This window comes from Syntrophorhabdus sp. (assembly GCA_012719415.1).
Lineage (GTDB): Bacteria > Desulfobacterota > Syntrophorhabdia > Syntrophorhabdales > Syntrophorhabdaceae > Delta-02.
Map to the genome: position 1 here is coordinate 1 of JAAYAK010000315.1, position 43,830 is coordinate 43,830.

Annotated in this window: 37 protein-coding genes and 2 pseudogenes; 14 read left to right on the plus strand and 25 right to left on the minus strand. The window is 56.9% G+C overall.

The features are described from left to right. The coding region (locus tag GXX82_17670) for a molybdopterin oxidoreductase (GenBank protein ID NLT24874.1) at nucleotides 1-415 on the plus strand (415 nt) is incomplete at its 5' end. A 107-nt stretch (nucleotides 416-522) separates the two neighbouring features. Here the strand turns inward: GXX82_17670 and GXX82_17675 are convergent. From GXX82_17675 to GXX82_17705, 7 genes are all read right to left on the minus strand, one after another. Continuing rightward, nucleotides 523-789, minus strand: a complete 267-nt coding sequence (locus GXX82_17675; GenBank protein NLT24875.1) for a hypothetical protein — start codon at nucleotides 787-789, stop codon at nucleotides 523-525. 32 nt (nucleotides 790-821) lie between these two features. After that, nucleotides 822-1,121, minus strand: coding sequence for a hypothetical protein (locus GXX82_17680; protein ID NLT24876.1), 300 nt, complete (start codon nucleotides 1,119-1,121; stop codon nucleotides 822-824). A 405-nt stretch (nucleotides 1,122-1,526) separates the two neighbouring features. Beyond that, nucleotides 1,527-2,885: a histone deacetylase gene (locus tag GXX82_17685; GenBank protein NLT24877.1), complete on the minus strand. Its 1,359-nt coding sequence runs from the start codon at nucleotides 2,883-2,885 to the stop codon at nucleotides 1,527-1,529. Next, entirely contained in the window at nucleotides 2,886-4,562 is a 1,677-nt protein-coding gene (locus GXX82_17690) for a hydantoinase/oxoprolinase family protein (GenBank protein ID NLT24878.1), read from the minus strand. It abuts the gene before it with no gap. Nucleotides 4,563-4,598: 36 nt separating this feature from the next. Next, nucleotides 4,599-5,513 (minus strand): hypothetical protein, encoded by a 915-nt coding sequence (locus GXX82_17695; protein ID NLT24879.1) that lies wholly within the window; start codon nucleotides 5,511-5,513, stop codon nucleotides 4,599-4,601. Nucleotides 5,514-5,563: 50 nt separating this feature from the next. Next, nucleotides 5,564-6,913: a phosphoglucosamine mutase gene (locus tag GXX82_17700; protein NLT24880.1), complete on the minus strand. Its 1,350-nt coding sequence runs from the start codon at nucleotides 6,911-6,913 to the stop codon at nucleotides 5,564-5,566. A 34-nt stretch (nucleotides 6,914-6,947) separates the two neighbouring features. Continuing rightward, on the minus strand, nucleotides 6,948-8,198 hold the full coding sequence (locus GXX82_17705) for a UDP-N-acetylglucosamine pyrophosphorylase (GenBank protein ID NLT24881.1): 1,251 nt from the start codon (nucleotides 8,196-8,198) through the stop codon (nucleotides 6,948-6,950). Between the two features lie 524 nt (nucleotides 8,199-8,722). On the opposite strand from GXX82_17705, the gene GXX82_17710 reads away from it, so the two are divergent. Beyond that, on the plus strand, nucleotides 8,723-9,463 hold the full coding sequence (locus GXX82_17710; protein ID NLT24882.1) for a lasso peptide biosynthesis B2 protein: 741 nt from the start codon (nucleotides 8,723-8,725) through the stop codon (nucleotides 9,461-9,463). Nucleotides 9,464-9,571: 108 nt separating this feature from the next. Here GXX82_17710 and modB read toward each other — a convergent pair whose 3' ends face one another. Genes modB through GXX82_17730 form a run of 4 tightly spaced genes read right to left on the minus strand, consistent with a single transcriptional unit; the run spans nucleotide 9,572 to nucleotide 12,332 of the window. Then, the gene (modB, locus tag GXX82_17715; GenBank protein ID NLT24883.1) at nucleotides 9,572-10,270 is read right to left on the minus strand and encodes a molybdate ABC transporter permease subunit; all 699 of its coding nucleotides are present in this window, start codon (nucleotides 10,268-10,270) and stop codon (nucleotides 9,572-9,574) included. Nucleotide 10,271: 1 nt separating this feature from the next. After that, the gene (gene modA, locus GXX82_17720) at nucleotides 10,272-11,018 is read right to left on the minus strand and encodes a molybdate ABC transporter substrate-binding protein (GenBank protein NLT24884.1); all 747 of its coding nucleotides are present in this window, start codon (nucleotides 11,016-11,018) and stop codon (nucleotides 10,272-10,274) included. A gap of 5 nt (nucleotides 11,019-11,023) precedes the next feature. After that, on the minus strand, nucleotides 11,024-11,920 hold the full coding sequence (locus GXX82_17725) for an ATP-binding cassette domain-containing protein (protein NLT24885.1): 897 nt from the start codon (nucleotides 11,918-11,920) through the stop codon (nucleotides 11,024-11,026). Beyond that, on the minus strand, nucleotides 11,910-12,332 hold the full coding sequence (locus GXX82_17730; protein NLT24886.1) for a TOBE domain-containing protein: 423 nt from the start codon (nucleotides 12,330-12,332) through the stop codon (nucleotides 11,910-11,912). The genes GXX82_17725 and GXX82_17730 overlap by 11 nt, the downstream gene beginning before the upstream one ends. Nucleotides 12,333-12,591: 259 nt before the next feature. Here GXX82_17730 and GXX82_17735 point away from each other — a divergent pair, with 259 nt between their 5' ends. The 9 genes from GXX82_17735 to GXX82_17775 all read left to right on the plus strand — a co-directional run bounded on the left by GXX82_17735 (nucleotide 12,592) and on the right by GXX82_17775 (nucleotide 24,319). Beyond that, nucleotides 12,592-14,796, plus strand: a complete 2,205-nt coding sequence (locus GXX82_17735) for a WD40 repeat domain-containing protein (GenBank protein NLT24887.1) — start codon at nucleotides 12,592-12,594, stop codon at nucleotides 14,794-14,796. Continuing rightward, on the plus strand, nucleotides 14,786-17,203 hold the full coding sequence (locus tag GXX82_17740; GenBank protein NLT24888.1) for a WD40 repeat domain-containing protein: 2,418 nt from the start codon (nucleotides 14,786-14,788) through the stop codon (nucleotides 17,201-17,203). The genes GXX82_17735 and GXX82_17740 overlap by 11 nt, the downstream gene beginning before the upstream one ends. 317 nt (nucleotides 17,204-17,520) lie before the next feature. After that, nucleotides 17,521-17,808, plus strand: coding sequence for a hypothetical protein (locus tag GXX82_17745; GenBank protein NLT24889.1), 288 nt, complete (start codon nucleotides 17,521-17,523; stop codon nucleotides 17,806-17,808). A 21-nt stretch (nucleotides 17,809-17,829) separates the two neighbouring features. Beyond that, a complete protein-coding gene (locus GXX82_17750) occupies nucleotides 17,830-18,432 on the plus strand; it encodes a hypothetical protein (GenBank protein NLT24890.1) in 603 nt (200 codons plus the stop codon). 54 nt (nucleotides 18,433-18,486) lie between these two features. Next, nucleotides 18,487-20,091: a hypothetical protein gene (locus GXX82_17755; GenBank protein ID NLT24891.1), complete on the plus strand. Its 1,605-nt coding sequence runs from the start codon at nucleotides 18,487-18,489 to the stop codon at nucleotides 20,089-20,091. Continuing rightward, nucleotides 20,088-22,322 carry an ATP-dependent Clp protease ATP-binding subunit gene (locus GXX82_17760; GenBank protein NLT24892.1) on the plus strand — a complete coding sequence of 745 codons (2,235 nt, stop codon included), beginning with the start codon at nucleotides 20,088-20,090 and terminating at the stop codon, nucleotides 22,320-22,322. Before GXX82_17755 ends, GXX82_17760 begins: the two co-directional genes overlap by 4 nt. 16 nt (nucleotides 22,323-22,338) lie before the next feature. Next, nucleotides 22,339-22,509 (plus strand): hypothetical protein, encoded by a 171-nt coding sequence (locus tag GXX82_17765; protein NLT24893.1) that lies wholly within the window; start codon nucleotides 22,339-22,341, stop codon nucleotides 22,507-22,509. Nucleotides 22,510-22,703: 194 nt separating this feature from the next. Next, nucleotides 22,704-23,795 (plus strand): ImmA/IrrE family metallo-endopeptidase, encoded by a 1,092-nt coding sequence (locus tag GXX82_17770; protein NLT24894.1) that lies wholly within the window; start codon nucleotides 22,704-22,706, stop codon nucleotides 23,793-23,795. Continuing rightward, complete coding sequence (locus GXX82_17775) at nucleotides 23,792-24,319, plus strand: hypothetical protein (protein NLT24895.1); 528 nt, start codon at nucleotides 23,792-23,794, stop codon at nucleotides 24,317-24,319. Before GXX82_17770 ends, GXX82_17775 begins: the two co-directional genes overlap by 4 nt. Before the next feature lie 53 nt (nucleotides 24,320-24,372). Here the strand turns inward: GXX82_17775 and GXX82_17780 are convergent. After that, nucleotides 24,373-24,456, minus strand: a pseudogene (locus GXX82_17780) (hypothetical protein). A 370-nt stretch (nucleotides 24,457-24,826) separates the two neighbouring features. Here GXX82_17780 and GXX82_17785 point away from each other — a divergent pair. Further along, nucleotides 24,827-24,925, plus strand: a pseudogene (locus tag GXX82_17785) (hypothetical protein). Nucleotides 24,926-25,245: 320 nt separating this feature from the next. Here the strand turns inward: GXX82_17785 and GXX82_17790 are convergent. The 5 genes from GXX82_17790 to GXX82_17810 all read right to left on the minus strand — a co-directional run bounded on the left by GXX82_17790 (nucleotide 25,246) and on the right by GXX82_17810 (nucleotide 34,093). Next, nucleotides 25,246-31,122 (minus strand): DUF4297 domain-containing protein, encoded by a 5,877-nt coding sequence (locus tag GXX82_17790; protein NLT24896.1) that lies wholly within the window; start codon nucleotides 31,120-31,122, stop codon nucleotides 25,246-25,248. Between the two features lie 347 nt (nucleotides 31,123-31,469). After that, complete coding sequence (locus GXX82_17795) at nucleotides 31,470-31,640, minus strand: hypothetical protein (protein ID NLT24897.1); 171 nt, start codon at nucleotides 31,638-31,640, stop codon at nucleotides 31,470-31,472. 16 nt (nucleotides 31,641-31,656) lie between these two features. Then, entirely contained in the window at nucleotides 31,657-31,830 is a 174-nt protein-coding gene (locus GXX82_17800; protein NLT24898.1) for a hypothetical protein, read from the minus strand. Between the two features lie 264 nt (nucleotides 31,831-32,094). Beyond that, nucleotides 32,095-33,339, minus strand: a complete 1,245-nt coding sequence (locus GXX82_17805; protein NLT24899.1) for an IS110 family transposase — start codon at nucleotides 33,337-33,339, stop codon at nucleotides 32,095-32,097. A 253-nt stretch (nucleotides 33,340-33,592) separates the two neighbouring features. Further along, nucleotides 33,593-34,093: a hypothetical protein gene (locus tag GXX82_17810; GenBank protein ID NLT24900.1), complete on the minus strand. Its 501-nt coding sequence runs from the start codon at nucleotides 34,091-34,093 to the stop codon at nucleotides 33,593-33,595. 282 nt (nucleotides 34,094-34,375) lie between these two features. Between GXX82_17810 and GXX82_17815 the strand changes: the two genes are divergently transcribed. Next, nucleotides 34,376-35,539 (plus strand): ATP-binding protein, encoded by a 1,164-nt coding sequence (locus GXX82_17815; GenBank protein ID NLT24901.1) that lies wholly within the window; start codon nucleotides 34,376-34,378, stop codon nucleotides 35,537-35,539. A 169-nt stretch (nucleotides 35,540-35,708) separates the two neighbouring features. Here GXX82_17815 and GXX82_17820 read toward each other — a convergent pair whose 3' ends face one another. The 8 genes from GXX82_17820 to GXX82_17855 form a co-directional block, all read right to left on the minus strand. After that, nucleotides 35,709-37,154 (minus strand): efflux transporter outer membrane subunit, encoded by a 1,446-nt coding sequence (locus tag GXX82_17820; protein NLT24902.1) that lies wholly within the window; start codon nucleotides 37,152-37,154, stop codon nucleotides 35,709-35,711. A 10-nt stretch (nucleotides 37,155-37,164) separates the two neighbouring features. After that, the gene (locus GXX82_17825; protein NLT24903.1) at nucleotides 37,165-38,055 is read right to left on the minus strand and encodes a biotin/lipoyl-binding protein; all 891 of its coding nucleotides are present in this window, start codon (nucleotides 38,053-38,055) and stop codon (nucleotides 37,165-37,167) included. A gap of 3 nt (nucleotides 38,056-38,058) precedes the next feature. Further along, the gene (locus tag GXX82_17830; protein NLT24904.1) at nucleotides 38,059-38,799 is read right to left on the minus strand and encodes an ABC transporter ATP-binding protein; all 741 of its coding nucleotides are present in this window, start codon (nucleotides 38,797-38,799) and stop codon (nucleotides 38,059-38,061) included. Nucleotides 38,800-38,805: 6 nt separating this feature from the next. After that, complete coding sequence (locus tag GXX82_17835) at nucleotides 38,806-39,945, minus strand: ABC transporter permease (GenBank protein ID NLT24905.1); 1,140 nt, start codon at nucleotides 39,943-39,945, stop codon at nucleotides 38,806-38,808. A 13-nt stretch (nucleotides 39,946-39,958) separates the two neighbouring features. Continuing rightward, nucleotides 39,959-40,633, minus strand: a complete 675-nt coding sequence (locus tag GXX82_17840; protein NLT24906.1) for a porin family protein — start codon at nucleotides 40,631-40,633, stop codon at nucleotides 39,959-39,961. A 92-nt stretch (nucleotides 40,634-40,725) separates the two neighbouring features. Continuing rightward, entirely contained in the window at nucleotides 40,726-41,397 is a 672-nt protein-coding gene (locus GXX82_17845) for a TetR/AcrR family transcriptional regulator (protein NLT24907.1), read from the minus strand. Nucleotides 41,398-41,620: 223 nt separating this feature from the next. Then, a complete protein-coding gene (locus GXX82_17850) occupies nucleotides 41,621-41,998 on the minus strand; it encodes a type II toxin-antitoxin system PemK/MazF family toxin (GenBank protein ID NLT24908.1) in 378 nt (125 codons plus the stop codon). Further along, a complete protein-coding gene (locus tag GXX82_17855) occupies nucleotides 41,967-43,136 on the minus strand; it encodes an ImmA/IrrE family metallo-endopeptidase (protein ID NLT24909.1) in 1,170 nt (389 codons plus the stop codon). Before GXX82_17855 ends, GXX82_17850 begins: the two co-directional genes overlap by 32 nt. Nucleotides 43,137-43,296: 160 nt before the next feature. On the opposite strand from GXX82_17855, the gene GXX82_17860 reads away from it, so the two are divergent. Continuing rightward, a complete protein-coding gene (locus GXX82_17860) occupies nucleotides 43,297-43,485 on the plus strand; it encodes a hypothetical protein (protein ID NLT24910.1) in 189 nt (62 codons plus the stop codon). Nucleotides 43,486-43,830 lie beyond the last annotated feature (345 nt).

Below are 43,830 nucleotides of genomic sequence, written 5' to 3' on the forward strand. Positions count from 1 at the left end.
GCCCACCTACCTCGAGCCCTCGAAGAGCCCCCAGGGCCGCCGCTGGGCAGAGCTGGGAGAGAAGTACCCCCTTGTCCTCGCGACGGGCGTCAGGGACTTCTACTACACCAACGCCATGCTCCACAACGTCAAGTCCGTCCAGAACTGGTCCCCCTACCCCAAGGCGGAGCTGGGACCCGAGACGGCGAAGAAGTACAGCGTCGCCACCGGTGACGACGTCATCGTCGAGACGGACAGGGGCTTCGTGAAGATGAAGGCCTCCGTCGACGAGAGGGTCATGGAGGGCGTTGTCCTCGTGCCCCACGGCTGGCCGGAAGAGGGGAACTGCAACAGGCTCACCGACTGCAACGCCCGGGAGCCCATCATGGGATACCCCGAGTGGAAAGGACTTTTGTGTTCCATACGGAAAGCGTGATATACCGGGGACACATGGGATAACCGCCTGAGAGGGGATGTTCGAAAATGACCGGAAGTGACGGACCTATCATGGTTCGTCACTTCCTTTTTTTGTGTCAAAGGTCTTTACTTCTTCTTCGTCGATGTCGATGTGTTCACGTCGAAGGAGGATGTCGTGGATGTGGATCTCTGGACCTCCTTCGTTTTCACGGGGGTGGGCTCAGGCACGGCAGGCACCTTCACGTCCTCGATCTTCTTCCCCGCCGCCTGCTCAAGCTGCTGCAGGGCCGGGCCTTTCTTCTTCTGCTGCGCCGATGAAACACCGAAACTGCAGATAACGAGCGCGATGATCGCCACAACTGTCAGGACCGTTCTCAAAACCGTGTTCTTCATGGTCTTTCTCCTTTGTCCTTCATTATGATGTCCTATTTCGCCTGTCCGTAGGTCCCCTTGTGGTTGATCTGCGGCACGGTGTACCGCGGGGAGTTCCTCACGCGCTCCTTGATCCTCTCGCGCTCAGCCGTGTAGCTGCCGGAATTACTGCTATTTTTGCCTTTCTCGCTCCGGGAGCTCGTTGCGACATAGTCCTGGTAGGAAGGGTCGGCTGCCGTCCCGGCATACTTGAAATACTCCTGCGGGGTCGTCTTCACATTGTCCGCCCCGAAACACAGACCGGTGGTCGCCAGAAGGGTCAGAATAACTGCTGCGCTCAGGATTCTTTTCATTTTCGGTCTCCTCATCATTTTTCAAGGTAAGACAAGGGAACGGAAAAAAAGTTCCACAAAAGAAATGTTGCGGGCTGCGGGTCAAAAACCTTAAAGGCCGTTCCAGGTCCTGTCAGACTGTTGGCAAAATGCCTTTCTACGTCATTCCGGCGACGCCGCCCTTGCTTCGTCATTCCGGCGAAGGCCGGAATCCAGGAAGAGTCCTGTTACGGCAAAGAACACACAAAAGATAATACCGCGAGAGCACGATAGGGGAAATGCCGTGAGACCGTTCTGTGTCAGGCGGTCGTATGCTGCCAGTCCTTTCTGGATTCCGGCCTTCGCCGGAATGACGAGAGACGGACCGGATGGGGGCGACTTTATCAACAGCCTGCCAGGTCTTTAACTCGCGACCCGGAACAGTCTTCATAACGTGTTTTCCCGCCCGGTTTTCGTTTCGAAGGTCTTGTATTCATCGTTTATCCTGTCCTGCAGGTAGAGGTAGCCGTAGCCGGGCCTTTTCTTCATTTCTTCGTAATCCTGCCGTGCCCGCGCCGCGCAGTCGGGGCAGCAGGCGGCGGGCAGTGAGACGCAGAAAACGGAATAACTGCGGCCGCTGTGGTGGACGCAGGATGACGAGATGCGGCGGTAGCCGCAGCAGTCCGGGCACATCCTTAGGTCGAGACGCTGCTCTTCCTGGAGGTACTCCGTGTCATAAAAGATGCTCCGGGAACTGCCGTAGAACTCGCGGCCTTCTTTGCGGTTCGCCTCCACCACCTTTTCCCTCTCCCGGAAGGCGGCAAGCTGGTGCGCGACGAGGGACCGGATATAGTCCATGTTCTTCGTCGATTCCTTGAAACGGGATGGATTGTAGTCCGGTTCGCGCAGGTTGGAGAAGTCGATCCCCGCCATGGCCATGATAATGCCCATGTTGATGTAGGGCAGTGCCGTCTCCACGGAGTACCCGCCTTCCAGGACCGCTATGTCGGGCCTGAGCTTCTGGTTCAGGATGGCATAACCCCGGGCGGTGAAGCTCATGTTCGCCAGGGGGTCGCTGTAGTGGTTGTCCTGCCCCGCCGAGTTGATCACCAGCTCGGGCTTGAACTCATCGAGTATGGGCAGGACGAGGTTATCCATTATATAATGGATGCCTTCGTCCGTCGTCCTTGGAGCCATGGGTATGTTTATGGTGGTGCCGTGGGCCAGCGGCCCTCCGAGCTCGTTCGTGAATCCCGAGCCGGGGTAGAGGGTGCGCCCGTCCTGGTGGAAGGATATGAAGAGGACGTCGGGATCGTGCCAGAATATCTCCTGGCTGCCGTCGCCGTGATGGACATCGGTGTCGACGATGGCCAGGCGCTTGATCCCGTATGTCCGGCGCAAATACTCCACCATGACGGCCTCGTTGTTGATGTCGCAGAAACCACGGTTGCCGTGAACGACGGTCATGGCATGGTGGCCGGGCGGGCGGATGATGGCGAAGGCGTTCTTCACCTCCTTCTGCATAAAGGCGTCGGCCATCACCATGGCGCATCCCGCCGATACCATGTGCGCCTCGGTCACGCGGCTCTCCACATCAGGGACGCAGAAGTGAACGCGGGAGACGTCCTTTGCCGAGGCAAGGCGGGGATGGTACTCCCGCACCTCGGGCATGTCCATGATCCCTTCCTCGAAGAGTTGGTCCCGGGTATAGAGAAGTCTTTCCTCCCTCTCGGGATGGGTGGGGCTGATCGCCCAGTCAAAGGCGGGAAAAAATATGACCCCCGTGGGTCTGTCCGTCGTTTTCATCTATGCCACCCCCTTGTATTCATGAATGAATCCGGGGGCGATCTGTATCCCCACGTCAAAGAGCTTGCCTTCCTGCTCCCAGCCGCGGATCATGTTGAACTGCTCCTCCAGATACACATGTGCCTCGTCCGCATAATCGGCAAGCCCCCGTTCGCGGCTTGCCTCCTTGAGACAATTCAGCGCCAGTTCTTTTGCGTCTTCGAGCTGGAAACTGCGTTTCTCGACGGCACCCCTCAACCCTCCCGGCGAACCCGTGTAGGTCCGCCGGGCCGTGTCGACGTGGACCTCCACCGCGAGTGTGGGCCGCGCCACGGCCGCCCCCAGGGCATTGGCGACAGGGGAGTAGCGGTGCAGGAAATGCTCGACGCCCATCCGCTTGGCCAGCATGGGCACGATGGCGGGAGCCGCCGCTCCTATCCCGATCACCCGGTGGAGTTCGAACTTCCTCCTGTGCACCACCTCCCAGACCTTGTAGGCAGGCTCATCCTCCCAGAGACCGAACATTTCCTCGATGTTGCGCTCCAGCCTGTCGACCACCTCATCGGCCACCTTTTGGCACAATTCCGCGAGGGACGTGCCGAGACGCCTGGCGACGGACTCGAGCTTCTCTCGGGACGCATCGGTGTCTCCAAGACGGAGACCGTTCAAGAGGTTGAAGGCATCCGTCACCGTCGGCTCAGAGCCTCCCAGGCAGGCGGCGGGACCGAGGCGCATGGGGCCCACCCGCAATTCCCCCGATTCATCGTACACGCGGCTGTCGCCGCCGAGTGGTATGGACCGCACCGCGAAGGCATTGATGTGCGTGAGGTGGCCGTTGATGAGGGCCCCCTTCGAGGCATACAGAGGCGCTCCCTCGATGACGAGGCTGATGTCGGAGGTCGTTCCGCCGATGTCCACGGAAACGGCGTTGAGGGATTCGAGGCTCAAGGCCATCGTCCCCATCGTGCTCGCGGCCGGCCCGGAGAACACCGTCTCACAGGGCCGCTTCCGGCTGGCCTCGAGGGTCGTGGTACCGCCATCGGCCTTCAGGATGTGAACGTCGCTTCGCGGCACCCGTGCCCGTATGGCGGCCTCGATGCTGTCGGCAAAGCGGTTCCACTCCCTCATGGTCATCGCCGTGTAATAGCAGGTCACGGCGCGCCGCGGGAAATTGAGCCTTCCAGCGATTTCGTTGCTCGTGCACACATCCATGTGTGGGTACAGGGACGCCAGGCGGTCCTTGACCATCCTTTCGTGGGCGTCGTTGCGATTCGAGAATTTCCCCGCCACGGCCACCCTCTCGATACCGGAATCATGGACCTTCCTCAGCACCTCTTCCACCTCTTTCACGTCGAGGGGCTCTATCTCCCTGCCGCGAAAATCCATGCCCCCTTTCAGGAAATAGGTGTCGGAACTTATCCTGTAGGCTGAAAAGGGCAGACCGCTGCCGGGAAGAAGGATAAGCGCCGTGCGCTCCCCCCGCCCCGTTGCGAGGAGGTTGGTGACGAGCGTGGTGGAGAGGACTATCCTGCGCACGTCCTTCGCGCCCCCGCGCGCGAGGAGCTCGTCCAGCACGGACAGGAGGGTGCCTTCAAGATCGTTCTCGTCCGTCGGATGCTTGACGCTCAAAAGGACCGACCCTTCCGAAAAGAGGACCCCGTCCGTGTATGTGCCGCCCACATCTATGCCGATCAGCATGTTGTTCACCTCTTGTCTTTCCCCGGGCATCCGGGGTCATTCAAATTCTTCGAACTCCTCCGCGGAGTAGAAAAGGTGGGTCTCCCGTATCCTTTCCCCGTCGAGGCTGCCGTCGAGAATGGATACCTCGGCCCGGGACCTGAATACCTGTGCCCGGTCCTCAAGCTCCGCGAGGCGGTTGTCGAGGCCCCTTTCCCGGATGATGTCCTTGACGGCGCGGAAGATCTCCTCGCTCCCGTGGAGGAACACTCCTTCATCGAGGATCTTGATGGCGACCATGCGCTTGAAGTCGTCGAAAGCCGCCTGCTCCCTCACGCGCATGAGCCTCTTTATCTTGTAGTCCACTTCCTCGTTAACGGCGGGGTCGATGAGCATCCTGTACTTCCTGCGGTATATCAGGTCATCGAGCCTGCCTATGGGCCCGTCCTCCACCCCGTCATCGGTGACCACCACGAGGTCGATATCGGAGCCGCGCACGAGCTTTCCCGTGCTGCGCTCCGGACGGGGCACATCGTGGGCCATATCGTACACGATGTCCCCGGCGATGATGAAACACATCCGGCCGGCCATTTCCGCCGCGTCCTCGTACTCGTCCATGACATCAAGGACCATCCGGCGGGCGCGGTCGAACTTGAGTCTGCTTATCTCCCGGATCCGCTCACCCAACGCGAGGCACCTGTCCTCGAGGGTGGCCCTGTCGCCGGACAGGCCGACGACGCAGTAGGTGAGGAATTCCCGGAGGATGGACGGGGAGAGGCGGGCGAAACCCTCGACGTGGCGGTCGAGCCTCATGTACCTTCTGCCCAGGGACCGGACCTCGAGTCTATCTGAGGTCCTGCACGCCCTCCACAGGAGCAGGCTGTCCGTCCGCATCTCCTTCTGGATCTCAAAACCCGTCAGGGGGCCTCTCGCGCCGATGAGACCCACAATTGCTTCTTCAATACCGCTCATTTCCTTGATCTTCCGTGCCACGCGCGGACGCGCGGGAAGCTCCCGCCTCTCTAACCGAGGTGGGCCCTGATCGCGTCCGCGATCTCGGCACAGTGCCTTTCCGTAACCGCGTCGGTCGGTCCTTCGACCATCACCCTGCACATGTTCTGGGTGCCGGAATAACGCACGAGGACGCGTCCCTCGTCGCCAAGTTCCTTCTCGACCCCCTCTATCACCGCCATAACCTGGGGTATGGTGGCGATATCGGGTTTGCTCCTGACATCGACGTTGATGAGCTTCTGGGGATAGACGTCCATCCACTTCGCCAGCTCCGACAGGGGCTTGCCTGTTCTGACCATGGCCGCGACAAGCTGGAGGGCGGTGATGATGCCGTCACCCGCGGTGTGATGGTCGAGAAAGATCATGTGCCCCGAATCTTCTCCCCCCACCACGCCGCCGAGGCGTATCATGTCCTCGAGAACGTAGCGGTCGCCGACCTTCGACGCGTGGTACCTGAAACCATATTTCCTGCAGGCGACCCTGAGCCCGAGGTTACTCATCACGGTGCTCACCAGGAGGTCGTTCTTCAGTCTGCCCTGATCCTTCAGCATCCTCGCGCAGATGAGAAGGGTCTGGTCGCCCGTTATCTCCCGCCCCTTCTCGTCGACGGCGATGAGGCGGTCGCCGTCCCCGTCGAAGGCGAGCCCGACCGCCGCGCCGGTCTCCACGACCCTTTGCCTGAGGTCCTCCGTGTGCTGCGAGCCGCACCTGTCGTTGATGTTGATACCGTTCGGGGCATTGTGGATGACCTCGATGTCGGCACCCAGCTCCCAGAAGGTGTCGGGAGCGACCCTGTACGTCGCCCCGTTGGCGGTGTCGAGGACGATCTTCATCCCCTCGATGGAGAGGTCGCGGGGAAAGCTGTTCTTCACGAAGACGATGTACCTGCCGTGGGCGTCCTCGAGGCGGAAGGCCTGTCCCATTTCCCGGACAGGCGGGACGAGGCCGTGCAGGGTGTTGCTCATCATCAGCTCCTCGATGGCCTCCTCCTGTTCGTCGGAGAGCTTGAAGCCGCTGCCGTTAAAGATCTTTATCCCGTTGTCCTGATAGGGGTTGTGGGAGGCGGAGATCACGATCCCCGCGTCGGCGCGCATGCTCTGGGCTATGAAGGCTATCCCCGGCGTCGGCAGGACGCCGACGAGATAGGGGTTGCCCCCCATGGAGGTTATCCCCGATTCCAGTGAGCCCTCGAGCATGTACCCGGAGATGCGCGTGTCCTTCCCGATCACGATCCGGGGACGATCATGCGTCTTCTTCAGGAGATAGACCACGGCCTGTCCGATGGCAAAGGCTATCTCCGCGTTCATCGGATACCGGTTCGCTTCCCCCCGGACACCGTCGGTACCAAAAAGTTTACCCATGATCACCCCTCACTCGCCTCGCACCTTTTCCGCCTCATCTGCCGAACATGTTGAGGGACGGCAGCAGCTCCTGCACCTTCCCGCAAAAGGTATCCACGATCTCCTGCAGCCATGCCGTGCCCTTGCCCGAGGTCTCGGTATCAAACCCCCGTACGGTCTCTACGTAGTCCGCGCCGCCGGCGCTCTTCAGTTTCCCGGCGAGGGCGAGAAAACCGTCCCGCGACCGTCCCGCGAGGTCGTCCTCCGGCGGGGACATGAAGATCCCTTCCATCTCTCCGAACCTCTCGTATAATTCGCTCCTCCCGTCGCCGTCCTTCCCTGCTCTCGCCCCGTGCTCCGGCCTTTGCGCCTTTTCCGCCAGCATCCGAAGCCTCTTGAGACGCTCCGTCTTCGCCAGGGTCAGCGTATCCATGAGCCCCGAGAAGATGAGGTCCCCGAACTCACGCGCCTCGAGGAAGGGGCGGCGCACGTGCAGGTACCACTGCTCCAGCGCCACCAGGTTGGCGATGTAGATGACATTGTTCCCCATGATGCGGTGGAGGTTCGGATAGGTCCCCGGCCTGACATCCATCGTCTTCGCCGAATGCGTCTTTCCCACGATGAGCTTGTTGTCTGCCGGAAAATCGTTCCTCAGCACCGAGTTGGCGGCGACCACGTTCCCATACCCCATCCTGATGGGACCCACGAGACCCCCCTGGCCGCCGAGGAAGATGGGGGGCTGGTTGAGCATGACCCCGCGCGGGACATCCCCGATGAGGGATGGCGTCGTCTTGTCGCCGTCGGGTGTGAAATTGAAGTGGATATAGGAGCTTCCCACCTCGCTGTGGTTCCTGCGGCTCGTCCCTCCCGCCATCAGGCAGTCGCAGAAGTTGATGAGGCTCCCCAGGGTCACGAAAGGAAAGAGTATCGTCTGCTTCAGGCCCACGCAATGCGCCCCGCCGGCCTCCTCCTCGATGATGCAGCCTTCGCGCACCTCAGCGCCGAGGCCCATGTTCGACTTGTCCAGGAAGACAGACCCAGCGAAGTAGCCCCCCTTCAGTTCCACCTTCTGTCCCAGCCGGCAATCATCAATGGTGACGGGCCCCTCGAAGCCGATCCTGGCACCGGCGGATATGACCGTCCTCGCACCGTAGATCCTGCACCCGGGGTAGATCCTGACGTCAGTCCCCGATATGTGATCGATGTTCACCTCGTCACCCACATCCAGGGTCAGCGGGTTCGGGATGTCGACACCTTTCCTGATCATCTGCACAACCTTATCGTGGCATCGAGGCTGAACATCCATATCCGGTCTCCTCCGTAAAGACTGACGGGCCTGTCAAGATCGTCGAATCATCTGGACCATTTATCGTATGGGAATGATACCAGTTTTTCCCCTGTCTTTGCAACATCCCGCCCGGTCATGGACGTCGGGTCACATCTGTCCAAGATACGTCTACTGCAACGGACACGCGGACTCTCCAGAGCAATCCAGGGAAACAGGAATAACCAATGACCAAATTCCAATGACCAATGAGAAAGATAATGACCAATTGACCAATGACCAATCCACCCTGACCGCACGAAAGAAGAGACCAACCTCGTCCGGAATGGAGGATCTACCTGTCCTCATCCCTTGTTCCATAAGGAGGGTATTCCGGGAAATGGATTATTTTGGACAGCAGTGGATGTCGGGTCACGGCCGGATGTGGTACAATGACAGTGCTTTCGGATGATGGAAGTTCGGACAGCGTGTCGTTCCCGACATGCACGATAACCTCTGCGCGCCGCTCCGCGCCATGTGAAACGCGGATCTCATCGAGGAGGGGGATGGACCGGACAAGGCCGTCAGGCAACCTCAACACGGGGCATCACGTGCCCTCCCATATCCGTCACGTCAGGGTAGGGGACCGGGTTATCATCCTCGACATCCGCTCGGAATCCTATTTCGCCCTCGATCCCGTCGCTTCGCTCATGTGGGAGGAGCTCATCGCCGGGCGTGGAAGGGACGAGTGTCTGCGACGACTCGGAGAGGAGATCTCCGGAACGCCACAAGAGATAGAGGACGATCTTTACGCGTTCTCCGAAAAATGCCTTGCCAGGGGGTTGATGAGGGAATCGCCCGAGGCGCCCGCAGGAGAAGAGGCGCCGCGGGCGACACGCGCCTGGAAGCGCTTCCTCACCTTCAGGGCATGGTGGAGCCTTGTGAGAACAAGGCTCTCCCTGTCGCGCAAGGGCTTTTGCACCACCTACAACAGCGCCCTCGCCATGGCATACCCCGGAGAGACCTCGGGGGACAACGCTGGGGGTGAGGCACTCGAACGCGCCCTCACTGCTTTCGCGGCGGCGGAGAGCTTCTTTCCCCTGGGGAAGGCTCGGCTCGACCATCTTCCTCGATCGCTGGCGCTCTTCACGTTCCTCAGGCGCACGGGCCTGCCGGTGTGCCACTGCATCGGAGTGAGGCCCTTCCCTTTTTCCGCGCACGCCTGGACCGAGTGCCATGGGCGCGTCGTGCATGACGATGCGTTGAACCGGAACAGGTTCACCATTATCGCGAGAATACCTAAGTGAGGAAGTTTTCCGGCACGATCCGCGAGAGTGCCGCATGTCGGCCCCGATGCCAGGGCCGACATGTCGCCGGGCCGTCAAAGGACAGCGAGGATAGAACACCCCGGGGCGTTAAATGCCGAGGCCCGGGATCCTCTTTCTGTTCATCGTGTTGAGGACAAGGAGCACGGCGATGGCTATTACCGTAAGTATGATGGAGAATATCGCCGCCCTCAAGAACTCGCCCTCGAAAACGGCGTTGTAGATGGCGAGAGACAGCGTCTCCGTGCGCCCCACGATGTTGCCGCCGAGCATGAGGCTTATGCCGACCTCCCCCACGGAGCGTCCGAAGGCAAGCAGGAGCCCTGTCACGATGCCGCCCTTGATGTTGGGAAGGACAACCTTGAACAGCGTCTGGGCCCGCGTCTTTCCCAGGGTGGCGGCCGCCTCGATCAGCGTGCCGTCCATTTGCTGCCGCGCGGCCTGCACGCTTTTCACCATGAAGGGCAGACCCACTACAAACACGGCGACGAGCACCCCCGAGGGTGTGAATATTATCTTGAAGGCGAACACCTCCATCAAGAAACGTCCGAGAGGCCCGTTCTTGCCAAGGATGAGGAGCAGGAAGAACCCGAGAGCCATCGGCGGGAAGATCATGGGCAGGGTGGTGATGATCTCGACTACGGTCTTCACCGGGCTCTTCTTTCCGGCAAGGTACAACCCAAGGGGCAGACCGGCCGCGAGCTGCACGATGAGCGCCAGCAGGGTCACCTTGAGCGTGAGCGCGATGGCCGGGTGTGTCAGGTAGTCCGTCAGCGGTACGTGGGGCATATCATTTTACGCCGTATTTCCCGAAAATATCCTTCGCTTCCTTCGTCTTCAGATAATCGGTGAATTTCTTCGTTTCCGGCTTGTTCTGAAAGCCTTTCACCACCCCGGCGACAATGAGTATCTCGGTGTACTTGTCTTCCGGCACGACGATATAGCCGCCCAACCGGTCCTTGTTCGCCATGGCCTCGGTGAGGTTGATGAACCCCGCGTCCGCCTCTCCTGCCAGCAGGTAGGAGACGACCTGGGGCACGGTGGCCACCTGGGTTATCTTGCCGGCGAGCTTTGATGCGTAGCCATAGGACTTCAGGGCTTCCGTCCCCGCAATGCCGTAGATGGCCTTCTTGTCCTCCGGCATGAATACCGTCTTCACTTTGTCCGACGCCATGTCTTCCACCCTGTCAAGGCTCACGCCCTTCCGGTAGGCGAGGACGAGAATGCCCTTTCCTATCGGTTCATAGGAAACAAATGTTACCGTGGAACCGAGGGCGGTAAGGAATTTCTTGTCGCCGATGATACAGCTTATCTCGCCGGTCTGTTTCGACTGGCTCGCCACCATCTGGATGTTCCCGAAGGCGGCGTCCGTCTTTATCCCGGTGGCCTTTTCGAAGGACTTCATCGCCTCCGTGACGGGCTTCTTGTATCCGGCCCCCGACGCGATCATCAGGGTCTGGGCCGACACCAGGGACGCGCCCAGGAAGAGAAGGAGAAGACACAGGACCGTTCCGATAACAACGGGTTTTCTTTTCATATTCCTCAATTGCCTCCTTTTCCGTTGGAATTCAGTTTTTGAATGATGGGGTTGAAGGCCTTGGAGATCACGAGGGCCTTGTCGCCAGGTACGAACGTCTCCTGCCGGTTGTTGCACACGGCGACCTTCACGGGCGAGTTCCCGATAAGGAGGGTCAGCACGTCCACGATGTCCTCATTCTCTACCTTCAGCACTTCCGCGACGAACTGCAGTTTGCCGCTGACCTTGCTTCGGCCGAAGATATCATAAGGATTGCCGTCATCGACGACGCGTCCATCCCTGAACCCTATCACCCGGTTGCACAGCTTGAATATCTCCGGCAGGTCGTGGCTGACAAGGATCGTCGTGATCCCCCACAGCCTGTGGACCTCCAGGATCTCGTCCTGAAGGGTGCTTCTCATCTCCATGTCCAGGGCAGAGAGAGGCTCGTCAAGGAGCAGGAGATCCGGCTTGCGTGCCAGGGCCCGCGCCATAGCCACTCTCTGGTTCTGGCCACCGGAAAGAAACCCCGGCTTGCGGTGCTGCAGATTCGACAACCCGAAGATGCCGAGCAGTTCGTCGATGTGCTTCTTGTCCGCCTTCGGCTGCGCGAAGCGCAGGTTCTCACGGACGCTCATGTTCGGAAACAGGGCATACTCCTGAAACACGAACCCGACCTTGCGCTGACGAGGCGGCAGGTTCGTCCCGTCCTTCGAATCGAACCACGTCTGTCCGCCAACCCTGACAAACCCTTCCTCGGCATCGGTCAGGCCTGCGATGATACGCAGCATCGTCGTCTTGCCCACACCCGACGGACCGAAGAAAGACACCATCTCGCCGGAGCAGATGCTCAGCTCCGCGGTGAAAGGAAACTCTCCCGTGGCCGTGAACAGCCTTTTCCTTACCGACAGTTCAATCTCCATTCCCTGCCTCGTCCGGCTCCTTCAGCATCACTTCGTTCGTCTTGATGAAGGCCGTCACGCGGTCGCCCGCTTTAAGGTCCAGTCTCCTCGCCGACATCGTCGTGATCAGGGAGGTCAGGTGTTCACCCCTGAAGGACAGTATCACCTGCGTCAATATCTCCCCCGTCACAAGCCTCTCGATGGTGCAATCAAGCTGGTTGTTGAGGCTCATCTGCCCCCCGATCATCTTTCCTATCGAAACCGCCGCTTCATTGAACAGGAGTTCAACATCTCCCGACATGCGCAGATAGGAGACCTTTCCCGGCGTTCCGATCATGATCGCCGTCATCCTGGTTCCATCCACGTCGATGCCCACCAGCGTCATGTTCCCCGATGTCGTCAGCTCAGATATCTTCCCGCGCAAAATGTTCATGGTCCTCAATTCATGTAACGGCTCACTCGCAACTTCGTTATATATATACGCATATATCGACAGCGAAAGTCAACATCACGCCGTCCCCTCTTTGTGCATGACGCCCCCTCTCTTTTGCCATTGCCTGCAGGGGGCCCTGACTGGTATCCCATTGATAGCGCGATGCAAGGACCTGACCGGGGAGGGTCGCTTGCTTCCCGGGCCGGTAAAGAGAATCCTCGCGGAAGCGACAAGAATGATATACGATTAGAGGAAGGTCATGAAGGAACTCAAGGTTTCGGACAAAGCGGGGAAGGTACGGCGGGCATCCGATGACGTCGTGCGTGAGGCGCTGGGGACCCTTGTCCCCGGGGGAAGGACCACCCACCGCATAGGGGGACACACGGACTGGTATCACGGAGCGGCGGTCTCGCCCGACGGGTCGCGGCTGATCACTGCCAACCGCGACGGAACGGCCCGCCTGTGGGACATCGCCAGCGGTCAGTGCCTCATGGTGTTTCGGGGGCATACCGGCGAGGTGGTGCGGGCGGCTTTTATGAACCACGCGGACCGGGCCGTCACGACCGACGATGACGGCACCCTGCGCCTGTGGGACTGCGCGACGGGCGCCTGCATCCTCGTCCTGAAAGGTCATCATGGACGTGTCGCCGGCCTGGCGGTGAGCCCCGATGACAGGTATATCGCAAGCAGCGACAGCTTCTGGGCACTCAGGGTATGGTCCCTTCCCGAGGGTACCTGCGAACATTCCGCGGCAGGGATCAACAATGTCATGAGGATCCTTGTGAACCGGGACGGCAACACGATGCTGACACTGGACTCACACCATGATATCCTTCGATGGAACTTCCCCGGCATCGGCGAGCCCTCTCTTGTCGCGAGCGGGGATTATTGGGACATCGCTCTTGCGGGGGATGGAGAGGTTGTGGCCGCCGGAAGGGATGGCCTTTCCTGCTTCGATGTTCGCACCGGCGCCCGGAAGAGGCTCTATTCCCTGGAACCGCACAAGCCCTACAAGGTGACCACCTCTTCCGACGAAACACGGTTTGTGGCCTGCTGCGGCCCCGGGGAGACCGTCCTCGTGGTGGACAGCGGAACGGGCGCTATCGAGAAACAGTTTACCGGTCCGAGGCTCGTCACCGACATGACACTCTCGCCGGATGGAAAAACCCTCTATACGGTGGGCTTTTACCGGACATGCAACATCTGGGATATCGGTACGGGCGAGTGCCTGCAAGCCATCGGTTCCACCCGGAGCGTGCACCATCTCTCCCTTTCCAGCAGCGGCACGTATCTCGCCGCCTGTGACAAAGGCGATACGGTCAAGCTGTGGAACCTCACGGACGGTTCCCAACGGGCGAAGTTCCCGGGGGCAACGTCCGTCGCCTTTCTCGAAAACGCCCGTCTTGTTGCCACCGGGCATGATGACGGCCGAGTTCGATTCTGGGACATCGAGAGCGGCAACGAGAAGCCCGGGGCGGTCTTACAGGCCTACTCATCCGCGGTCGCCTGCGTCCTGCCGCTGGAATCAGGCGCCTCCTTTGCAACCTTCACCCGGCACGGAGTGCCGAAGCTCTGGAACACGGAAAAACGCAATTGTCTCAAGATCCATAACACGGCCGGAAACATTGACATCGACACCACCGCGATAGATGAAGACACGCAACGCGTGGCGATGCGTCGCCAGGGGAAGAACCATATACTCGTCTGCGATCTTCGGTCCGGCGATATTCTTGCCACGCTGACGGACCACGCACATAAGTACGGCAATCTCTCCGTCATCATCACGGGCATTCGTTTTCTCCCCCGGGGAAGGGGTCTTGTTTCCTGCGGCCGTGACGGCCTTATTATCCTCTGGGACCTCTCCACGTTCAAGGCCGCGCGGTCTATCAATGTGGGCAGTTCGATCCTCTCCATGGCCGTCGAGAACGACGGACGTCATGTGGTCATCGGCACCTATGCGGGAGGGCTGGAGCGATGGGACCTCGAAAGCGGGCAACGTGAGATCTGCCGGCCTCCTGAAGGGAGTCCGGTGGCGGGGCTCGCGCTCTCTTCCGACGAAAGCCGGCTCTTCGTCTCCTTCAGCGACGGGACCGTGAGGATCATAGACAGACAGAGCACGGCCCTCGTCTGCTCCCTCTGGAACGTGGATGACGGCTTCTTCTGGTTCACGCCGCCCGACGAGCACGCCCCGGACGGCTGGGTATGGACTGACAGGGAAGACCTGCTCCATCTCGTCGAAGAAGGCAGCGAGGGCAGGGTCCTTGGTGCCGTACCCCTGGCTGACGAAAGACGAGGAACCTATATCATGACCCGCAACAATGCGGCGATCGTACAGGCGCGCCTCAAGGGCCTCGACGAATACGCGCGCGTCGCGGGCCGTTATACCCGTGCCCTTGCGGACGGACAGGACAGGATCGAGACCCGCCCGCGCCCGATGCTGACCGGGAAAGATAATGATGCGTAAGACAGCGGGAACACCGTCGTCTTCCTCGGTCGTATCCTTTCGCCCCGGGAATCTCCCGGCTAAGGTGGTGACCGGCGTCCTCAAGAGGTCCGCCCCGGAGAGCCGTCTCACCCACGACGCGGGGTTCCACAAACGACAGATCGCCGCGCTCGCGGGGGCCTTTGGCGGCACCCACCTGCTCACGGGAACCTCGAGGGGTGAAGTTCGCCTGTGGGACATGGCCTCCGGAAGATGCGTACGGACGTTCTCCTGCGGAGGCCCTACCCTTTCGGGCATCTTCACAACACCCCGGACGAACCGCATGATAACGGCCTTTCTCTTCGGCACCAAGAAGGTCTGGGACCTTGAAACGGGCGATTGCCTGGCGACCCTGTCCGACCATCCCGGCGATCCCGTGCACTGCAACGACGACCATATTTTCTGCAAGCAGAACTGGAATGTCCGGAGTTTCTTCAGGGGGAAAGGTCCTGACTCCAAAAGGTCCGAGGCCCTCGTCTACGAAGTGAACACAGGAAAGAGAGTCCGAACGTTCCGGATCGAGGGAAGCCATATCAGTTCCCTCGTCGTAAGCCCCGACGGCGGGAAGATCGCCGCCGCCGGCGACGACCACTCGGTCCGGATATGGAACGTCACGTCGGAGGACATGCTTCACCAGGCCCGCCGGGGGTTCAGGTGGCCGGCGATCGTTGGCTTCAGTCCCGACAGCCGGTCAGTTGTTCTGAACTGGACCGACAGGGTCGAGGTACGGGACGTAACGGGGCCGGGCACCTCTTACACCGTCGCGATGCCGTCTCTCAAACAGCCCTATCGGGCATGGTACGCGCTGAGGGGTTCCCGGCTGATCGAAAACCAGATAGACCTGTCGACTGTCGATCCCTTATCGCATATCCGCGTCATCGATATCCGAACGGGACAGACCCTGTACACGAACACCTTCTCGGGCGCGATGCAACTTGAGTCCCTGACGGAGGACGGGCGGTTCTGCCTGGGGTTCCGCCACGGCTGGATCGACGTGTGGGACATGGAAAGCCAGGAAATGACGGCCTCCCTGTCGACAAGCCGGGAATACCACGGCTACGCGGGCGGGTTTAGCAGGATCGCCACCATCAATGGACGCATCGCCATCTCCCGGGAGGAATCCGTGGTGCGCCTCGTCGACCCGGCTTCCGGAAGCCCGGCAAGGACATTCCCCGCCAGACAACCCGTCAGGGACCTCCTGGCGACTCCGGACGGCAAAGCGCTTCTGACGATGCTCGATGGGACGGTGAAATACTGGGAGCTCTCAAGCGGCCGATGTCTCAGGGAATTCGATGTTCCCGGAATGGAACTCTGGGATGACCTGCCGCAGGGCGCGCCGGTGATGGCAGTCACGCCCGACGGGAGACATCTGGTTCTGCCGTCCGAGAACGGTGTCGCCATCCATGATCTGTCGACGGGTCGGCATGAAGGGGGTTTCCCCCTGGGAGAAAAAACGGGAGGCCCTTGTGCCCTCTACGTGACCGGGGACGGAAAAAGACTGATGGCAGTGGCGGGACACACAGGCTTTCTGGGATCCTACGACCTTGGAACGGGCGCCCCCGTTTCCGGTTTCCCTCTCGCCGGCATGGACCCCTTCCAGGCATTCTGCATGGGCGGACAGGTCCTCGCCACCGCGAACCGGACTCTCCTTTCGCTCCGGGACGGACGAACAGGCAACCTCCTGAGGACATGCGACCACAACGATTACATCAACGACATCCTTTGCATCCCGTCGCTGGGAAAGGTGATCGCCGCGGGATTGAGAGGGTTCCACTTCTGGGACCGGGAAGACGGGGAACCCCTGACGGAAAAGCCGGGCAACGTGGACGGCATCGTCACATTCGGCGGACTCCCATCCCTGTCGCCCGGCGAAACGCGTATCATTCTTCGGGGCCGGTACTACATCGCCCTGTGGGACACCCGGATACACCGGCTCCTGTGGCGGGACGACTTCCTTGAGGAGAACCGGATAAGAAAGATTGTCACCTTTCCCGATGGAAAACGATTCGCGACATCGGATATCACCGGGACCATAAAGGTGAGGAGCATCGAGACCGGGGAGGTCCTCGCCGCCCTTCACATACTGCCCGAAGGGTTCCTCTGGGAAACCCCGCCCGATGACCATGCCCCTTCGGGCTGGCTCTTTACGGACAGGGAAGACCTTATCACCGTCACGGCCCGGTCGGGGAACGATGGCGGCACGAGGATATTCCGCGAAGGGGTAAGCGAGCACAGGGCCTACCTGAGGATATACAACAACCGGGCAATGGTCACGGCGAAGATCGCGGGGAAGGAAGAGTACCGCCAACAGGTCGCACTCCACGCCCGCGTCCTCGACAGGGCACGGATCGGCAACGGCTCCGTCGGTCTTCGCCCCGCCCTGACCTGATGGGCATCATCGACACCGGGACCGACCCCCAAGGAACACAACATCATCTCCAATGCCTCCCGCACCACCATTCTGCGTGCCCTCATTCTAAGGCTTCTGTCTCCCTGCCCCTTCCCATTATCGGGTGCCGGCCCGGGTTGTGGCCCCTTCCGACCATCACGGGAAAGGGCAGGGGCTTTGACCTCTCTTGCCATCCGTTCTTCGCCCCGCAATCCCCACTTTGTGCATGATACACCTTCTCTTTTGCCATTGCGTGCACGGGACTTTGACTGATATCCAATTAGAAAACGCTCTATGATCCGTCAATGGAGGTAACCATGACAAGAGATGAAGAAATACAGTACGGGATTCAGGCATACAGGGATGCCCTGCGGTTTGCGGCCGGGGCTTCCACACGGGAAGACCTTGCCGGTGTGGAGGAGAGCTACTGGATCGCCTTTAACAAGTTGAGAGAGTCTCCCCTCGAGGAGCACCGGCTCATCTGCGCCGAATGCCTTGAAGCGGTGGCGCGGATCCTCGATGGGGAGGGTCGACGGGACGCTGGCAACGATCTTAGGGAGCAGGCGGAGGCCTTCCGCAAGCCCCGCGCCGAAGAGAAGCGATAACACACGAGAGGACCGGGGAACATGGGACACCACAGGCTCATCGCCTGGATACGGGAAGAGATCACGTCCACAGAGGTGGTCATGCGGAGTGAAGTGGTCGGCTATACAGAGCGATTGGAGCCCAATCCCGCCATGTCTGTCTCCGAGGGCACCCTTTATCCTACAACGTCGGATGGGATGTACGAGATCCACCAGGACCCCATCTACAAGGATGTCCCCCGGACCGTCCTCGACGAGAGGCGCGCGTCCGATGCCGCCGAGGCTCTCGTCGCCCTCGTACTCTCCGACGAGCGGTACATATACCTGGCGAGTGAACTGATGGGCGAAGAGAAGGTGTTCGTTCCGCACTGGGAGCGCCTCTGCCGGATGGGTAGGAACAGAAGGACACGACGGTTGGCCCTTCATCGCCTTGGCAAAGCCCCTTCCCAGCTTTTCATGGAGGGAGTACGCGCGATGGCGGAAGCGCTGAAAGGTCCGCTCACGTTTCTCTGGTATCTCTGCGCCAGTGCATGCTTTTACGCCTTTATCATCTACCTCATCTGGCCGGACTCGAAGGCGGGCAGGTGGATCGCCGCGACGGTAAAGAGAATTCTCGCGGAAGCGACAAGAATAATATACGATTAGAAGGAAACCGCTCATTTGCGACCCTCTTCCGCTGAAAAGGAAAGGAGATGGAAAATGACACCCTACAGCAAACTCGGCGACGACATGGACGCGGTCATACGGTCCTTTCATACGAACCCCGCCGTCACTAAATGGCAGAGAAACATCTGGCGGGCCGACGGCAAGAAGAAGGCGATCACCCACGACATGTTCGGATGCGACCACGAAAAGGCCCTTGCTTTCGAAGACGGCACAACGGTGGGCTCCCTGAAGAAGAACAGTGCCCGCCGGTTCTGGGATTACGCGGGATGGCATGTCTTCCCGCCGGTGGAGGACGTGGCCCGTTTCTGCCTTTTCATGCATCTTGACCTTTACCGAACGCTGGCGCTCGTGCTGAAAGCCGAATGGGAACGCTTTTTCGCCCACGAGGTGAACGGCTGGAGAGCGGCGGACGGGACAAGCCTGACCGATATTCTTCTCGACAGGAACGAGCATGACCTGAGGGAGGCCCTTGCCCGGTTCCAACCCCGGGAGGACCTCTATAGACTCATCGGGGACCTTGCCGCCCGCCACGCGCCGGCATTCGACACCGGCAGGCCTTTTCTCGAGGGGCACACACCTTCCACCTTCGGGGAACTGGTGAAAGAGATGCTCATGGGAAGGTATCATTTCCACTCGGTAGTGGGCGCGGAGGTCTCCCAATTCGCGGCGCGGGCACGGAAGGAATTCCTCCTTCTCGTGGAAGGCACCGAAAAAGAGCAGCAGGCCTACGCCATCGAGAAGGCACGGTGGGTATCTCTGCGGCAGGAACTGGAAGACGTCTACCTGCTCATCGAGAACCAGCGGATAAGGAACGCCCACACCCGCCGCGAGTGGCTCTCCCTCTTCGGAAAGGAGGAGATCGGGCTCAGGGAGGCCGCCCTCATGCTGGAACGGCGCGATATGCGCCTTAACCTCAAGAAGGTGAACCCCAGCTGGTCCCGTGAAGACATCGAAGAGCACATAGAGAGAGAGGAGGCGCAAAGACAGCTCGAGCTCACGCGGCTTAAGACCGACGCGGCCCTGGCCCCCCACCTCGTGAGGATCTCCGGGGAAACGGGCGCGGAGGGGAAGACGGTCGAGCCCGACCGGTACCTGAAAGAGTGCAAGACGGTGCTCCGTCAGATACGCAGGCTGCTGCATCCCGACAGGCTGATGCACCACCCCTCCTACGGACATCTCACAGAGGGCCAGAAGGAACGCCTTGAGGAGATGCTGCTCGCCGCCCTCGAGGTCCGCCCCGAGGAACTGGGCTATCCCGAGGGGTACATGCTCCACGACATGCGCTCACTGGAAGGTTTGAAGAGCGCCCTTACGCGCGTCGAGGCCATCCTGGGCAACCCGGGGGTCGAGGTCGACGAGCGGCTCACCATACAGGGTGAAACTCTCCCGGAGAAACTCACATGGCTCCAGAGGGAAGTGAAGTTGCTCGAGGATGAGGTGCTCGCCGCGAAGGCGGAACTCCAGGCCCTCTTTGAGGATGAGGACAGGGTAAGGGAGCGGGCCATCCTTAAAGACCCGGACCGTCACGACAGGGTGAGGGCCGACCTTGCGGCCCGCACGGGGGAGATAAGACGCGACGCCGAACGCCTGGAGAGGGACTACAATGCCCTTTTCGGCCCGGAAGGAGAGGCGCGATGACCTTGAGCGACCTCTGTGAACTTGTGGGCCGGTATTACCCGGACGGCGAACGCACCCTTCCCCGGATCCTCTTCGTCTGGGCCATGCACGACGAGGATGGCAGCCTCGCCCAGCTCCTCGCGCAGGCGAAGACGAAGGTAAGCATCTTCTCCCTTGCCGTCGAAGGCTTCATAGAAGACCGCGTGGAGGAGGACCGGCGCCTCCTCACCCGAACCGTCATCGAGACACGCAGGAAACCCGTGACGGCATACGACGTCCTCTCCATTCTCTGCGACAGCCCGGACCACCGCATATACCGGGCCCTTAAGTCCGCAGGCATCGACATGACGATCCTCGCGATATGCGCGAAGCACGCCGGCTACGCGGCACATCGCAAGACCCTGCTCGGTGGGCAGCGCGCCCTGCGCAACGACGGTGTCCTCCTCCAGTATGGCAGGGACCTGACGAAGCTTGCCGAAAACGGGGATTTCGACGACCTCTCCGACCGGCCCGACGAGATCGACCGCCTCTTCGAGGTCCTTCTGAGGAAGAAGAAACGCAACGCCATGCTCACCGGCCCCGCGGGCGTCGGCAAGACCGCCCTCGTCGAGCTCCTGTCGCGGCGCATCGCCCGGCGCCTCGCGCCGGCACGTCTCTTTCGGACCCGGGTGTATGAGATCAGCATGGGGAGCCTCCTCGCGGGGACGACACTGCGCGGCATGTTCGAAGAACGGGTATCGAAGGTGATAGAGGCCCTTCAGGCCTGTCAGCCGGCGATCCTCTTCATCGATGAGGCGCACCTGCTCTGGGGCGCGGGCAGGGCGGAAGGGGCGCCCATGGATGCGGCGAACATGTTGAAGCCCATCCTCGCCGGATCGAAGGTCTCCGTCATCGGCGCCACGACGACGGGTGAGTACCACCGCTACATCACCCGGGACCCGGCCCTGGCGAGACGCTTTCAGCAGATAAAGATAGAAGAGCCGGAAAGGGAGACGACGCTCGCCATCCTCGCGCGCCACGCGCGAGGCCTCGAGAGCCACCACGGGATCCGGATCGGGACCGATGTCCTCTCCGAGGCCTGGCACGCAACGGAGCGCCACCTCACGAACCGCACCCAGCCCGACAAGAGCGTTGACCTCCTCGACAGCGCCGCGGGTCTCGTCGAAAGGGAAGGCAGGGACGTGATGGGAACGGAGGACCTCTACCGGGTCCTCTCCCGCCAGACAGGAAGGATGATGAGCGCCCTCGGAGAGGGCACGACGAGGGACCTGACGGGCCTCGAGGACGCTCTCAACAGCCAGGTGATCGGACAGGAGGACGCGGTGGGCAGGGTCGTCTCGACCCTGGTCTCCCGAAGGTACGGGGAGACGGCCCCGGGGAGGCCGCTGGGGACTTTCCTCTTCTGTGGCGCCACGGGCGTCGGCAAGACGGAGCTTGCCCGGACCCTGGCACGGGAGTATTTCGGGAGCCAGAAGGACTTTCTCCACATCGACCTCGCCGAGTACCCGGGGCAGGACGGCGTGCACAAGCTCATCGGGACGCCCTACGGTTCCGCCTTCGGCACGGCCGACGGCCTTCTCACCAGGTGGCTCGAGGAGAGATCGAGCGGCGTTATCCTCTTCGACGAGATAGAAAAGGCGCACCCCGATGTGCACAGGCTTCTTCTTGGAATGCTCGACGAAGGAAGGGTGACCTCGGGAATGGGAGAGCGTTTCGACATCCGCCGCTGCGTCGTCATCCTCACCACGAACGTCCTCGCGCACCGCGACATCGACCGGGTCAAACTGGGTTTCTCCGCGAGCGACGACCCGTCAGACCCCTACGCACTCCTCGCGAAACACTTCCCCGAAGAGTTCCTGGGAAGGCTCGACGAGATCATAATCTTCAAAACACCAACGGCGCCCATCCTGAGGACGATCATGGGCCAGAAGCTCAAAGAGGCCATAAACCGCCTCAAGCATAAAGGCATCTTTCTCATCTACGACGAGGACCGTCTCCTCGACCACCTGCTCGCAGGCACCGGACGGCCCTGGGCCGGAGCGCGGGACATGGCCCGCCTCATAGAGCGAAAGCTCATCCAGCCCATCGCCCGCCGCCTCATCGACTGCGACACACAGGAATGGGTCTGCATCGAACTGACGGAGTCCTTCTACCGCTCAGGCGTCCTCAACCCCCTGCCGCTCCTCAAACGCCCCGGCCCGCCGCCCGATTACCCCGACAACCCCGCAACGGCGTTGAACGCCCGACAATGACAAGGGAGGTAAAAGTATGGAAGACCGCGAAAACAGCAAGAAAGTGGAAGAGCATAACTGCGAGGAACATGTCCGCTATGATGGGGGACAGAAGATCAACAGGGATGGGGTGAGGGTGTGGGTGGAGACGTACTATTGCAGCGTTTGTGGGAGGAGGTTGGACATTAAAGAGGAGATATTGGACTGAAAGACGGTTAGAGCCGTTAGAACCGCTGGAGCCGTTGGAGCGGGAGGAAAGATGGCCGATCTCCGAAAGGCTCCCTCTATAAGGCGATGGATTGGGTTCGCCTTCGTTGCGGATTCACTTCTTAGTATCCCACTTGACAAGAATTAGATATGTGGTATATTTATGGTACGTTCACCACGGGAGGAGGGTTAGCCATGAACATGGGGGTGCTTGCACAGAACGTAAGGCGCCTCAGGATAGCCAGAAGAATGAGCCAGAGCGACCTTGCGGAAGCATCCGGAGTTTCCCTGCCAGCCATCAAAGGCTTGGAGAATTCCAAAGCGAAGCCTCGTATGAACACCCTGCTTGCTATAGCAAAGGCCCTCGGGGCCAATCTGCAGGAACTTTTTCTTCCGGTGAGGGAGCTGCGGGTGGTCCGTTTCCGTTCGAGCAGAAGGATGCAGAATCGCGAGAACATTCTGGCAAAGGCGTCAAGATGGCTCGATGATTTCGATTATCTGGAGAAAGCTCTTAAGGATGAGCAACCTTTCGGGCTTGGACAAATAAGGCAAAAGTGCTCGAGGAACCATACGGTGGAAGCGGCAGCCCTGTGCCGCGAAAAACTCGGGCTTAAAACCGACGAGCCCATTCGCAATATCTGCGGACTTCTGGAAAGCGCCGGCATCAAAATCTACCCGATCGAAATGGCGTCCGATGGTTTCTTTGGTCTTTCGATCGGGGAAGAGGACGGCGGGCCTGCGATAGTCGTGAACGTATGGGAACGTATTACGGTAGAAAGACGTATTTTCAGTGCCGCCCACGAGCTTGGTCATCTCATGCTGCATCTGGAGGCCTTTGACGTTCGGAAAACCACTGAAGATAAGGAGGAAGAGCGTGAAAGCGACCTCTTCGCGGGTCATTTCCTCATGCCCGATGCGGGATTTCTGAAGGAATGGAACAGCACCGCCGGCCTTCACTGGATCAAAAGGGTCCTCAAAGTCAAAAGGATCTACAGTGTCAGCTACAAGACCGTCCTGTATCGACTTATCGAGCATGGGGCCGTTGATGAAAAGAATGTCTGGAAAGACTTTCTGTCGGCATATCAACGGCTCTTCAAGCGCAGTCTTTCCTTCAGGGATGAGCCTGATCGTCTGAAGACTCTGGATTTTGTCGAGGACCGGTACACGCGCCTAGCCCGGAAGGCAATCGAGAAAGAAACGGTGTCAACGAGCCGGGGGGCCGAACTGCTCGGTATCAGCCTGGGAGAGATGCGGGATCTCATGCAAAACTGGGGAGCGGTTCTTTGAAACGAACCAGGGGGCCTGATGCGTCGCTCCGGCTGATGATCATGGATGCTGACGTGCTGATCGATTTCCTCAAAGTCGACCGCTCGGTTCTCAACCTCATTGTTCAATACGTCGGACCTATTCACGTGGTGAGTCCCGTCGCCGGGGAGATTGGAGAGGTCGATGACGAGGAAGAACTCGTCGAACTCGGACTGCTCATCATCGAGCCGGAAGTAGAAGATGGTTTTGAGGCCATGGATTGGCCCCCTGGACCCACGTCGTTCCAGGACAGGCTTTGCCTGCTGACAGCCAGACGTCACGGCTACACCTGCGTGACCAATGACAAGAGGCTCAGGAAACTGTGTGCCAGGGAAAATGTTCCGGTCCTGTGGAGTCTGGAACTGATGTTAGAGCTTCATGGCGCCGGCGGTATTTCGACGGAAGATGCTCTCGACATCGCCACGGGGATACATGAGGTGAATTCGCGGCATATTACTCTGGACATTCTGGATAGGTTCAGGGTGCGTTTACGCGGCAAGGGGTAGCATCCGACACCTGCGCCGCACCACAGGCATCGTACGCCCTTACTGCTCTCTTCTCTCTTAAACTCCTTGTTCAGCCTCTCTATGACGTTGGTCGTCCCCAGCGATGTCCATTCCTCGTCGGGGAACGAGAAGAAGGTGCCCCACCTACCTCATTTCATGATACTCGTGACGGGATTGCTCAATAAAAAAGCCCTTTGGATCGTAACCCAAAGGGAGCCAGGTAGAATTTGCCGCCTGGGGATGAACTATCGGTAGTATAAACTGTGCCGGTTTATTGTCAAGAACAATCTGAAGCATGGCTGAATCATGGCAGCCTTGGGGAAAATGGTCCCTATCATCGTTCCGTGGAACCCTTGGACCCTCAAACTTTGAAACTGGTGTTCCCGAATGTAATCCCGAAAGGGAACGCGGGGAGACCTTGCACTCGGAAATCTGGTTTCTTGGTTTCTTGATGTCCCCTTTGCTCCCCGTGACACCTCCGGGGACTTCCGTCTGGAGGTGACGGCGGAGCTTCGCCTGAGGGATGAGATGTATGCACTCCAGCAGACAGCACGGTGGAGGGAACGGTACAGGATCCGTGCGGGTATCGAGGCGACGAACTCGGAACTCAAGCGAGCGCATGGGATCGGACACCTCCGTGTGCGCCGTCTCGCCAAGGTGTGCTTTGCCGTTGCCTGCAAGGTGATCGCCTGCAACATCAAGAGGTGGGCCAGGGCCCATGCCGTCCTCATGAGGCTGCTGCAATACCTCGTATCGGCCACCTCCGGTCTTGTGAGAATACCGCCTGCGGTCACGGCAACATACTGTCGGAGAATGCCGTTGTCCCCGCCGGGAACGCGGTGCATGAACATGCTGATGAGATACTCCTGAAAACGGGGGTTGCTTCTCAGGAATCACTAATTAACGAACGTCCCCTTCGCCCGCAGCTACTCGTATACCTGAACGATTATTGGACTGACGTTTATTAACCCCACTTCATCGTACTTCTTTACCTCGTCATAGGAGTACTGCTTCCCTCGGTAGGTTGTTTTCAGAACATATCCGAGCCTTAGGTTCTCTTGTTCCAGCCATTTACCAATAAAGTCTTTCTCAGCCATCAAATATTCGCCGTGTGGAAACGGAAGATCCCGATAGTACCTTTCTTTTAAACCTTCAAGCCAGTCATAGTGAACAGCAAGTCTCTTGCCGTCTTTCTCCTGCATCTCCCACCTATTCTCGTGAATCGCAATCCCGAGACGCTCACCGAGCTTCCAATTCAGCGTGAGTGAAGGATTGTAATCTCTAAAGAACTGCCACAGCCCGATAACCAGATCTTGCTCATACGCGACTATCGGGTGTATCAACAGATCTCCGATCCGAATAGGCTCCTCTCTTACCGGTATGTGATTCGCTTTGTCCTCGAGAAAATTGAACGGTCTGGATGTCATTGACGGAATAACGGCAATACGGGGAGAATAACCTATCTTTTTGATCACCTGGTCACCCGTTGGTAAATCTACGCCTCTGACTTGATAGCCAAAGGAAATGAGTCTGAAAGAGTGAAGCGGATTAGCTCCCTGTTTCCAGCCGTCTGGAGGTTCAATGGCTCCTTGAGCGCCAACGAGAATCATGTTGTCACGTTGTTCCGTCAGTTTTACAATTGGTTCCTTCAACGCAATAGCCACAATCTTTTCTGTTCCGCCGGAACCGCCTGCGCTTTCCGTGGCAAGTCTTGGCCACCATTCGGGCGCGCGGTTGGGGAGTATCTTCCACTTGGATAGATCAACCGGGAGCGTGGCATATGCGTATTCCAGATAGAAATCTCGCTGAATGTTACCGTTTGCGTAAAAAACCTGGAGGACCCGCAAGAAAGCAGATCTGTAAGCTTCGCTTATCTTTGTAGAAAATCCGGTGAGGAACTCATCGTGCTCGCTTCGAGCATAATAATGAACTTGGTTAGCATCTGCATTCACTCCCGCATCCGTCAATATCTTATCAGCGATGAAGGCCCAGTGCTTGATGAATTGTCGGAATGAATTCTTTTCAATTTCCTTAGCTCGTTCCATATAGACAGGGGCCAAGAATGTCTGAACATGTTTCAGAAAAAACTCGCTCGCTTCATAACCGGTTGGGGCTAATTGAATGTTTTGAAATGCGGGAAGCGCTGGTTTATCAGTCTTGGCAAAAAGGGCTATTTCGTCGAACAGTTTTTCCACCGTCTCGGAATTCACTGATACTGAATTCGCTATATCTTCAATCCTGATGTATGACAGATCGTCTGGGCTTTCGGCAACGGAGAATGCTTTAACGATTGGAAGTAGTCCTATGGCGACCGTTGTTTCCATCTTCTGTCGGCTGATCCAACGCAACAGTTCTCCGTATATGTTTTTCTTGTTATCACTCTTAGAAAGCAGCCGGGCTAATCCTGTAGCAGTGCGCTCGCGGACTGTGGGGCTTGGCCACACCAATCTCTGGAGCAGGATATCGAGAACCGAAGCGTCCGTTTCTTCTTTGAACCAAATGGGAATCGGCAGGGAAAGATCGGCCATGAGGGTTTCAGCGAACCCCACGCTCGCCTCGGTTATCGTTTCGGCCCGTTCGGAGTCGTCGAACAGAAGAAAGTATTCCACTCCTCTTGGGTTTGGCACGAAGCGACCGGCGCTTTTTTGGAAGAATTCAACATATCTATTTGGATACTTTTGTTTAACGAACCTCCATCGACTCTCCGCTTTCTCTTTGTCGGTATAGTATTGAGACCATCCGTGATCATTTGTCTGTGCGGTGCATAATAACTCGAATGCCAATGCAGGATTGAATTCATAGATGACCGGATAAATAGTGTCGAGCACTTCACCGAACATTGACTGAGTGCCGAACTTCTCAGCAATCATCTCGAACACTTCGTAAATATCCCGTTTGTGAGCATGCTCCAGCCAGTAGCCTAACCAACCGGCTAGGTACTGATTCCATGCGTAGCGATGTTCAAAATCGCCGTTCAGGTGTTCCAGCAAATGGTTAGGGTCAATCGCGGAGTAGTCGATATCAGTCTTGTCTAATAAATAGCGTTCCCCCCGCTCTTCTTCGGGATAGTTGGTTTCCCCCAGATAAGACTGAATGCTTTCAAGCGCCATTTTGGCGCCTTCATTCTTCTTTGCGGTCGACTTCAAAAGAGCGAGAGAATCCTTTTCCAAAGCGGTAGCGGCTAAAGCTATTTCGATATCGTCCGTGAATGACAGGGAAATCAGTAGACTTCTGAATAGGTCCTTGCCACGATAAAACAGTTCTTGACCGGCCGTCCAATAGTAATACTTGCGCAACAGACCGGGGTTCTGCTTTGCTAAAAGATCGGCCAGTTCTACAGGGAGATGATTTGTCTCGTCTCCATCGGTGTATTCCCCGGCACTATCAACTAAGGGAATGACTCGGCCAACCCATTCATCGGTTCTTTTACGATCCGTTCCTGCCTCGGTGCAAATTTCAATAGCTTCGAGTACACCAAACAGGTAGACGTCCTTGTGGTAACCATAACCCAGAATATTGTCTGCGCCTTTGGCGAGGAACAGTTGAGCCGGTCCAGAATCATTATGAATGCGCGAAAGCTTTGCGAGATTACAGTACTCCCTGGCTCGATCGGGTAGAGTTCTTATGGTGTTCGCTAACTCGCCCGCTTTTTCATCTCTGATTTTTTCGTAAAGACGATCCGAAAAAAACTTCTTGCCGATGTCGAGAGCAATTCCGACCAGGTCGTCGCGGGCAAAGAAAGCTGGATTGTTCACCATTGCTTCATAATCAGGCACATCAATCGTGCAATCATCCCCCATGTACTGCTTGATTAAGACCAGCTCTCTCAAAACGTCATCGATCGCAGCTTTGAGAGCAAACTGAAAATTCAGAGAAGATCGATGGTCAGGCCATTTGAGGACGGGCAAATCGCACAAGCTACTAAACAGGACCGGGTATTCTATATGCGACCCTTTAATCCCTAAAGCCACTCTTAATCCTGCCGCAAGAAGACTGGCCGCTGCTCTTGCTGACCAGATATCAGGCGCTTCCGCAATCCATCTTTCTATTTCTTGCTCTTTACCGGTAAGACCATGGAGCAAGCCTAAGCGAAAGCTGGAATGAAATACTCTTTGCCAGCGTTTCCGTTCCTCAGAATCGTACTCTGGGCTGGTGTGAGTAAATGTGCCACGAGACGGCAGAGGTAAATCCGTGTCCACAGACTGTTCTTTCAAGACTTGGTAGATTCTGGCCAGGAGAGGTACGTTTGTTTGCCCGGAAAAGCAGGCAGAGAGATCATTTCCGTTGTTCGCAAGACCGAATCTTGCGCATTCCTCGATCACGGCAAATTGTTCGGAAGCGTTGAGGTCGAGACCGATAAGAACGAGTAGCTTTTCTTTTTGTCCGAGCGCTAATAGCCGGCTGGCATAGACCCGGAACAAGGAGTCGCTAACATTCAAATCCCTCAGGTTGGTAATGTATCTATGAACTCCTTTCGTCTCATGATCGCGATCAAGAGCAATGGTCCGGATAAGAGCAAGACTAATGGGCGGGACGGTATCCCGCCGATACTCCTGGCTGGTCTGCTGGTCCATAAGTACATCGGTTATTTCCTGAACGATTCGATACTCCCCACAAAATTCCGCTATTTCGGCAAGATCAGGAAGGATGGCTATCGGCAATGAGGTCAGATCAATATACTCAAAGACTTTGCGGTTCCTGAAAAAGCTCTCTTTCCAAAGCAGCTCGGAAGCCTCTTCCACAAATTCTCTTGAGTTTAAATAATAGGTATGAAGGCCGGAGATATGGAACGTCTTATAGAGGTCACCTTTCTCGGATGCCACTTGAGCGGCCAGCCTCATTTGATTCGATATCTGTTCGAAATTGCAGGGATAGCACATTGATTCAATTAACCATTTTCGATCCAAAGCCAAAAGCCCATCGCTGTTGCCTAACTCGTGTTCAATTATACGTAGTTCCGCCCACTTAAGGTATTCATAGTTCGATTGTTCGAGCCATTTTTTGACATTTGTCTTTATGGCAACTTTTTGTTGCTTCGTCTCCGGTTGATCTTTTAGGAAGATATCGAAGCTGTTATGATAGACACTGATTTGGTTCCTGGCGTTTATCGAAATCAGGTGAGAAATCTGGTTTAGCCCTACGGTTATGTCTGCCGGATTTATGACGAAGAAGGCCGTACATTCCGATAGCTGTTGTTCTGTGAAGAGGAAGTTTACGTCTGATAGGGTTATGAGAATTGTTTTTGCCTGCGGCGATATCTGTCGCCAAAGAGCCTCATAGTATTTCTCGATCCCCTGACCGTAAGGTATGAGGTTCTCGCAAGAGTATTCGGTGACTAACGAATTACCAGAAGAGATCTTGAGTTGCTTCAAACTGTACCGGAGATGCAGTGAGTTACCGTCAGAAATTTCGAAGAGTCTATTTGCGAGGCTGGTTAACATATCCGAATGATCTGGAAGATGGAGGTCAGTCTTGTTGACGGTGACCAGGTGTGCAACGGCATCTCTGCTTAATCCTTTGATTTGAATCCATTGATTCTTTGGGCATCGATCGACCACTATTTGAGGTAAATACGGTTCTGCGATTTCTTGCATCCCGATGACGATCCAGACCCCTGGTTGCGGCAGGCAGGTAGCTTTCAGAAATCTTTCCAGATCCTCCTTTTCGCCGTATCTCATCACATGGTCTAACCCATCAATGATGATGACAAGAGGTTTGTCTTTGTTGCGCAAGCTCCCCGTCAGAGTCTTTATGAACTCACTGATCGGTATTTGTCCGGAATCCCTGTTCGCTAAATCGCCCAGTTCGTCTCTATGGGATTTAATCTGTGCCTTAAGCGCCTCTATGACGCGTTCGGTATTAAGTCTATCTTGGGGATTCGGGTCTTGCGGTGAAATGTGATAGTGATGCTTGACGCAAATAACCCCATTCGATCTAAGTTCAGAATCCAGCTCAGAAAGGTAGACGCTTTTTCCGACCCCCGGTTTACCGAAGATTACCTTAACGCCGCCTTCCCGCTCTTGGAGTTTAGATAGAAGTAAGTCGTGGGTGCCCTTATCAAAGAATTCGAAGTCGGCCGGAATTTCGAAGTATTCTTCTAAAGGTCTGGGGATGTCGAACTGGCACCATTTTCTAAGTGTTTCTACGTCGAGCCGGCGAGGATTGCGCTGCCTGCATTCCTTCGCAATTTCATAGTAAAGATTCCTAACACCCGCTTCTGTCGTGCTGAGCCTTTCGTAGAAACTGCGCTGTACTCTGCTTTCAAAGTCGGCCAAGCTTTCGGCGCGAAAAACAAAATGGATCTTGTCGAGGATTTGAGCAACCTCCTCTTCGCTTCCGATTTCCGCGAGCAAGCGAAAATAAACCTCTTGATTGTCCTTTATTTTCGATAACTCCAGATGATCTCCATTGAGGCAGGGTGCTATTTCATCCGATGGCAGACCATCAGTAACAAAATAGGCCGCCTCGCAATGTGCTATGCGAGGCAACAGAGATTCGGCCCATTTCTTTACTATTGACGTGCCACGGGGACGTGCGGGCTTCAGAAGATCATCCCATGTCCATTTGTCTTCCGGATCTTGTCTATGTTTTGCCTGATAAAAATGAAAAAAGCCGTTCGTTAGACGACAGACGATATCGTCCAGATAAAAACTATTCGGATTATCTTCATCCGGACAGGTTTCAAATTGAATCCATTCGTAGCGCTGGGGATCGGCCAACCACTGTCCACAGAGGCTTAGACTCCAAAAATTCTGGTAGTCGAATCCGCTCCTTATTGGACTGGTAGGATTTGTATGTGGCATAGCTACTTATTCTGGTCCTTAAAGGATCAACCGCTAAGTTACCGTCTATCATATTCGACGGAATAACTGAAGAAGAAAGTACGTTAAAAGGCGTATTAATCGATTCAATCAGCCAATCTGGCGAGGCGCGGTTAAATGAATAAAAATATGTGCTCCAGCTTCTAGCAGAAGAACCATATTCGTGATAGAAGGCGAAGTAGTAGGCACTATGGGGAATATATAACGCCCTTCACATTTCCACATTCTCAGGACGCTGCAAGTACGGCGACCGCCAGATACCCTTTCCATCATCTCTTGGTTCTCGCGCTCAAGCGATTTAAGCCATTCAAGCGATTCAAGCCGCCTCTTTAATCCAGCACCTCCTCCCTCACATCCACCCTCCTCCCGCACACCTTACAGTAGTACGTCTCCACCCATATCCTCACCCCATCGCGATTGATCTTCTGCCCACCATCGTAGCGGACATGTTCCTCGCAGTTATGCTCTTCCACTTTCTTGTTGTTTTCGCGGTCTTCCATACTGTTACCTCCCTTGTCATTGTCGGGCATTAAGCGCCGTTGCGGGGTTGTCGGGGTAATCGGGGGGTGACCCCGGGTCCTGGAGAAGGGGCAGGGGGTTCACGGTCCCTGAGTGGTAGAAGGACTCCGTCAGTTCGATGCAGACCCATTCCTGGGGTGGCAGGGGGACGTCCGGTTTAACTAGAGTCAACAGAAAAGATTTCCTCATCCGTCAATAGGCCGTCGGTTCCCTCCTTCGTTCCTCCCTCTCTTTGCTGCGTTATGATCTGCGGGTTGCCCCCACTTCATGTCTGCGACCCCACTCGGGTGCTTCGGAGGCGACCTCTTTTTTTGTCCCTCAACAGTGCTTCATCGTGGTCAGCAGACGTGGGGAGTCACAGCTCGTAAGTCGAAGCCCTCCGGCATGCGGAGGCTCATGGACGTCCCTGGTGACCTCCCCACAGATCTCTTATCTTTACGCCGCCTTCGTCGTAACGGCGGACAGCGTTTCCGTGTAGCATCGTTGATCACGGGTAAGGGCAAAGAACAACCGTACCAATTTCCTGGACAGGGCGATGAGCGCCTTCACCGGCGGCATTTTCCTTTCAAGAAACGCCCTGTATTCCCCGTTAAGCGGCATCCCCTTCTTCGCCTGGACGGTGGCTAGGATGAAGAGGATGTGGCGCAAGAGCGGCCGGCCCCTCTTCGAGATCCGGACCCTTCCCCTGTGTGTTCCCGAACTGATCTCGAAGAGGTTGAGCCCCGCCAGCTTGATGACCTCCTTCGAGGAGGTGTAGCGGGAGAGTCCACCCGTCTCACCGAGGATGATCGCGGCGCTCACCACCCCCACGCCCCTGAGGCTGAGGAGAAAGCGGGACTCGGGAACCTCGGCGAGGAGGTTTTCCATCTGTTTCTCGACCCCGGCTTTTTCATCCTGGAGCGTGAGGATCCTCCCGGCGGTGTTTCGTATCCCCGATGCGTACGCTCCCCTTGCAACGGGGATACCGACGGTCTCCCCTGCCAGGGCATACAGTGTCTCCAGTTTCTTTATCTTGAGATTCTTGCATGATTGTTTGAGCCTTGCTGCCACTGCCGGCAATCCTGCGTCGATCAGATCCTCCGGCAGAGGATATAACCGGATAAGATGAAGGAATGTCTTGCCCCATGATTTCCTGAAGACGGTGAAGATCTCGGGGAAGACCGAATCAAGGAGACGGCGGAGGTAGTTTCTCTTCTGTGTAAGCTCCGTCACGATATGCTGCCTGATCCTCGTGAGTTCTCTCAGCTCCGCCATGGCACCCTCCGGCAGGACGCAGCTTAAGTACTTGCCGTAGCGCACAAGCTGGGCGATGATCCTTGTGTCCTTGGCGTCGGTTTTCCCCGGACTGTTGTCCTCGATCTCCTTTGCCCGCTTCGTATGGAGAGCGTTCACCAGGACGACCTTTAACCCTTTTCCTGCGAGCCACCGGGCAGGGACCTCCCAGTAGTGGCCTGTGGATTCCATGCCGATGATGGCCTCACCGGTGCCGCATTCTTCCTTCCAGAAGCATATGCGCTCGAGGAGGGCCTCGTATCCCTCCCGGGTGTTATGTAGTGAGAATGTTTTCGTGAAGCGTCCGTCAGGCATGAGGGCGACGGCCACATGGGTGTACTTGCCGATGTCGATGCCGACTATCACGGTGGGGCTGTTGACAATCATCCGCTTCCCTGCTTTACTCATAATGGTTACCTCCTCCTTTGGGCTGTATGGTGATTTGGCGATTTCCATCAGCCTATCCGGTTGAGGTAACCTTTTCAATGTCCAGGTTTGGTTATAGCACTCTCAAGAAACCAAGAAACTCAAATGTAATCCCGAAAGGGAACACAGCGAGACCTTGCACTCGGAAATCTGGTTTCTTGGGGACGTCCCTCCGCCACCCCAAAGGAAAGAGAATGACCGCCCCGCATGCCTGCGTTTGCGGTCCATTGAGATGTCAACTTTTGTCCGCTGAGGGTCCGGGTGCCGGGGTGTCATTGTCGATGAAGGGGATCCCGTTGGCTTCCAGCCAGTCGGCCGCTGTCTCCTTCAGTTTTCCGTCATGGTATTTGTACCAGTCTTTTTCGATCCCCCGGCGGTGGATGGTGTCCCTGAACCGGCGGAAGGCCCCGCGGCCCTCGATTGCGTAGAGGAGGTCTCCCTTCAGGCCCTCGTCCTCAAGGGAGTAGCAAAAATCCTCCATGGTGCGATATTCGTCGATCTCGTATCTGCCGGGAAGCCCGATATAGTCATCGGAATCCATGACCTCCCTCGCCCTGCGAACCTCTTCCCGCGCCCATTCGGGAACATCGTAGAGATCTTCCTCGTCCTGCGCCATCATCATGATGTCTTCGGTGAGACTCACGACCTCTCCCGTCTTCCTGTTAAGGTATGACGACAGGGTATCGCTCGCCATGTCCAGTGCGTCGACGACGTCTCTAAGGGAAACGGGTTTCATATTGGTCATATTCTTATGCTACCGAAAGGGCACCGGATATTCAAATCTTTTCTCCATACACCCACCCCTGTTCATAGGTAACTTCCTGCTGAGGCTCTCCTTGAGCCCGAAGCTGTCCCGGTCACACTGAAGCCGGCAATCTTCGAGCAAAGATGCGAGAATCTGAAGGGCCCCGGAGTCTCCCCCAGGATGCCCCTGGAGTCCACTGTGATTCGGAATTCTCTTGACTAATCATCCGTATGGGCGCATTATGGGTATTATAATTCCATAATGAGGCGCATAATGGAAGTAATAGGTAGATTATTCGACCCACCTGCAAGCAGTTTCTTTCTCTTCGGACCCCGCGGAACGGGCAAATCGACCTTTGCCAAAGGCCTTTTTGGAGATGCCCTGGTCGTTGATCTTCTCGACCCTGAAAGGTCGAGGGCGCTTTCGGCCCGGCCCGAGATGCTCAAGGAAATGGTCGGCGGCCGTCAGGGAACCACGACCGTGCTGATAGACGAGATACAGAAGATACCGGAGCTCCTTACGGTGGTGCACGGCCTGATAGAGAGCATGAGAACCGTGACCTTCGTTCTGACGGGCTCCAGCGCGCGGAAGCTCAAGCGTGCGGGGGTGGACCTTCTGGCGGGGAGGGCGCTTCTGTGTGAGATGCACCCCTTCATGGCCGTCGAGCTGGGGAAACGGTTCCGTCTTGAGGAGGCGCTTCGGTACGGTACCCTCCCCCTCGTGGTCGCAGCGGGGGAACCGGAGGCGGTACTGCGTTCCTACGCCGCCCTGTATCTGAGGGAAGAGGTCCAGATGGAGGGCCTTGTCCGGAACATCGGCAATTTTTCCCGTTTCCTCGAAGCCATCAGCTTTTCCCATGCTTCGATATTGAATGTCAGCAGCGTCGCCCAGGAGTGCGGTGTTGAACGCAAGACGGTGGAAGGCTATGTCGAGATACTGGAGGACATTCTCCTTAGCTGGCGCCTCCGGGTCTTCACGAAACGAGCCAAGAGACAACTTGCGGGCCATCCGAAGTTCTATCTCTTTGACGCCGGTGTTTTCCGGTCGCTGCGGCCCCGGGGGCCACTTGACCGGCCGGAGGAGATTGACGGCCAAGCACTCGAAGGGCTCGTAGGCCAGCACCTAAAGGGATGGATGGCCTACTCGAAGGTCAAGCGGGAGCTGTTCTTCTGGAGGACCCGCTCCGGCGTGGAAGTCGACTTCGTCGTCTACGGTCCCGACGGGATCTACGCGCTGGAGGTGAAAAACGCCGGGACCGTCCGCCCCGCGGACCTCAGAGGCCTCAAATCCTTCAAAGAGGAATACCGGGAGAGCAAGACCCTTCTGCTATATCGCGGAACGGAAAGACTGCTCAAAGGTGATGTGCTGTGCATACCCTGTGAGGAATTCCTCACCACCCTTCACCCGGACCACGACCTGAAGGAGCTATTCTTCTAGCACATCCCCGGGAACCGGGACTTCGGGGTTCTTAGAACTTTCACATTCCCCTGCTTCTTGAGGCTCGTTTGAGAAAGTTATTTTCTTGTTAACGAGCGTCCCTCGTGGGGTCCCTCGGGGTCCTTGTTAACGAATGTCCCCCTGGGGTCCTCAAAGTTCTGCTTCACGGTCAATCGAAAACCTGGTTATCGGGGGACTGATCCTGAGGTGCCAGGCCCTCCCACCCTCCTCCGAGAGCCTTTATAAGTTGCACGGTGGCTATGTTTCGTGAGGCCAGGTTCTGTACGACTGAGCGTTCAGCCTGGAGTAACGTGCGTTCGGCATCCACCACGTCGAGATACCCGATCATGCCGCCGTGCAGACGCTGACGAAAATAATCCGACGTTCGTTTCGCTGCGCCTTTTGCCCGCAGCAAAGCGGACTCCTGAACACTGTACTCACGGATGTTTACGAGCGCGTTTTCCACATCACGGAAGGCCGCCAGCACGCCCTGGCGATAAGCGGCCACGGCTTGTTTATACCGGGCTTCGGCGGCCTTAAGATTTGCCCGGTTCCTGCCCCCTGAGAAAATCGGTAGTGATACGCTCGGACCAATAGACCACAAACGGCCATCCCAGGTAAACAAGTCTCTGAGCTCGATGCTCTCGAGCCCCGCCGCACCGGTCAACTTGATCGTGGGCAGGAATGCAGCCTTGGCGACGCCAATCTCGGCGCATCTGCCGGCGGCAGTGCGCTCGGCCTCGACTATATCTGGCCGACGCAGCAAAAGTTGGGAAGGGAGCCCGGCGGGAATTTTCGGCGGCGGTGCGAGTGAATCAGACCTCGGTTCGATAGCAAAAGAGGATGCCGTCTCACCGCACAAGAGGGCCAGGGCATTCTCATACAGCCCACGACGTCGTCGCGCATTGCTCAAATCGGATTGCACGTTGGCGTGTTCGTTTTCCGCACGGCTCACGTCGGCGGGGAGAGCGAGACCATGGTCAAGTCGGGTCTGATTTACCGCAAGCGCGTTTTTTCTCAGTAACAGAGCGCGTTGGAGAATCTCAATCTCTGAATCCAGCGAGCGCAACCTGAAATAGTTGTCAGCTAAGTCAGCGGTGAGGTTGAGCATTATGGTGTCTCGTGCGGCTTCAATGGCATCCGCCCGGGCTTGGGCAGATTGGATGCTCCGTTTCACGCGTCCCCACAAATCGAGCTCATAGCCAGCATCAAGGGAGGCGCGGAAATAATCTTCTTCCAGCTGAGCCAGATCACCTGCTGCAATATTGCCCTGTGAGCCATGGGCTGAGTACCGAGAGCGCTCCACCGAGGAATTGAGGTTCAACGATGGATACCTGTCAGCCTTTGCCAGGCGCAGGTTCGCCCGGTTTTCATCGACACGGGCTATGGCTTCCAGCAAGTTCTGGTTTGCACCAATCGCGCGACGTTGGAGATCATTCAATGTTTCATCCCCAAAGATCGTCCACCAGTCTCTGGGAATGCTCTGGATAAGCGTGTTGGTTTGTTGTCCTTTCCAGGTTGCTGGCGTTTCCATCGATGGAGGTTTGACCTCCGGGCCGACGACCGCGCAGCCGGCGATCAATAAGGCCAGACAGACAGTGATAGTTGTTTTCATTGCGTGCGCCTCATTCCTCGATGAACAGATTCATCTGCTGCCCCACGTAAATGCGGCGGTTTAGATCGTTGGGAAATTTGTAGATGACCTGAAGGACGCGCGTGTCCACACGCTCGGCACTCGAACCGGTCAGGTTGCGTTTCGGCGTAACGTACGGCTCGATGCGGACAAACTCCATCCTGATGGGATTCTGGGTGTCCCCCTTCAGGTAGCCAACGGCCTTGCTGGCTGGCTTTACCCGTGGCGCAAGCTGTTCGTCCACATCGGCGCGTACCTGGAGTTCAGTAATCGAACCAAGCAGCATCGGCGCAGGGCTTGAGCCGGATATGGCAAACTCTCCGGGGCGGGTGTTCACCTGCAGGACCGTCCCGCTGATCGGAGCGCGCACAGTAAGTCGCTCAATCAGAGTCTTTGTGTGGTTGACCGCAGCGCGAGCTAGTTCGACGCGGGCTTGAGCGATCGCAAACTCATCGCGGCGCGTCTCTGCTTCCTCCTTCGACACTCCGCTCATGGGGAGTAACGCCTCGGTGCGTTCGTGCTGGTGGCGAGCTTTGACCAACTCGGCTTTCCGTACTAAAAGATCCGCCTGCTCGGTACGGAGTTCAGCCTGGAGACCACGGTCGTCAAGTCGCAACAGGGGCGCGCCCGCTTTTACCTTGTCCCATTCTCTTACAAAGATCTCCATGACCAGCGCCGACGCAGGCACAGCGATGCTCGTGTTCTCACGCAACGCTTCGACCATACCCGCCGCAGCAATGACGTGGTCTGCCGGCTTTTGCGCAGGCGGGGCAGGTGGTGGTGGCACAGGCTCGACTGTTGTTGTCTTGTAGACCATGAAAATGACGGTCGCTATACCGATCAGTGCGATCCAAAGGGAAAGTTTTCGCCATTGCGTTGACATGATTCACCTCGTTTCAGGAATTGCAGCGTGCTCCGAAGACGTTACCCGCAGGATTCGTCCGTCTTCCATCTCCGCAATGCGGTCGGCATAATTGTAAATGCGTGGGTCGTGTGTAACGACAATGACGGTACGTCGACCGACATTGGCTACGTGAAGCAAGAGATCCATCACCTGTTGGCCGCTTACTGAGTCAAGCGCTGAAGTCGGTTCGTCGCAAACGATAAGAGAAGGGTCGTGCACAAGTGCCCGCGCAATGGCGACGCGCTGCTGTTGCCCGCCGGAGAGGCGCCCGGGCCGTTCATTTGCTTTTTCCGGGATACCGACCCGAGCAAGGATTTCCTTCGCGCGCTTGATTGCCTTGCCTGCCGGAAGGCCTTGAATACGCAATGGAACAGCGACATTCTCGGCAACGGTCAGTGTCGGGAACAAGTTGAACTGCTGGAAGATGAACCCGACGTTACAGGAGCGAAAGCGTGTGATCGCCGAATCAGGCAACCTGTGCAAATCCTGCCCGAGAGCATACACCTCGCCGGAGTCCGCGTGCAAGGTGCCGCATAGCACGGAAAGAAGCGTGGTTTTGCCGCAGCCGGACGGCCCGACGACGAAGATCATCTCGCCGACCAGCGCGGCGAACTCGACCTGTTTGAGAACGGGCGTGACCTGGTCGCCGATTTGGAACGATTTGTCCACGCCGGACAGGCGAACTGCAACTTCCGGTTCAATAGTTGATAAAGAATTATCCATAGATCCTCAGCTTCGAAATACAATGGCCGGTTCTATGCGCGTCACGCGCCACACGCTCAAAAGTGCTGTGGCCATGCATATAAGCATAATTGCAACGAATACGATCACCGGGATAGGCCAGAGCATTACCATCGGCGCGCTGCCTTCCGGTATTAAGGAGAAAAATGTACTTATCAATCCCACCCCCAACCCGAATCCCGCAAAGCCGACGATTCCCGCCTGCGCCATAATCATCATGGTCAGTGTACGGTTGCCGACCCCCATCGCTTTCAACGCACCGAGGTGCCGGGTGTTTTCCAGCACGAAAGTGTAGAATGTCTGCCCGGATACTCCCAGACCGATGATGAAACCAACGCCAACCATCAGTCCCACGACGATCGGAATCGGACTATGGATCAGCATCCAGCGTATGCTCATTTCCTTGAATTCAGTTTCTGAAACCGCCTTCAAACCGGTCTCCTCGGAGATGGCGCGAGCGACCTCTCCAATCGGATTGCCGGGCGCGGGGGCCGCCAAAATATGTGTCAGCATTTTGCGCTGGCCAGGAGCATATTCCTTTGCTCTGTCCCACGTCGTGAAAACATACACCGCTCCCTGCATGCCCGGGGTCACTTTCGCTATCCCCACAATAACGGCTTCGCGGTCATTCATTTCAAAGACATCGCCGAGTCCGAGGCGCACTCCGCGTTGCTCTTTCATCTTCGCAACAAATTGGTCATCCACAATGACGCCTTGCGCACGACGCAGATCGAGTAAACTTCCATCGACAATGTTAGTCGGCGCTCCGGCTAGCGTGTCGGCATCGAGACCGACCAGCGTCACCGATTGGGTCGCACCTCCTCCGAGCAGCCTGGCCTGTGTACTCCCGACATAAAGAGGTGCGGCCCATTCTACACTTTCGACCGAGCGCACGCGGTCAACGTCCGTATCCCGCAACGGTTGATTGTCGCCGATATGCTGCACGAGCGGATCAATTACCCAAATCGGGGCGCGGATGTTTGTGGCCGTGGCATAGGAAAAAGTGAGAAGACCGCAGAATATCGCCATTCCTTGCGTCAGCAGGATGGTTGCGAAGCATATTCCGCTCACCAGCATCGCGTATTTGCCGCGCTCGCCGAAAAGCATTTTGAGGGCTATATCTGTCATAGTATTCAGAGACTCAGGCTGAGGGCAAGACCCACTCAGGGAGCGGGATCAACTCCACGCGGTCGTCAGTTCCTGCGCAATCTATCTGGCGGTTCACCGGGTACCCGAGGTTCGCTTTCACGCTCGGGGTTTTGCTGATACGATGAGTAACTCCCGCACCGATGCGGATATCGCGGTAGGTGCCGAGGGCGTCATTGTATTGCGGCAGAACGACGGATGTGCCGAGCGAATCGTCGGTGCGGAACGTCACCATGTTCAAGTCCGCTCCGACGCGAGAACTCCAGTGGTCGTTGGGCCGATAATTCAGACCGGCGCCGAATTGGAGTGTATGGATATCCTCGGGAGCAGTCACTCCCGCCAGCGAACTCAGGGACAGGTTCTGCGATCGCAACTCCAGCGGGATGCTCCAGTGTTGGTTCAAGCGGGCGCGAGTCCTAGGACCAAGGCTCACGTTGCAAGCATCACTGTCGCCAAAATCGGAACCGCGGAATGTTGCTTTGCCGACCGTCGCGAAGGAAGATTCCAGCGTCACATCGAACAACGGCAGACGTCTGTTCGATTCCCGGACTACATTTTGTCGAGGAGTCACGCCGAATTGCGTTGTTTCGGCAGTCACGACTGAAGGCGTGACAACAATCGCGATCCAGGCGACGGCTACCGCAGAGAGGCTGGATAAATCACGCTTCATCGAGTTGTTTCTCCTTCGTTGTTTGGACGTCCTGATCACGCCTAAGATATTAGGTCATACGTATGTATTATCTACAGGCACAATAAATCTTCTCAGGTGACCGGAGGTTTTTTTGATGGGTTCGTTGGCAGTGGATCCGCACTCGACTCGGCGCGAAGTCCTGCCGCGATGAAGGCTACCATCTCTTTCAAGACGGACTCCCAATACTCCGGACTCTTTTGTATCGGCTTTTTGCTCAGGAACATCAGCAATGTGCCCAGCGAGAACAACATACGAATCTCCAAGACTTCCATCGGCAAGCTCGGCAGCGTCCGAGCAAGAGCCGCTATAAACGGTTCATGAACCGGGGGAGCTTCTTTGGCCATAAATTCCTGCATGAACGGCGGCGGCACGAACAGATTTCGCGAGAACAGAGCCGGGAAGTACGGGTGCTCCAGCGCTGCCATGAACGGCGGTCGTAACATGCAGTCGATGATCGTTTCTACCGGAACCGGCTCCCCCTTTGCCTCCTTTTCGGCCTGCCGAAGCAACCTCATCCGCTCCTCGTTGATCGGACGGAAACAGAGCATGACCGTCTCTTTATATAGCTTTTCCTTAGAGCCGTAATGATATGTCGCGGCGCCGAGATTGACGCGCGCCTCATCAGCCAGAGCCCTCATGCCCACCCCGTCATATCCGTGCTCGGCAAAAAGCCGCTCAGCGGTTTTGAGCAAACTCTCCTTGGTTTTCGATGCGTCACTTTGTTTAATGCGTCGTGTTGTCATAGCGATAGTTAATACATACGTATGAAATAGTGTCAAGTGATTTCTTCGAGTGAGACTTTTGGGGACATCCTGTAATCCTCCTGTCAACACAAATATCAATACTCAATGATATCGGGCATATGGGTGGACTAGGGGTCAAATCTTTATCTGTGACAAATCGATTCACCTGCCGGTCATATACTCAAGAATGAAGGTTTGGCCGCAATGATCCAACCACGGCGTTCTACTGATACTCGATCACGGCTGCAATTGCGGCTGCGATCTCTTCCATTGCTGTTGGTGAGATGCTTCCGAGCTTCTTCACCAGTCTTTGTGTGGAAACACTTCTTATTTGAAGTGCATCGGCGGCGGATGTTTTGTCGAGGCCGTTCAGTGTGTCGTTGGCAATCTTGATGTGCCACAGGTTTTTTGCGTAGCGTTCCTTCCAGTCTGTCAACGGAACAACGACGACCAGCGGCAGGATTCCGAGCGCGTCTGAACTGACGACCGCTGCCGGACGTTTTTTATTGATCTCAGAGCCCAGTGTCGGGTCGAAATTGACGAGCCATACATCTCCGCGCGAAGCGATCTTAATACTCAACGATCTCTCCCGTCTCCAGATCGTCCGCCCTCTCCTGCCCGTACTCTGCCGCAATTTCTCTGGCCTGTTTGGCCATGATCTTCCTGCGTTCCTCCAAAGGCAGCTTCAGGAATGCCTGACGCTCAACCAGGGTGATGGGTTCCTGTTTATCGATGGGTTCACCTATGGCTTTCATAGCCTCCCCCTTTGTTACCAGCCCCTCACTTAAGGCCCTGAGCACGGTCTTCTTCAGCCATTGCGATTCTTCCGGTTTGAGTTCGGATGGTTCTTTCCTCTTCCATCCCTCACGGTTAATGGTCATCCACCATTGCCTGTAGTGTTGGTCCGAAATGATGCCGAGATCGTGCAGCCTGTATACGAGAGACTGGATACTCATGCCGTATTTCTGTTTCATAAGGAACAGCTCCGCCGACTGAACGAGGGACCTCTTTCGGCCAAGCTCGCCGAACAATGTTTCGTCCGGCGCCAGAAAAGCGCCCGCAAAACGGAAGGCGGCCTTCTCTTCATCAACACTCTCCGCCGTATCAAGTACCAGGTGTCCCAACTCATGCGCCAGGTTGAGCCTCTGTCTTCCGCCGGGCAGTGACTTGCGCGAAACAACTGCCGCCGCAGCGATATTCTCCTCGCTGTCGTAGGCCACCGCAGAGATCCCGTCGAATCGCGGAGAAGCTTCCACCTCGAAGACGTGTACCGAATGGTCTTCCAGTGTGCCCGTTACGGTGGGGATGACCCCCAGGCCGAGGTTCCATCTACCCCTCAAGGCCTTCGCGAATCTTTCCGCATCTTCAAGCTTTTCGACCTTGAAACCCTTCACCGGGAGGTCAACCGTGGTGGCACCGTGCACCATCTGCTGAAGGCGAACCCTCTCTTCAAGCATCTGACAGGTCACCGCCTCAACTCGTTCCTGCTCGGCTTTTGCGAGACCGGAACCCTTGCGATACGCAACAAATCTGCAGTCTATTGCCGGCACACTCCATAAGTAGGCCGCTTTAATCCCCAACGCCTGGGCCAATCTGTTCAACACCACCGCCGAGGGCTTTGACAACCCCAGTTCATACTTCGAAAGGGCCTGCTTCGTTACAATCCCACCCATCTGAGCCGCCAGACCCTCAAGAGACAAACCTCTTGCCAACCTGAGCTGCTTCAGTCTCTGTAACATAATGTTCACCCCTCAGTTGACAAGTATGGCATATGCATGTAATATTGTCAACCGCTGTATGATTGGCAGACATAATCAGGAAGAGAACCGGGGGTCTTTTGATGCCGGCGGAGACTGTCGCACGTCAAGACCGGAAGGTCTTGCCGCTGATGATCGATTTGTGTACAATCTGTTTCTGTGGTCCAAGCACAGGATGGAAAAAGCCCGGAGGGCCGGATTGGAATACATCATGGCCTACAAGGTGAGAATGGAAGAGTACATTCGGTTCCTGACGACATACAAGGGCTATTCGGCCTTTGTAGAGTACTGGAACGGCAAACTGAAAGACATGCGCGATGATGGGATTTGACCCCAGAAATCCCTAGTCCTGACGAGCCTCATGAGCCGGAAGCCCGGCGAAGCCGTGGGGAGCCTCAGGGATAAGGTGGAAAACGGGGTGCTCCCAAAGCTCCTCGTTTCCAAAGCCCCGGCCTGTCATCCTTCCATTTCTTCGATCGGCAGAGAATCCAAGGGGATTCTTAAATATTTCAATTGGTGCAACTATAGAAGGTCTATATGCTTTCTCATTCGGGCTGATGGATGTTTCCCCTCATGCTCCAAAAAAGACCGATACTGTAATATTTAAGGACGTGCCCTGTTCCCCGCCCTATTTCTTCCGGAATGTGAACGAGAATTTCTGCCCGGTGCGAACTCC

What these genes read in the sequence shown, in the direction of transcription:
- GXX82_17675 (NLT24875.1), bottom strand. Translation starts at nt 789, where the DNA reads ATGAAGAACACGGTTTTGAGAACGGTCCTGACAGTTGTGGCGATCATC.
- GXX82_17680 (NLT24876.1), bottom strand. Translation starts at nt 1,121, where the DNA reads ATGAAAAGAATCCTGAGCGCAGCAGTTATTCTGACCCTTCTGGCGACC.
- GXX82_17685 (NLT24877.1), bottom strand. Translation starts at nt 2,885, where the DNA reads ATGAAAACGACGGACAGACCCACGGGGGTCATATTTTTTCCCGCCTTT.
- GXX82_17690 (NLT24878.1), bottom strand. Translation starts at nt 4,562, where the DNA reads ATGCTGATCGGCATAGATGTGGGCGGCACATACACGGACGGGGTCCTC.
- GXX82_17695 (NLT24879.1), bottom strand. Translation starts at nt 5,513, where the DNA reads ATGAGCGGTATTGAAGAAGCAATTGTGGGTCTCATCGGCGCGAGAGGC.
- GXX82_17700 (NLT24880.1), bottom strand. Translation starts at nt 6,913, where the DNA reads ATGGGTAAACTTTTTGGTACCGACGGTGTCCGGGGGGAAGCGAACCGG.
- GXX82_17705 (NLT24881.1), bottom strand. Translation starts at nt 8,198, where the DNA reads ATGGATGTTCAGCCTCGATGCCACGATAAGGTTGTGCAGATGATCAGG.
- GXX82_17710 (NLT24882.1), top strand. Translation starts at nt 8,723, where the DNA reads ATGGACCGGACAAGGCCGTCAGGCAACCTCAACACGGGGCATCACGTG.
- modB (NLT24883.1), bottom strand. Translation starts at nt 10,270, where the DNA reads ATGCCCCACGTACCGCTGACGGACTACCTGACACACCCGGCCATCGCG.
- modA (NLT24884.1), bottom strand. Translation starts at nt 11,018, where the DNA reads ATGAAAAGAAAACCCGTTGTTATCGGAACGGTCCTGTGTCTTCTCCTT.
- GXX82_17725 (NLT24885.1), bottom strand. Translation starts at nt 11,920, where the DNA reads ATGGAGATTGAACTGTCGGTAAGGAAAAGGCTGTTCACGGCCACGGGA.
- GXX82_17730 (NLT24886.1), bottom strand. Translation starts at nt 12,332, where the DNA reads ATGAACATTTTGCGCGGGAAGATATCTGAGCTGACGACATCGGGGAAC.
- GXX82_17735 (NLT24887.1), top strand. Translation starts at nt 12,592, where the DNA reads ATGAAGGAACTCAAGGTTTCGGACAAAGCGGGGAAGGTACGGCGGGCA.
- GXX82_17740 (NLT24888.1), top strand. Translation starts at nt 14,786, where the DNA reads ATGATGCGTAAGACAGCGGGAACACCGTCGTCTTCCTCGGTCGTATCC.
- GXX82_17745 (NLT24889.1), top strand. Translation starts at nt 17,521, where the DNA reads ATGACAAGAGATGAAGAAATACAGTACGGGATTCAGGCATACAGGGAT.
- GXX82_17750 (NLT24890.1), top strand. Translation starts at nt 17,830, where the DNA reads ATGGGACACCACAGGCTCATCGCCTGGATACGGGAAGAGATCACGTCC.
- GXX82_17755 (NLT24891.1), top strand. Translation starts at nt 18,487, where the DNA reads ATGACACCCTACAGCAAACTCGGCGACGACATGGACGCGGTCATACGG.
- GXX82_17760 (NLT24892.1), top strand. Translation starts at nt 20,088, where the DNA reads ATGACCTTGAGCGACCTCTGTGAACTTGTGGGCCGGTATTACCCGGAC.
- GXX82_17765 (NLT24893.1), top strand. Translation starts at nt 22,339, where the DNA reads ATGGAAGACCGCGAAAACAGCAAGAAAGTGGAAGAGCATAACTGCGAG.
- GXX82_17770 (NLT24894.1), top strand. Translation starts at nt 22,704, where the DNA reads ATGAACATGGGGGTGCTTGCACAGAACGTAAGGCGCCTCAGGATAGCC.
- GXX82_17790 (NLT24896.1), bottom strand. Translation starts at nt 31,122, where the DNA reads ATGCCACATACAAATCCTACCAGTCCAATAAGGAGCGGATTCGACTAC.
- GXX82_17795 (NLT24897.1), bottom strand. Translation starts at nt 31,640, where the DNA reads ATGGAAGACCGCGAAAACAACAAGAAAGTGGAAGAGCATAACTGCGAG.
- GXX82_17805 (NLT24899.1), bottom strand. Translation starts at nt 33,339, where the DNA reads ATGAGTAAAGCAGGGAAGCGGATGATTGTCAACAGCCCCACCGTGATA.
- GXX82_17810 (NLT24900.1), bottom strand. Translation starts at nt 34,093, where the DNA reads ATGAAACCCGTTTCCCTTAGAGACGTCGTCGACGCACTGGACATGGCG.
- GXX82_17815 (NLT24901.1), top strand. Translation starts at nt 34,376, where the DNA reads ATGGAAGTAATAGGTAGATTATTCGACCCACCTGCAAGCAGTTTCTTT.
- GXX82_17820 (NLT24902.1), bottom strand. Translation starts at nt 37,154, where the DNA reads ATGAAAACAACTATCACTGTCTGTCTGGCCTTATTGATCGCCGGCTGC.
- GXX82_17825 (NLT24903.1), bottom strand. Translation starts at nt 38,055, where the DNA reads ATGTCAACGCAATGGCGAAAACTTTCCCTTTGGATCGCACTGATCGGT.
- GXX82_17830 (NLT24904.1), bottom strand. Translation starts at nt 38,799, where the DNA reads ATGGATAATTCTTTATCAACTATTGAACCGGAAGTTGCAGTTCGCCTG.
- GXX82_17835 (NLT24905.1), bottom strand. Translation starts at nt 39,945, where the DNA reads ATGACAGATATAGCCCTCAAAATGCTTTTCGGCGAGCGCGGCAAATAC.
- GXX82_17840 (NLT24906.1), bottom strand. Translation starts at nt 40,633, where the DNA reads ATGAAGCGTGATTTATCCAGCCTCTCTGCGGTAGCCGTCGCCTGGATC.
- GXX82_17845 (NLT24907.1), bottom strand. Translation starts at nt 41,397, where the DNA reads ATGACAACACGACGCATTAAACAAAGTGACGCATCGAAAACCAAGGAG.
- GXX82_17855 (NLT24909.1), bottom strand. Translation starts at nt 43,136, where the DNA reads ATGTTACAGAGACTGAAGCAGCTCAGGTTGGCAAGAGGTTTGTCTCTT.